At 60.5% G+C, this 55,917-nt stretch carries 52 protein-coding genes, 11 pseudogenes and 1 riboswitch (1 of these 64 only partly in view); of the genes and pseudogenes, 14 read left to right on the forward strand and 49 right to left on the reverse strand.

The window, feature by feature from the left end; all coding sequences use genetic code 11:
* Nucleotides 1–256: 256 nt before the first annotated feature.
* From KIP88_RS46880 to KIP88_RS48280, 4 genes and pseudogenes are all read left to right on the forward strand, one after another.
* Nucleotides 257–746, forward strand: a pseudogene (locus KIP88_RS46880) (DDE-type integrase/transposase/recombinase); the annotation flags it as partial.
* Nucleotides 747–877: 131 nt separating this feature from the next.
* On the forward strand, nucleotides 878–1,039 hold the full coding sequence (locus tag KIP88_RS35800) for a hypothetical protein (RefSeq protein WP_190242074.1): 162 nt from the start codon (nucleotides 878–880) through the stop codon (nucleotides 1,037–1,039).
* 535 nt (nucleotides 1,040–1,574) lie between these two features.
* A pseudogene (locus KIP88_RS35805) lies at nucleotides 1,575–2,670 on the forward strand (IS5 family transposase).
* Nucleotides 2,670–2,997: pseudogene (locus KIP88_RS48280) on the forward strand (hypothetical protein); the annotation flags it as partial. The pseudogenes KIP88_RS35805 and KIP88_RS48280, both read left to right, overlap by 1 nt.
* On the opposite strand, the pseudogene KIP88_RS35815 reads toward KIP88_RS48280, so the two are convergent.
* The 5 genes and pseudogenes from KIP88_RS35815 to KIP88_RS35835 all read right to left on the reverse strand — a co-directional run.
* Nucleotides 2,992–4,119: pseudogene (locus KIP88_RS35815) on the reverse strand (ISNCY family transposase); the annotation flags it as partial. The pseudogenes KIP88_RS48280 and KIP88_RS35815 sit on opposite strands and share 6 nt — an antisense overlap.
* Nucleotide 4,120: 1 nt before the next feature.
* Nucleotides 4,121–4,468, reverse strand: coding sequence for a DUF6788 family protein (locus KIP88_RS35820; protein ID WP_308163711.1), 348 nt, complete (start codon nucleotides 4,466–4,468; stop codon nucleotides 4,121–4,123).
* Between the two features lie 124 nt (nucleotides 4,469–4,592).
* The gene (locus tag KIP88_RS35825; protein ID WP_214492891.1) at nucleotides 4,593–4,808 is read right to left on the reverse strand and encodes a hypothetical protein; all 216 of its coding nucleotides are present in this window, start codon (nucleotides 4,806–4,808) and stop codon (nucleotides 4,593–4,595) included.
* A 1,134-nt stretch (nucleotides 4,809–5,942) separates the two neighbouring features.
* Complete coding sequence (locus tag KIP88_RS35830) at nucleotides 5,943–6,134, reverse strand: hypothetical protein (protein ID WP_214492892.1); 192 nt, start codon at nucleotides 6,132–6,134, stop codon at nucleotides 5,943–5,945.
* On the reverse strand, nucleotides 6,127–6,363 hold the full coding sequence (locus KIP88_RS35835; RefSeq protein ID WP_214492893.1) for a hypothetical protein: 237 nt from the start codon (nucleotides 6,361–6,363) through the stop codon (nucleotides 6,127–6,129). Before KIP88_RS35835 ends, KIP88_RS35830 begins: the two co-directional genes overlap by 8 nt.
* 50 nt (nucleotides 6,364–6,413) lie before the next feature.
* Between KIP88_RS35835 and KIP88_RS35840 the strand changes: the two genes are divergently transcribed.
* The 5 genes and pseudogenes from KIP88_RS35840 (at nucleotide 6,414) to KIP88_RS35855 (ending at nucleotide 9,617) form a co-directional block, all read left to right on the forward strand.
* A complete protein-coding gene (locus KIP88_RS35840) occupies nucleotides 6,414–6,686 on the forward strand; it encodes a hypothetical protein (RefSeq protein ID WP_214492894.1) in 273 nt (90 codons plus the stop codon).
* 837 nt (nucleotides 6,687–7,523) lie between these two features.
* On the forward strand, nucleotides 7,524–7,721 hold the full coding sequence (locus tag KIP88_RS35845) for a hypothetical protein (protein WP_213253874.1): 198 nt from the start codon (nucleotides 7,524–7,526) through the stop codon (nucleotides 7,719–7,721).
* Between the two features lie 77 nt (nucleotides 7,722–7,798).
* Nucleotides 7,799–8,728 (forward strand): TauD/TfdA family dioxygenase, encoded by a 930-nt coding sequence (locus KIP88_RS35850; RefSeq protein WP_214492895.1) that lies wholly within the window; start codon nucleotides 7,799–7,801, stop codon nucleotides 8,726–8,728.
* Between the two features lie 168 nt (nucleotides 8,729–8,896).
* A complete protein-coding gene (locus KIP88_RS48615; protein ID WP_374226549.1) occupies nucleotides 8,897–9,073 on the forward strand; it encodes a hypothetical protein in 177 nt (58 codons plus the stop codon).
* 112 nt (nucleotides 9,074–9,185) lie between these two features.
* Nucleotides 9,186–9,617, forward strand: a pseudogene (locus KIP88_RS35855) (hypothetical protein).
* A 420-nt stretch (nucleotides 9,618–10,037) separates the two neighbouring features.
* On the opposite strand, the gene KIP88_RS48620 reads toward KIP88_RS35855, so the two are convergent.
* Complete coding sequence (locus KIP88_RS48620; RefSeq protein ID WP_374226550.1) at nucleotides 10,038–10,346, reverse strand: serine hydrolase; 309 nt, start codon at nucleotides 10,344–10,346, stop codon at nucleotides 10,038–10,040.
* 311 nt (nucleotides 10,347–10,657) lie between these two features.
* Between KIP88_RS48620 and KIP88_RS35865 the strand changes: the two are divergent.
* Nucleotides 10,658–11,289, forward strand: a pseudogene (locus KIP88_RS35865) (IS5 family transposase); the annotation flags it as partial.
* Here KIP88_RS35865 and KIP88_RS35870 read toward each other — a convergent pair.
* The 9 genes and pseudogenes from KIP88_RS35870 to KIP88_RS48285 form a co-directional block, all read right to left on the reverse strand.
* Nucleotides 11,290–11,445: pseudogene (locus tag KIP88_RS35870) on the reverse strand (IS630 family transposase); the annotation flags it as partial.
* 68 nt (nucleotides 11,446–11,513) lie between these two features.
* Nucleotides 11,514–11,721 (reverse strand): annotated as a pseudogene (locus KIP88_RS35875) (IS5/IS1182 family transposase); the annotation flags it as partial.
* 31 nt (nucleotides 11,722–11,752) lie between these two features.
* Nucleotides 11,753–12,352 carry a GNAT family N-acetyltransferase gene (locus KIP88_RS35880; protein ID WP_214492896.1) on the reverse strand — a complete coding sequence of 200 codons (600 nt, stop codon included), beginning with the start codon at nucleotides 12,350–12,352 and terminating at the stop codon, nucleotides 11,753–11,755.
* A 1,574-nt stretch (nucleotides 12,353–13,926) separates the two neighbouring features.
* Nucleotides 13,927–15,171, reverse strand: a complete 1,245-nt coding sequence (locus KIP88_RS35885; protein WP_214492897.1) for a type II toxin-antitoxin system HipA family toxin — start codon at nucleotides 15,169–15,171, stop codon at nucleotides 13,927–13,929.
* A complete protein-coding gene (locus tag KIP88_RS35890; protein ID WP_249791269.1) occupies nucleotides 15,168–15,482 on the reverse strand; it encodes a helix-turn-helix domain-containing protein in 315 nt (104 codons plus the stop codon). The genes KIP88_RS35885 and KIP88_RS35890 overlap by 4 nt, the downstream gene beginning before the upstream one ends.
* A gap of 384 nt (nucleotides 15,483–15,866) precedes the next feature.
* Nucleotides 15,867–16,106 (reverse strand): hypothetical protein, encoded by a 240-nt coding sequence (locus tag KIP88_RS35895; protein WP_214492899.1) that lies wholly within the window; start codon nucleotides 16,104–16,106, stop codon nucleotides 15,867–15,869.
* Nucleotides 16,107–16,929: 823 nt separating this feature from the next.
* On the reverse strand, nucleotides 16,930–17,850 hold the full coding sequence (locus KIP88_RS35900) for a hypothetical protein (protein WP_214492900.1): 921 nt from the start codon (nucleotides 17,848–17,850) through the stop codon (nucleotides 16,930–16,932).
* Between the two features lie 127 nt (nucleotides 17,851–17,977).
* Nucleotides 17,978–18,517 carry an isocitrate lyase/phosphoenolpyruvate mutase family protein gene (locus KIP88_RS48625; RefSeq protein ID WP_214492901.1) on the reverse strand — a complete coding sequence of 180 codons (540 nt, stop codon included), beginning with the start codon at nucleotides 18,515–18,517 and terminating at the stop codon, nucleotides 17,978–17,980.
* A gap of 372 nt (nucleotides 18,518–18,889) precedes the next feature.
* A complete protein-coding gene (locus KIP88_RS48285) occupies nucleotides 18,890–19,015 on the reverse strand; it encodes a transposase domain-containing protein (protein WP_082646342.1) in 126 nt (41 codons plus the stop codon).
* A 584-nt stretch (nucleotides 19,016–19,599) separates the two neighbouring features.
* Between KIP88_RS48285 and KIP88_RS35915 the strand changes: the two genes are divergently transcribed.
* Complete coding sequence (locus KIP88_RS35915; protein WP_214492902.1) at nucleotides 19,600–20,121, forward strand: hypothetical protein; 522 nt, start codon at nucleotides 19,600–19,602, stop codon at nucleotides 20,119–20,121.
* 42 nt (nucleotides 20,122–20,163) lie between these two features.
* Nucleotides 20,164–20,341, forward strand: a pseudogene (locus KIP88_RS46900) (SfnB family sulfur acquisition oxidoreductase); the annotation flags it as partial.
* 57 nt (nucleotides 20,342–20,398) lie between these two features.
* On the opposite strand, the pseudogene hemN reads toward KIP88_RS46900, so the two are convergent.
* The 20 genes and pseudogenes from hemN to KIP88_RS46905 all read right to left on the reverse strand — a co-directional run bounded on the left by hemN (nucleotide 20,399) and on the right by KIP88_RS46905 (nucleotide 39,473).
* A pseudogene (gene hemN, locus KIP88_RS35920) lies at nucleotides 20,399–21,727 on the reverse strand (oxygen-independent coproporphyrinogen III oxidase).
* Nucleotides 21,728–22,106: 379 nt separating this feature from the next.
* On the reverse strand, nucleotides 22,107–23,147 hold the full coding sequence (hypE, locus tag KIP88_RS35925; protein WP_057902171.1) for a hydrogenase expression/formation protein HypE: 1,041 nt from the start codon (nucleotides 23,145–23,147) through the stop codon (nucleotides 22,107–22,109).
* The gene (gene hypD / locus KIP88_RS35930; RefSeq protein WP_214492903.1) at nucleotides 23,147–24,286 is read right to left on the reverse strand and encodes a hydrogenase formation protein HypD; all 1,140 of its coding nucleotides are present in this window, start codon (nucleotides 24,284–24,286) and stop codon (nucleotides 23,147–23,149) included. The genes hypE and hypD overlap by 1 nt, the downstream gene beginning before the upstream one ends.
* A complete protein-coding gene (locus KIP88_RS35935; RefSeq protein ID WP_214492904.1) occupies nucleotides 24,283–24,519 on the reverse strand; it encodes a HypC/HybG/HupF family hydrogenase formation chaperone in 237 nt (78 codons plus the stop codon). Before KIP88_RS35935 ends, hypD begins: the two co-directional genes overlap by 4 nt.
* A gap of 1 nt (nucleotide 24,520) precedes the next feature.
* Complete coding sequence (gene hypF, locus KIP88_RS35940; protein WP_214492905.1) at nucleotides 24,521–26,788, reverse strand: carbamoyltransferase HypF; 2,268 nt, start codon at nucleotides 26,786–26,788, stop codon at nucleotides 24,521–24,523.
* Entirely contained in the window at nucleotides 26,785–27,744 is a 960-nt protein-coding gene (gene hypB / locus KIP88_RS35945; protein WP_214492940.1) for a hydrogenase nickel incorporation protein HypB, read from the reverse strand. Before hypB ends, hypF begins: the two co-directional genes overlap by 4 nt.
* Nucleotides 27,744–28,085 carry a hydrogenase maturation nickel metallochaperone HypA gene (hypA, locus tag KIP88_RS35950; RefSeq protein WP_214492906.1) on the reverse strand — a complete coding sequence of 114 codons (342 nt, stop codon included), beginning with the start codon at nucleotides 28,083–28,085 and terminating at the stop codon, nucleotides 27,744–27,746. Before hypA ends, hypB begins: the two co-directional genes overlap by 1 nt.
* Nucleotides 28,078–29,034: a nickel-dependent hydrogenase large subunit gene (locus tag KIP88_RS35955; protein WP_308163717.1), complete on the reverse strand. Its 957-nt coding sequence runs from the start codon at nucleotides 29,032–29,034 to the stop codon at nucleotides 28,078–28,080. Before KIP88_RS35955 ends, hypA begins: the two co-directional genes overlap by 8 nt.
* A 137-nt stretch (nucleotides 29,035–29,171) precedes the next feature.
* The gene (hybE, locus tag KIP88_RS35960) at nucleotides 29,172–29,705 is read right to left on the reverse strand and encodes a [NiFe]-hydrogenase assembly chaperone HybE (protein ID WP_214492908.1); all 534 of its coding nucleotides are present in this window, start codon (nucleotides 29,703–29,705) and stop codon (nucleotides 29,172–29,174) included.
* Nucleotides 29,695–29,910 carry a rubredoxin gene (locus tag KIP88_RS35965; protein ID WP_214492909.1) on the reverse strand — a complete coding sequence of 72 codons (216 nt, stop codon included), beginning with the start codon at nucleotides 29,908–29,910 and terminating at the stop codon, nucleotides 29,695–29,697. Before KIP88_RS35965 ends, hybE begins: the two co-directional genes overlap by 11 nt.
* A complete protein-coding gene (locus KIP88_RS35970; RefSeq protein ID WP_249791270.1) occupies nucleotides 29,907–30,725 on the reverse strand; it encodes a hydrogenase expression/formation protein in 819 nt (272 codons plus the stop codon). The genes KIP88_RS35965 and KIP88_RS35970 overlap by 4 nt, the downstream gene beginning before the upstream one ends.
* 469 nt (nucleotides 30,726–31,194) lie before the next feature.
* Complete coding sequence (locus KIP88_RS35975) at nucleotides 31,195–31,485, reverse strand: HypC/HybG/HupF family hydrogenase formation chaperone (protein ID WP_214492911.1); 291 nt, start codon at nucleotides 31,483–31,485, stop codon at nucleotides 31,195–31,197.
* A 16-nt stretch (nucleotides 31,486–31,501) separates the two neighbouring features.
* Nucleotides 31,502–32,086 carry a HyaD/HybD family hydrogenase maturation endopeptidase gene (locus tag KIP88_RS35980; protein WP_057846121.1) on the reverse strand — a complete coding sequence of 195 codons (585 nt, stop codon included), beginning with the start codon at nucleotides 32,084–32,086 and terminating at the stop codon, nucleotides 31,502–31,504.
* Between the two features lie 12 nt (nucleotides 32,087–32,098).
* A complete protein-coding gene (gene cybH, locus KIP88_RS35985) occupies nucleotides 32,099–32,830 on the reverse strand; it encodes a Ni/Fe-hydrogenase, b-type cytochrome subunit (RefSeq protein ID WP_374226551.1) in 732 nt (243 codons plus the stop codon).
* A gap of 11 nt (nucleotides 32,831–32,841) precedes the next feature.
* A complete protein-coding gene (locus KIP88_RS35990) occupies nucleotides 32,842–34,632 on the reverse strand; it encodes a nickel-dependent hydrogenase large subunit (RefSeq protein ID WP_214492913.1) in 1,791 nt (596 codons plus the stop codon).
* Between the two features lie 20 nt (nucleotides 34,633–34,652).
* The gene (locus tag KIP88_RS35995) at nucleotides 34,653–35,744 is read right to left on the reverse strand and encodes a hydrogenase small subunit (RefSeq protein WP_214492914.1); all 1,092 of its coding nucleotides are present in this window, start codon (nucleotides 35,742–35,744) and stop codon (nucleotides 34,653–34,655) included.
* Between the two features lie 459 nt (nucleotides 35,745–36,203).
* Nucleotides 36,204–36,734 (reverse strand): GNAT family N-acetyltransferase, encoded by a 531-nt coding sequence (locus tag KIP88_RS36000; RefSeq protein ID WP_108521719.1) that lies wholly within the window; start codon nucleotides 36,732–36,734, stop codon nucleotides 36,204–36,206.
* 56 nt (nucleotides 36,735–36,790) lie between these two features.
* Nucleotides 36,791–37,981 carry a hypothetical protein gene (locus KIP88_RS36005; RefSeq protein ID WP_244608572.1) on the reverse strand — a complete coding sequence of 397 codons (1,191 nt, stop codon included), beginning with the start codon at nucleotides 37,979–37,981 and terminating at the stop codon, nucleotides 36,791–36,793.
* A 17-nt stretch (nucleotides 37,982–37,998) separates the two neighbouring features.
* On the reverse strand, nucleotides 37,999–39,087 hold the full coding sequence (locus KIP88_RS36010; protein ID WP_308163715.1) for a radical SAM protein: 1,089 nt from the start codon (nucleotides 39,085–39,087) through the stop codon (nucleotides 37,999–38,001).
* Nucleotides 39,084–39,473 (reverse strand): hypothetical protein, encoded by a 390-nt coding sequence (locus KIP88_RS46905; RefSeq protein ID WP_249791272.1) that lies wholly within the window; start codon nucleotides 39,471–39,473, stop codon nucleotides 39,084–39,086. The genes KIP88_RS36010 and KIP88_RS46905 overlap by 4 nt, the downstream gene beginning before the upstream one ends.
* A gap of 1,088 nt (nucleotides 39,474–40,561) precedes the next feature.
* On the opposite strand from KIP88_RS46905, the gene KIP88_RS36015 reads away from it, so the two are divergent.
* Nucleotides 40,562–41,137, forward strand: a complete 576-nt coding sequence (locus KIP88_RS36015; RefSeq protein ID WP_057846123.1) for a histidine phosphatase family protein — start codon at nucleotides 40,562–40,564, stop codon at nucleotides 41,135–41,137.
* On the opposite strand, the gene cobT is transcribed toward KIP88_RS36015, so the two are convergent.
* The 8 genes and pseudogenes from cobT to cbiE form a co-directional block, all read right to left on the reverse strand.
* Entirely contained in the window at nucleotides 41,132–42,187 is a 1,056-nt protein-coding gene (cobT, locus tag KIP88_RS36020) for a nicotinate-nucleotide--dimethylbenzimidazole phosphoribosyltransferase (RefSeq protein WP_214492915.1), read from the reverse strand. The genes KIP88_RS36015 and cobT overlap by 6 nt on opposite strands.
* A gap of 52 nt (nucleotides 42,188–42,239) precedes the next feature.
* A complete protein-coding gene (gene cobF / locus KIP88_RS36025; RefSeq protein ID WP_214492916.1) occupies nucleotides 42,240–42,989 on the reverse strand; it encodes a precorrin-6A synthase (deacetylating) in 750 nt (249 codons plus the stop codon).
* 50 nt (nucleotides 42,990–43,039) lie between these two features.
* The gene (locus tag KIP88_RS36030) at nucleotides 43,040–43,717 is read right to left on the reverse strand and encodes an energy-coupling factor ABC transporter permease (RefSeq protein WP_214492917.1); all 678 of its coding nucleotides are present in this window, start codon (nucleotides 43,715–43,717) and stop codon (nucleotides 43,040–43,042) included.
* A 34-nt stretch (nucleotides 43,718–43,751) separates the two neighbouring features.
* Nucleotides 43,752–43,962, reverse strand: a riboswitch (cobalamin riboswitch).
* Nucleotides 43,963–44,013: 51 nt separating this feature from the next.
* Nucleotides 44,014–44,705 (reverse strand): annotated as a pseudogene (gene cobA, locus KIP88_RS36035) (uroporphyrinogen-III C-methyltransferase).
* The gene (locus KIP88_RS36040) at nucleotides 44,702–46,012 is read right to left on the reverse strand and encodes a cobyrinate a,c-diamide synthase (protein WP_214492918.1); all 1,311 of its coding nucleotides are present in this window, start codon (nucleotides 46,010–46,012) and stop codon (nucleotides 44,702–44,704) included. Before KIP88_RS36040 ends, cobA begins: the two are co-directional and overlap by 4 nt.
* On the reverse strand, nucleotides 46,012–46,794 hold the full coding sequence (cobM, locus tag KIP88_RS36045) for a precorrin-4 C(11)-methyltransferase (RefSeq protein ID WP_214492919.1): 783 nt from the start codon (nucleotides 46,792–46,794) through the stop codon (nucleotides 46,012–46,014). The genes KIP88_RS36040 and cobM overlap by 1 nt, the downstream gene beginning before the upstream one ends.
* The gene (locus KIP88_RS36050; protein ID WP_214492920.1) at nucleotides 46,791–47,159 is read right to left on the reverse strand and encodes a cobalamin biosynthesis protein; all 369 of its coding nucleotides are present in this window, start codon (nucleotides 47,157–47,159) and stop codon (nucleotides 46,791–46,793) included. The genes cobM and KIP88_RS36050 overlap by 4 nt, the downstream gene beginning before the upstream one ends.
* On the reverse strand, nucleotides 47,156–48,337 hold the full coding sequence (gene cbiE, locus KIP88_RS36055; RefSeq protein ID WP_214492921.1) for a precorrin-6y C5,15-methyltransferase (decarboxylating) subunit CbiE: 1,182 nt from the start codon (nucleotides 48,335–48,337) through the stop codon (nucleotides 47,156–47,158). The genes KIP88_RS36050 and cbiE overlap by 4 nt, the downstream gene beginning before the upstream one ends.
* On the opposite strand from cbiE, the gene KIP88_RS36060 reads away from it, so the two are divergent.
* A complete protein-coding gene (locus tag KIP88_RS36060; protein WP_214492922.1) occupies nucleotides 48,336–49,085 on the forward strand; it encodes a cobalt-precorrin-6A reductase in 750 nt (249 codons plus the stop codon). The genes cbiE and KIP88_RS36060 overlap by 2 nt on opposite strands.
* Here the strand turns inward: KIP88_RS36060 and cobJ are convergent.
* The 6 genes in view from cobJ to cobW are tightly spaced (at most 2 nt apart) and all read right to left on the reverse strand, a layout consistent with a single transcriptional unit that may run on beyond the window.
* Nucleotides 49,061–49,795: a precorrin-3B C(17)-methyltransferase gene (cobJ, locus tag KIP88_RS36065; protein WP_214492923.1), complete on the reverse strand. Its 735-nt coding sequence runs from the start codon at nucleotides 49,793–49,795 to the stop codon at nucleotides 49,061–49,063. The genes KIP88_RS36060 and cobJ overlap by 25 nt on opposite strands.
* Entirely contained in the window at nucleotides 49,792–50,523 is a 732-nt protein-coding gene (locus tag KIP88_RS36070; protein ID WP_214492924.1) for a precorrin-2 C(20)-methyltransferase, read from the reverse strand. Before KIP88_RS36070 ends, cobJ begins: the two co-directional genes overlap by 4 nt.
* Nucleotides 50,524–50,525: 2 nt before the next feature.
* Nucleotides 50,526–51,155, reverse strand: a complete 630-nt coding sequence (locus KIP88_RS36075) for a precorrin-8X methylmutase (RefSeq protein WP_214492925.1) — start codon at nucleotides 51,153–51,155, stop codon at nucleotides 50,526–50,528.
* Nucleotides 51,155–52,318, reverse strand: a complete 1,164-nt coding sequence (cobG, locus tag KIP88_RS36080) for a precorrin-3B synthase (RefSeq protein WP_214492926.1) — start codon at nucleotides 52,316–52,318, stop codon at nucleotides 51,155–51,157. Before cobG ends, KIP88_RS36075 begins: the two co-directional genes overlap by 1 nt.
* Nucleotides 52,315–55,563, reverse strand: coding sequence for a cobaltochelatase subunit CobN (cobN, locus tag KIP88_RS36085; RefSeq protein WP_214492927.1), 3,249 nt, complete (start codon nucleotides 55,561–55,563; stop codon nucleotides 52,315–52,317). Before cobN ends, cobG begins: the two co-directional genes overlap by 4 nt.
* Nucleotides 55,563–55,917, reverse strand: partial view of a cobalamin biosynthesis protein CobW gene (gene cobW, locus KIP88_RS36090; protein ID WP_214492928.1) — the 3' end only. It continues 680 nt past the right edge of the window; the window shows 355 of its 1,035 coding nt (coding positions 681–1,035); its start codon lies off the right edge, out of view; the stop codon is at nucleotides 55,563–55,565. Before cobW ends, cobN begins: the two co-directional genes overlap by 1 nt.

A 55,917-nucleotide genomic window follows, 5' to 3' on the forward strand; every position in this document is an offset into this window, starting at 1 on the left:
ACGCCTCCAGATATCGTCTCCGGCAGAATCGCAGCTGCCACTTCAGCCTGATCTGAGTTTCCGGTGAGCGTGATCATCGGACGACTTCTCCTCAGTCAATGCGCCTTTATAGAGGAGACTACGCATGTATCGTGCCAAAGGAGAAATCGTTCTCTGTCAGTATGCTAACCCTAACACTGCTATGTCACTCATCCGACATTGTCGGACATCTAACGTACTTGCGTTATCCACTCCGATCGGATTCGCCAGCTCCGCTCGCAGCCACAAATGGCATCTGGACGAAGTCGTTATCTCGATTCCCGGCGAACAACGTTGGTTCTGGCGCGCTGTCGACCAGAATGGCCTCGTTCTCGACGTCTTGATCAAGCGCCGACGAGATTCGCGCGCTGCGCAGCGGCTCATGAAGAAGCTCTTGAAATCCACCGACACGTCGCCGCGCGTGATGATGATCAGCGACAAGCTCCGTTCGGTGCTGCAGGGGCGAAGATGGCCTTTCACGTCCGCAGCACAAATCTCTCAACAATCGGGTCCGAGAATTCTCATCAGCCGGCCTGGCGACGCGATCGGATCATGACGCGTTCAAATCGTCCCGTCAGCCTCAACGGTTCCGTCAGTTCACGATCGGGTCGCGAACTTTCCCACATCCCCTATCCCGGATCCGTCACTGTCGACTTCCGTCGAGCTTCGCGCGAGCCAGCCTTTGCGACTTGCCGTGAGACTCCACGACAAACGCTATCGCCGAATCAATCGTCGATTTGAAGAGAATGCGCGGCAGCAAGGCTGCAGGCAAAAAAGAAGCCCTCTGTCTCCGATCGCGATCGAGGTGGTGCGTCGGACCGGTGCGGCGCGCTGGCGGGTTTACGATTGGCGATGACGCTTGGGACAGAGAGGCGCATTGCTGCCGTGCGAAGCCTCGCAGTCGACATCCTTGCCGCTGGTTGTGGAAGGGCCGTCGGAGGAGCGTCACGATCCGGCGATCAAGGTCGAAATTGCGATCGGCGACGTCGTCGTACGGATGGGGAACAGCTATCTCGAGTGATCCGCCGCGGTACGGGCATCACGATGATTGCAGCGGGCGCCAAACTGAAGATTTAGTCGTCCGTTAACAAGCGGGATTGAGAGCGAACCGAGATTGCGAAGGCGCGCAAAAGGACGATCAGGATGAAGTGCAAGAGCTTACTGAGCCAGGCGAGGATGCGACGGAATATACTATGGGGTGACCGGCAGAGGCGTGAGAGTATTGATGCTGGTCATGAGCAATGGAGCACCCCATGCAAAAGGCAAACGATCTCGGCCGGTCTTCCACGGCCCTTGAACAGAATAGTACGCTGATCGCGGTCATGAGCCTCTCAAGCTGGCTGGTCGCTGAAATCGTCCTCGGGCTGGATCGTCATCTGTTGAAGAAGTTTGGCGCCGACGAAGAAGACGCGCTGCTCCGGTTGCTACACCGCTGGCGCGAGGAGGCGGCAAACTTTTGGCACGCGATTACACGCATAGCGGTCGCCTTTGAAGGCAGTCGCGATGGTTTTTGGCCGGCGAGCGTGATTCATTGGCTCCGACGAGATTCGGAGACGGTGCGTGCGCGTTGCCTCGACAATCGAACGGGCGAGTTGTTCAGCTACGTCGACCTGGAGTCGCGGGTGCGGCGCGATCATCCGCTGCGAGCGATCCGGAGGATGGTGAACGAGCCGCTGTCAGAGCTGGAGCGCGAGTTTGCCGCGCTCTATTCGCCGATTGGGCGGCCGTCGATCCCGCCGAAGAAGCTGCTGCGGGCGATGCTGTTGCAGGCGTTTTATTCGATCCGCTCGGAGCGGCTCCTGATGGAGCGGCTGGAATACGACCTGCTGTTCCGCTGGTTCGTCGGCATCGGCGTCGACGACGCAGCCTGGGACCATTCGGTGTTCTCGAAGAACCGCGACCGGCTGCTGGAAGGCGACATCGCGGCGAAGTTCTTGGCGGCGGTGCTGGCGCAGCCTATGGTGAAGAGGTTCTATCGAGTGATGACTTCTCGGTCGATGGTACGCTGATCGAGGCCTGGGCCTCGATGAAGAGTATCAAGCCGAAGGACGGCTCCGGCGAACCGCCGGCGCAAGGCGGCGGCCGCAATGCCGATGCGGACTTTCCACGGCCAGAAACGCTCGAACGACACCCATGCTTCGACTACCGATCCAGACGCCAGGCTGTATCGCATGGGCAAAGGCAAGGAGACGAAGCTGTGCTTCATTGGGCACGGGCGATGGAGAACCGCCACGGTCTGCTGGTCGACGCCTGCCTGACGCAGGCCGACGGGCATGCCGAGCAGGTGGCCGCGCTGCACATGATCGAGCCTCGTGCTGACCGACCGACAGCGATCACGCTTGGCGCCGACAAAGCCTACGACGTGGAAGACTTCGTCAACGAGCTGCGCTCGATGAACGTGACGCCGCATGTGGCACAGAACACCAGCGGCCGCCGCTCTACGATTGACGGGCGAACGACCCGGCACGGCGGCTATGCTGTCAGCCAGCGCATCCGAAGCGGATCGAGGAGGCATTCGGCTGGATCAAGACGATCCCGGGGCAACAGAAGACCCGGTTCCGTGGCCGTGACCGCGTCGCATGGGCCTTTACCTTCGCTGCCACCGACTACAATCTGGTGCGGTTGCCCAAGCGGATCGCGGAGACCGGCTGATGGCCAAGGTGCCCGGCTTCGCCAAGGCCTTTGCAGGCCGCTGGCGCATCGTCGAGATGGACGTCTGGACAACGAGTACCTCGATCTTCTCGAGGAAGCGCATCTCACCTTCCAGGGCAAGTCCAATGGCGAAATCGCGTTTGGGGCTCTCAAGAGCTTCTTGGACGTGCGCTACGGCACCCGCGACGGATCGGCGTGCGCGGAGTTCTCATGGGAAGGGCACGACGAGAACGATCCGTCCTGCGGTCGCGGATGGCTATGATCGCCACTGCAGACAGGCTCCTCGGCCACTTCTACATCCACAATGGCGACGATTCTGCCTTCATTCTTGGCGGAATAGAACCCGGCGTCTGCTGCGACCAGGCGCGGCGTGCGGCCGAGCTTGGCTTGGTGGATTTCGATGGCCGGAACCAACAGGTCCGAATCGCTCGGCCGCCGATCGTAGACTTCGTAGTCGATCACGATTTGGTTTTCGGCCTCCTGCAGCTTGACCATCTTGCCGAACTCGTTGGGCTTGCCGGCCTTACCCTTTCGAATGATCTCCGTCGAGGGCTCGAACACGCTGAAGAGCTTGTCCTCGGCCCGTGTGTTGCCGCGGAAGATGCGTTCCCGGGTCTGCCGCATCACCTGTCGCACGAGCGGCATCATCGTTTCCAGCTCCTGCCGCAAGCCTTTCAGCGCCAGCCGCTTCAAGATGCCCTTGGCCCGCTTCACGCCTGCGGAGATCTCATGGGAGAAGCGCTTCGCTTGCCCCACTACACGGCTCGTCGAGTTCAACAGCCGCCGGTAGCGTTGCTTGAGCTTCTCGTGATTGAGCGGTCCTTTGGCACGCGCGGTTCGCGCGATATCGAGCAGGCGCAGTTTTACGCTTTCGCGTTCGGTCGCGCAGCTTCGTTCCGGCCGTGCCCACGATCCTGGTGATCTTCTTCATGGTGCGGATCAACACCCTAACCCCGTCGCCCAACAACGTGCTGTCGGTCGGGTGGTGGATGTTGGTCTCCACCACTGTCGTATCCACGCGCATTCTGCGTCCCTGCGTCACCCCTTGTTCCTGCGCGATTTGCACGATCCGGTCGTGGATCTGCTTGATTGTCTCCGGATCCACAGCCAAGCCCCAGCGCCCCATTGTCTTCGCGTCCGGCGTCTTGCCGCCGCCCACCCGGGTGAAGTCGCGATACACCAGATTGGCGCGCACTTCGCGTTCCAGCACGTGATAGCTCCAGTTGCGAACGTGCTTGAGAATCAACAATCGCAAAACCACCTCGGCCGGTGCGCCCAGCCGACCACGACTGCGGCTCTTGGGGTGTCGTCTCGCCAGCGGCTCTACACCGCACCTACGATCTGTTCATCCGCCAGAACCCGGTCAGCATGTGCCATCCAACCTTCGCGAAGATCGCTCACTTCCCCGGCGATCAAGCCGTCGCCGAAGCTCAGTTGCGCTCTGCGCATCTCAATCACGTTTCGTCCTCCCGCCCCGCGGCACCGCCGCATCAGGGCGCAACAGCTGATGATTGAGTTCGCAGATCGCCTCGATCGTTTCTTTCAGTTTCTGATAATTCTCCAGCCAACGGCGCACTTCGGCAACGCGCTCACGGCGCACGCTGAACTGGCGCACGCGTCCACCCGCATAGCTCACGGTCAGGACATGCACCTGGTGCCCTTCGCCGCGCGCGCATTTCGGGCAGCCGCTCTTGTGACGAACGGTGCGCTTCAGCAACGAACCGCGCAGCAGCTCACCAGTGACCGGCAGCTTCCCGACAAGCTTCTCGCGCGTTTGAAGGGCTCGATTGCGAATCATTCATACAAATGAATCAGCACCGCCCACGCAAGTCAACGTCGACCTCGTCCGACGTTGCACTTTTCGCCCTACCGACCGACTCCGCACAGCGATCAAGGTCGGTCAATTTTGCGCCGGAAAGTAGCTAACCGAATTGCTCGACTGGCTTCAGCTTTATGACTTTGGCCAAAACCAGCACGTTGAAGAAGAAATTGATGTTTGGTTTGCCGAAAAGCACAGCCGGCTCGATAAGGCTGCCCGCCTCCTCAACCCTCTTGGTAAGGGCTGCCGGAGACTGCCGCTGCGAGCGTGCTGTTCGGGCCTCTGCAAGAGCTCCTTCAAGGTCCGATTCCATCGTCATGGTAGGACGCGTCGAGCACGACAGTGCGCACGTTCGGATTTTGGCACCCGGTACGTAATATATGCTGCAAGAAATCGACGAGTTCTTTGGAATAGGAATGCCCGCCATCGGTGATGACCCGCAATCTTTCGGTCATCACCCCGCGGTCATGCGTGCGAGGTTCCTCACGGTGATAAATGCCGGCGTCGGTCGTGCTGCGCCGTGATAGCCCCGCAAGATCACGGGTTCGACAGCCTCAGTAAGCTTCTCGATGTACTACTCGATGCGGGCGGTGGGCCCCCTTTTTGAGCACGCGTAATCGATCGGCATCATCACAGCACACATCGTGGAAAGTACCAGGCTTTTTCGCATACCGGGCTTGAGGCGTTTGAGCGTCGGGACAGTTACGATGCAGCTATCGAGTTCAATGGCGGCCGGTGCCGATAGGACGATTTTGGAGCTCCTGTTGCCGCTGAGTGAAAAGGGCGGCACAACCGATCGATTTCGGAAGCGACCCGAGTGGCCGGCTCTAGCAAACCGCCGCCGCTCGGCGGCGTTCAGACACTTTACGGCCGCCCGGTAGTCCGCAGACGCTTAGCGCTTGCATTGTCTATCTCTCACCCTCCCCTGAAACAAAATAGCCGATGGTGTTTCAGCACGAGCTGTCTAAAAGATGAAATCCGAAGAGAACGTTGTGCGTGATATTCAATGTGCTCCCTTCAAGGTCTGTCTGGTTATGGCCGCCATCTATCAAGCCGCTCGCAACCAGCGAACTTTCTGCCGCATATCGCCGCGGCACCTTACTGGACCGCGCAGGAAAGTATGGGAGCTGTTACGCATTCTCGCCTTTCGGCGGATAGCCCCTTGCATTTTCTTCGCCGCTTCACCACGCTGGCAGGTGAAGTGCAGCGATGCCAAGTCTCGCGGCAGCCCAAGAGCTTGACTCTGATGTGCCGAAGCCGCGCGCTCCACTGTGCTTCGCCGAGATTGCTGACTGTAGCGATTCAACCGGGCGGCCGACGGGGGGTGTAGATTCGCCCGGATTCATCAGCCGCCAAGCGAGATCCGACATCTCGTTGCGGGCCTTACGCGGCTCCGTCGTGAGTTGAGGCAGATTGTCCGCAGGTAGCCCCTGCCCCACGGCAAAGGAGCTTGCTATCCTTTATCGTAAAACCGCTTCAGCAGGACCACGCCTACACCTTTTTGAAGTTCCCCTATCTGCCGTAACGCTGCATCGCTTTCTGGGCCGCACGGAAGCCGCCTTGCTGACGATAGGATGCTGATTAGCAGTTGGAGCAGTTCCTCAATGGTGGCCGCGTCATCGCCCTTTTGAAGCCCGTCACTCATGCGAGCAGTCTCCTCCATCGCCTTCCAATCTTCTGGAAGCGGGACTTCTCGACAAAAAAGCATCGGTCGAGGGTTTAAAGCTGCCGGTACAGTGAGGCCGCAGACCGAAGAGTTGGAACAGGCGATGAACGGTGCGTTTGGCAATTTCCGTCTCTTTAGATGGGCGCACGCTCCAATGGATTGCGGCTTTGGGCTTGCGAGCAAGTGTCTTGCTGATCAGCTCGGCCACAGCCTCATCCTCAACCGTGCGGGGGTCCGCCGGTACGCGTCTCATCGTAGATGATCCTCGATGCGATTTGCGATAAAGCGATTGGGCCGTTTGCCGATCGTATGGGGCCGACCACCAAGCCGCGTCGCCAAGACGACGTTGCTCGGCTCGCGTTGGCAGGCCAGCACGATCTCTGTTCGCAGCGTCAGCGCCGCGGCAGCGAGCGCGACCGTGTTATGGCCTTGAGCTGCGTGTCTTCGTCGCTGGAAATCGTCAGCATCGCCTTCGCCTGTCCGGTGCGCATCGATATCTCCTTCATCGGATACGCGGAACCCATGCAATAACCATGCTACGAACTTGCGGGACAAAACGCTAGCAGCGAGGCGGGTCACGGTTCTCTTCATCCATTGGCCGGGGAATGACCTGGGCAAACATCAACCGCGATGTTCTCGTGACGGGAACTTCGATCACTCGCGGAGAGCTGCAAACGATGCGCCGGCGGTATTGTCGACCAGCCCCCCGTAACTCGATCTGAATCTACGTGCATCGGGCGGTCGGCTATCGCCGGAGCAGCTCGGGAATGAAAGGTGCCACCACATCGAGATCGGGGGTGCCGCGATGGTGCCGGATTTGGTGTGTGCCTTGCTTCACGAGAGAAAACACACGCGTAGCCGCCAGCATGCCTTTGGATCGACGCTGCAGGTTGTCAGATCTCCGACATCTCCGTCTTGAACCCGACGTGTCTGATGTTGAAAGATGGAAGGTCATCTGATGACTATCGCCTCTCGTGCTGATCCGAACGGACGCCTGACGATCATACGCCGCTGTGCCGTTGGCTCCGACCTAGGCGCTCGACCTCACGTATCGTTAGGCGCTGCTTCTTCGCGCGCGCTGGCCATCGGGGCTAGCCGGCTATCTGGTCGAATTATCGGCCCAATTTGGTGACCGTCGCGCCGGTTTTCCCGATCCCTTTGGCGCTCTTGCCGCCAGGTAGTCGTTCGCGGCTCGTTTTCGCGGCTGGCACGGTGCTTGCTGGAGATCACTTGCTAAATGCGAGGTTTGCCTATGAAACCCGGTGACGTCACCTGCGCACCCAAGCGCTTCGTATCTTCTTGGAAGGACGAGATCGTATCCGCGATCGTAGAGAAGTTTCACCAAACCAATGATCGAAGGCAGTCTCGATGAGACTCTTCGAAGTTGAACCTGCCGGATCGTCGATCCTCAATCAAGCTAATGCTGCACCGAGGCAAGGGGCACCGGCGAGTTTCAGGCGTATCCCATCGAAAATGGTACGGATCAGCCGCGATCCGTGCGTGGCCGCTTTTGCCTCGCACGAACAGCGCACCAACGGGCCGATTGCCGCGGATTTTGATGATTAGCAATCTAGCGTTCACCCATTCCGGGTCGCAGCTGAATGCGTTTGTTTGGTGAAGAAACCGCAAAGGCTGGAACATCCATGAGCGAAACGACCTTGATCGATAATGTCATTCCGCGTACCGATATCGTCAAACGCGCAGCGCGCATCGGCGCCGAAATCAGAAATATCAAGGTCTCGAGCGATTTGCCGGACCAGACGATCGCTGCATTCAACAGCTTGCTGCTCGACCACAAGGTGATCTTCTTCCGCGACCAAGGTCATCTCGATGACGCCGAGCAGGAGCGATTTGCTGCCCGTTTCGGGAAGCTGGTGCCGCATCCGATGCTCGGCGTTGCCAAGGGAACGGCATCGCTCCTCGAGCTTGACTCCGCGCGCGGCGGTGGCCGGGCCGATGTGTGGCACGCCGATGGGACCTTCGCCGATTCCTATCCCAAGATTTTGGTGCTGCGGGCCGTTGTGATCCCACTATTCGGCGGCGATACGGTCTGGTCGAACGCCGCGGCCGCTTATCTCGACCTGCCGCCACCGCTGCAACGGCTTGCAGACGAGCTCTGGGCCGTTCACAGCAACGTCTTCGACTATGCCGGAATGGCCCGAGTCCGCGAGGTCGATAAGAAGCATTTTGACGAGGTCTTCACCAGAACCAACTTCGAGACTGAGCATCCCGTGGTGCGTGTCCACCCCGAGACCGGAGAGCGGACGCTAGTGCTCGGCGCTTTGGTACAGCGTTTTCTTGGCATCCCCAAATATGACGGCCAAAAGCTGTTGGATATATTCCAGTCTCATATCACCGCGCCTGAAAACACCGTGCGCTGGAACTGGAGGGAGGGCGATGTCGCGATCTGGGATAACCGCGCCACACACCATTATGCGGTCAATGATTACGGCGACCAGCATCGCGTCGTTCGTCGCGCCACCATCGAGGGTGACGTGCCCGTCAGCATTGATGGCCGGTGCAGTGTAACGCGCGTAAGGTCACCAAGCAGCCGCCCAACGAAGACCGCCTAACGCGTTCGCAAATTCACGGAGATCCTACCGTTATAGACTATGCTCCCGCGTTCGTTGCTTGTGCTAGTTGAGGTCAAACGGCCAGCGCGGGTCTGACGAAGATCTGGTTTTCGCGAGCCTCATCGAAAGACGTACAGCCCTTCGCCGCCACGGCCTGTAGGCCACGAGGTGTGCGCGACGGCCGAGGTAATCAACGTCGAGGGAAAACGAGTTGACTTCAAGGTGCCGGCAAGCGACGGGATAGAGGAGATCGGCAGCGGCACCTATCAACGGGTGGTGATCGATCTTCGTTCGTCCAGCGAGTGCCTTAAAAATGAGGAGCTCCTAACGCAACGGTCGGCCTGACATTGCGGCCAGCTTGTGATACAATGCATGCCGGACCTGCTCGTGAGGAAGCGGTAGCGCCTTGCGATGGGAAAAGGAGAATAATCGGGTGCGACCAGAAGGCGAGCATAGCGTGGCTTCTCACTGGCAGTATCAGGTTAGGTTCGATGTGAATGATTCCGCCACGGCGGAATCGGTAGGCCGAAAACTTCGTGTTCCGGCACTGGCACCGCTGTTCGATATCCTCGCCAAGCATCGCGCTGCGCCGAAATGCCAGTTCGATGCCTTTGCGGAGTATGTCGCCGCAGCAGAAGAGCACGGCGTTGAAAACTATCCGCTCTACCAGTGGACAAAGGCGACGATTGAGAATCCAGCGAAGAAGGAAAAGTATTTGAAATCCTTTGCACTCTAGGTAGACGACCGGGAGATCTATGCCAAGGAGATTGCCGACGCGCTGGAGGCGGACTTGCAACCGCTCACCACTAGCGGGCTCATCACGCGAATATCGAAGTACGATACCAACCCCGCCAACAATCCTCAGCCGCGGCAGGGCCCCCGCGATTAGGGCTGGGAGCGAGCTGAACGCCGGCTATTGGCCCCAAGCCGAAGACCATCACTAAGGACGCGCGGTCCACTTTCTGGGGGATTGTGTCGCAAAAGTCGATTTTCGCCGATGACCAAAATTCTGCGGGCCGTGGGCGCGACTTTCGTATACAAAATGTGGGGGTACCTCACGGCCTCACGCAAAATTCACAGGCAACTTCGATACCACGATTGAGGTCATACGAATCAGCGATCGCTCGCTGCTTAGTGCTTTCGCGAAAAATCTTGAGCCCTGCAACTTTCGACTTTTGCAACACTATCTGGGGTGAATCGGACAGGGTTGGCGCTGGCCTTCGACCGATGCTTGTGGGCCCAACTCGAACGTGTCAGCCTCGCGGGGCGGATCCGACGATTGTGATCAGAAGAGCGCTGGGGTCGAACCTCAATCAGCCGCATAGAACGCCTCCCGAATGGGATTCGAGATCGCGCCGGAGCCAATAATCGCCGTCTTGGTCATGAACCGCTCGGTGACAAACGATTCCAGGCTGTTTCCCGTCACTTTCTCGATCACGGCTTTCAGCACGTCCGTCGTAAGCGAGTATTCCCAGCCTGTACCAGGCTGATAACAAGCGGAACGGAGGCGAGACGCTGCATTGCTTCGACGCAACGAAGGGGGGCGCCCAAAATGCCAGAATTGACAAATGGAGGCTCTGTCCAAACTTTCGACCGCTCCATCGCACAGAGAGGTCATTGCCGGCTACTGCAACGTCGGCAATTTCGGCAGCGCCGATCGGATGGACTACAGTAATCTTATCCACCAAGGTTCCGCCGCGTCGTGCTCGCGTTTGGCAGCTTGGCGATGAAGTGTTCGGCGTCATGCAGCGTTTGGGACTGCTCCTTAGCTGGAGGGTTAGCGGTGGCGCAGTACGACATCGCTCTCCCCCACTCGTCAGTGCAGAGGTTTACCTACTAGACTAAGACTAGCAGGCTGCGGAAAAAGTATCGCGGATCGGCTGCGATTGTGATTCCTTTGTCCTGTTGAATCGGGGCAGAGGACAGCCGATGCGCGGAGAAGATGAGGCGTCAGAGGGCCTTTTTTCGTACGTGAGCTGCTCGGCGCGGGTTCCTAAAGATCACCCGCTGCGGGCCATGAGGCGGCTTGTCGATGGGGCACGTGAGGCGCTCTCAGGCGATTTCGCGAAGCTTGGCCAGCCTTCGATTCCGCCAGAGAAGCTGTTGCGGCGCTGCTTTTACAAGCGTTCTACTCGGTGCGCTCAGAGCGCCAGTTGATGGAGCAACTCGATTACAATCTGTTGTTTCGCTGGTTCGTCGGGCTGTCGATGGACGCGCCGATCTGGGACGTGACGGTATTCACCAAGAACCGGAAGCGGCTTCTGGAAGGGGATGTGGCGGCGAAATTCTTCGGCGCGGTGTTGGACCAGGCTGAGGTGAAGCAGCTCCTGTCGAACGATCACTTCTCGGTCGATGGCACGCTTATCGAGGCGTGGGCATCAATGAAGAGCTTCCGACGCAAGGACGGCAAGGACAAGCCGCCGGATCCAGGCCGCAATGGCGAGCGCGGCTTCCACAAGGAGAAGCGCTCCAACGAGACGCATGGATCAACCACCGATCCGGACGCCAGGCTCTATCGCAAAGGTGATGGCCAAGGCGCCAAGCTCTCCTTCATGGGGCATTGGCAAGCCGTCCGCACATCGCAGGATCGCGCGGCACCGCTCAGATAGCGACCGCGCAACACGGTGACGACGGACTTGTCTCTCCAAGTACGTCCGCTCCTGCGCACTCAGCACCAACGGCTCGATCGGTCGGCCTCTCACAGCTGCATTCGCCACAAGCGCTCTCCTCTACAGAGAGATTCGAGTATCATTATAATGTGACGAACTTGCGTTCCAGATGACTAGAAGGGTTGCAGTACCACCGCTCGAAGCAGCTTCTCTGGTGCGATCGATGGCCGCCCGAAGTCCACGTAAAGCGCCGTGAAAGCCTTCGACACTCAACGCCGCGTTTGCTATTACCCGGATCGTTCGCAGCGGATGATCACCGCGGAGGCGGGCTTCCAAATCCACATAGCTGAATAGCGATCCATGCTGCTCGTCAGAGCGGCGCATCTCCATTTCCCGATTCAATCACTCCAGAGAATTATGCCAAACGCCTGCCCGCTAGTGACTTCTTCAACAACCTGTTAGAGCTATCGCGACGTTCGAGAAACGGCCCGCTCGCAAGCCTTCCCGTCCGGACGCCCTGGGAGACTGTCGAGCGTTCGGCGAAAATGCTCTGGCCAAGCCTGTGCAACGGCAACTTGAGGCGTGGGCCGATCTCTGCAAAACCGGCCTTCAAATAGAAGGCCAAGCTGCGGTTGCGGCTCCACGTCGGCTGCCTCGGCGCCCCCAGTTCAAGCTGACCCCAGCCTTTTACCGTCCCCAGGCTCACGGCAGCCTCAATGAGGCGCATCGCGATCCCAGACGATCGCTGGTCCGGCACCACGTAGAGTTCGGTAATGATGCCGTAGGTTCCGCGCGCAAAAAGGGCCGCGCTTTCCGACAACATGATGATGCCCACAGGACGAGCCTCCGCGAAAGCCAGAAACCCATAGACGCGCTCTTTTATGAGGAGGTCGACAGCAAGCTGGGTATCTAGTCCGGCCTGCACTTGGCCGCCCTCAAGTTCGGCAAGTAGGGCAGCAACCATGTGGGTTACCGTTGTGACGTCATCGACAGACACTTCGCGCGTGGTCACCATGTCACATCCTCGTCCAAGCTCAAGCAACATGCCAGCTAGTTCAGTAGCGGCGCCGGAGGCTGCTGCAGCACCCAGCCTGAGGCTGATACACCCTCTGGTTGAAATTAATATGACGCCTTAGTTCACAATGAGGTGATAAGATGTTCGTGTCGCTCCTGGCCAAAAATATCACAGAAAATCGAAAGATAACCTGTCGACCACATCGTCATGGTCGTCTGGAGCGCTCTCTTCTTTGGACCTGCGTGCCGCCCCCACATCGGGGCCCTCGTGTTCGTGCTGGGACGTCGCAGGAGCGCGGCTGACCGTTTGCGAGCAGCCCCGCGCATGTCGATCTATTCTCCCCCTTCGTGAACAGCTCGAGCGGCTGGCCGACCAGCGGCATCTGGGCAGCGTCAACAAAAGGACGCACACAAGTCATTAACAAGCTCTGCGCGTAACGGAATCACGATGTCGAAGATGTTGTTGCGCATCATGAGCTCCCTGACCGGCATCATTGCTTGATAATCAATCCTCTCAAAGAATTTTCGAATGCGCGAGTCTAAGATGAACCATTTTTCGTTGAGAGGAGATACTCAATTTTTCTTAATTTCGCAGCAGACGCATTGTTTGTTGCCGTGCGGTGACGAACAGCGTGCACGAACTCGTTACCTAACGAATTCGTACAATTCTGCTCCCTGCGTGCGCGATTGCAAGCGAGCGGCTCTCCTGTTCCTCCAACGACAATTGTCTCCATTCTGTCGAAGCGATTTGCGGCCACCTATCGCATGGTCGCTGAAAGCCCTCTCAAATCGTCGCCAGTCCGCGCTTTGCGGCATCATCTATCGTCCACTTGAATCACTTGCGTTTGCGACTTCGTCCGTTTGTTGAAATATTCTTCTAACGCCCCCGCCGACATCCACAACACGCGCGTCCTGTTGTGCTCAGTCGCCTCGCGAATAATAGAGACATCGCGTTCCGAAATATTATGAATAGACGGCATCGAACAAAAAATATCTCGGTTCGCGCGGGAGCAAGGTCTTCGGCCGTCCTCTGGCGGCCAAATGGTGCAGAAATTCAGCGATTTCCGCCCCTATTGCGCAGGATCAATTAGCCGTAGCCCGAGCGATGCCAATTGATCGGGACGGACTGATACAGCAGGTTTGCGGAAATGCTTGCAAACGCGCATTTGGGGGAGCCCGCATCTGTTCATCATCTCATGCTCGATACTGTGGTCGTCGGGCGGTCAGCCTGGCCCTTTTCCAGACCGCACGCGATGTCCGGGCTGGAGCCCGGAATACGTATGATTGTGTTGAAAAAGTCCTTGTTCGCTGATGACTGAAAATTCTCAGGACCGCTGGTGCGTCTATCTCGCTGTGAGATGAGGGACCACATCAATTACCCAAAAACGATCGCTGGCGCTCGTATTGATTCTGCAAAGCCTTGCAGCGGCTGAAATTGCCAATGCGCGACACTTGCGAGATTTTCGGAGCCCCGCGATTTTCGAGTTTTTCAACACAATCCGTATCAAAGCGGAAGTCTGCGGACCATTCCGGATTTATAGGTTCACGTCCCTGATCCTGCTTGGTCGTTGGGATCTACGGATCGAGAACGTTTGCCATTTCTTCGATATGGGCATCGATCCGGCTGAGGACCTGGGCAGGCACAACATCGCGTTCTGGAAGAACCGACCACTTGTCGCGCACGGTCGCCGCCGTCTCGGCTACGGCTGTCACCACTGCCCCTTCCGGAAGACGACTTCGATTTGCGAAGTTGCGCCAGCGCTCTGGAGTAAGCGCCTTGAACGACTTTTCGCCGGCAAGGCTCAGCGCCATACCGTCCTTTGGGATGTAAGGAACTGTTGAAAGCACGTCGTAGACAGGCGACAGCGTTGGTGTCCGTCCGTCTTCGGGATACAGCAGCGACCAATTCTTGAGATGCATATCACCGTTCCCGGTGACCGCGGTGAGTGCAAGGCGCCGAACAAATTCGATGGCTGAATCAAAGGAGACGCCGCTGTTCAGCGCTGCTGCGATATTATGATAGGCTGCGCCAATGTATTTCTCCGACGGATAGCGGCCAAAGACCTGTGCGAAGTCTTCCATATGGACGCGCGCTCCGTCCGCGCCGCGGTCGAAGCGGCGGACAAGCAGCACCTTGCCCGTGGACATGGTGTTGAACTCTTCCGGAATGCCGGCGAACTCCTTCTTGTCGACGAGTTCGCGTGCCGGCACTTCCATCCCCAGCGCTTCCGCCAAGGCGAGAACTGCGAATTCGTTTTCCGAAAGCCCGATGTGAGTGAGCGAGGGAAATTTCGCGATATATTGCCCTTGCTCGCCGTCTACGGCGAGTGTGATCCCACCTTCCTTTCCTGTGTTCTTCATGACGGAAAGCTTCATCTGCACACCGGCAAGCGAAAATCGCGCCTTTTTATTGCCCTCCGCTTCTGGACCAGTTGGAATGGGGATACCATCACTCGGCAAAGCGCATACCGCTCCTGGCAGGTTGATCCCCAGCGCAGCCAAGAGATCGAAGTCGTTTCCTGGTCTTACTGACGCCGCGTGGTGCTTTTCCATCGCCTCGCGCAGCTTCTCTTCGGGCAGCAGGTTGGCAAAGAACGGTGGCAGCGCGCCGCGTATGGGTTTGGGATCCCGGCGAAGGCTGCCGTCCGCTGAGCGAAGCGACAGGCTGAAGATTGGCGGGTTGTTTAAGTTCCGGTAAGCGGGCAAAAGGTTGAACGCATTGTAGTCGCCCGGCGTCCGCACGAGCGTGCCGACTGGAAGATCGTTCAACGAGATATCGAGCGACTGGATGCGCTCTGCCGCGAGAACGGTCGGACTCATACGCCTTCCTCCTCTTCAACGTCTGACGTGAATGCGGGGCGATCATCATCGTCGGCGGCGGGCTGCAGCATCGACTGAATAGCGGGCACCATCGCCTGCGGGATCAACATCATTTCCATGCCAAGGGCGCGGGCGACGTTGACGAGCGTCGTTGCACGGGCGGCAGCGGCACCGGTTTCAATGTCCCGATAGCGGGGTCTGCTGATGTTCGCCCGAAGGGCGATTTGCTCCTGGGACAAGCCAGCGGCCATGCGCGCCTTTCTAAAGTGCATGCCAAGATCCTTGAGCAAGGGGTCTGGGGCGGAGGTCATGATATGTTCCCGGATCATTTTGCCAGTGGGTGATACGTAGACAGATCATTTCGATCGGTCAAGATGAAACGTAAACGAATCTTTCGGATGGGAAAAGATCCGTAAACGTATCTATCTAACATTGGCTTTGGGACGGCCAGTTCCCGCAGTTGCTGGCGCTCGGAAGGCGGGTGAAACGAGCCGGCCTCGGTCAATGGCCCGATCTGCCATACTCGCCGCATGCTGCTGCCGCTGATGATCCGGCCCAGCAGGGCTAGCGACCCTCAGGAATACCGTCATACGGTCATGGAATTCCGGTGCCCTGAGGTGGCGCTGTCATCGCTTGACTCGGGCCTCCGCGGGAAGGACCTGAGGTGCCACTACCACTTCGGCTCATCGCACAGCTCACTTGCCCCGCGCCCGGTCGATCTGCTGTTGCACCCAGCCATCAAATTCAGAAAGCGCTTCGGTGATAGCGTCATCCAAATAATCCATCTGCCGGTTGAGATCATCATGCGCCGCGGCTGCGCGCAGCCAATTCGTCTCCTTTCCGATGCGATTCGCCTTCTGCCGCCACTTAACAATGGGCACAGTCGAGTACCGTCGCTTCCACGTCGCCATGAGACGCGTTTTATGGCCCTGCATGAACGGCGCGTCCCATGGAATCCAAATGTTCTCGCCACTCTGCTTCCGAAGCGCGGAATTATGATCGTATGCAAATTGGAGATTTTCCAGCGTCGCAGCCGGCGGTGTCTCCCATCAAGATCACGACTGATGTAATTGAAGTGCTTTTCGATGCGTCCGATCCGCTGCATCAGTTCGGTCTTGAGCGACATTCCCAACGTGGCGCAATCCGACGTGATACAGTTCATTACGATAGGCATGCGCTATCGCAATGAAGCGTCTTTCATCCTCCGTGATTGCATCCACATGCCTCATTACGGCCAGCTTCGGCTCGAAGTAATCACCCGTCGCCTCGCGACGCATCTTGGGACTAAGCGGAGTCTTATCTTTTCCGGCGCCGTGGGCAGCGTATTGCACGATCGGTGAATGAGCAATTCCGTGGCGTTATCGATCAGGATCAGCGCCAAGCGGCTGTGGATCGGCTGATCGACGGCAATCACATTACAGAGAAACCACCATAGATACCACGATATGCCGAGCCCTGACATCAGACTGCCAGAGTTGCCTGTCCGCTGCGACGTAGTAGACGCTGTTCGCGTCGGCTCTCGATTGCTGCGGATACTGCAAGTTCTTGTAGGTGCTGTTATTGAAACCGGCGCCCGCCCGCAACCAGGTCTCGGGTAAGCCCGGAGCAGCTTTGTTCTTGTAGCCAATTTCATCAAGCAAAAGAATGCCCGCGTTGGCCGTGCTCCAGCTTAAGCCGGTGGGATTTTCGGTGATCTGCGCATACTGACCGTCTGGACTGATTGAGCGCTGGATTGAGACCTTGTCATATAGGTGATCATCAAAAAAAATTGTACTTCACGTTGAGAGCTGGCGTAGGCGCGGCATTGTTGCTCATGCCAGCTTGATACAAAATATTCGACGAGGGGGCCAAAACGCTTGCTCCTGCGTTCCCTCCGACCAATGTGCCTGCGAACTCATTTACATTTCTGAGGTAACCCATTTTGAGTTCGAGTTTCCTGTCGAAAAACGTCTGGTAATAGGCCAATGTATTGAGACCCACTCTATCTGGCCCTCCGGGTTTCCATGTCCAGTACTGCTGCTCGGCTCCCACGACGATCTGACCATCGGGAATTCCAAAGCGGCTGAGATCGTAGGTCACAATCATGAAATTTACGGTACTAAATGTCGGATTCTGGCCCATATATAGCTGATTGGCGGTGGTGGCACTGGCTGCATTTGGCAGTTGATTGTCTACGAGGCTGATTACTGTCCCGCCAACGTAGCCGATCCCGACCTCTGCCAGCGCGGATCTAACGCCGCCTTTATCGTGATCTATCGTATCGGCAGGACCAGGGATATTGAGCCACATACCTTTTTCGCGGAGGTTCTCGAACTTTGCGAATGGGTCGATCTCCTTTTGAGTTCTGTTTTTAGCAATTTCATCCGCACTGTCTCGCTTTGCGGAAGGCAAACTGGCAGTTTGTGCTAGCGCCGAATTACCGACGAGAAGCGTTGCTCGTTTGAGCTGGCGGCTTCGGAATTTTGTGACCGAATCGGACTCCATCTCAATTCTTCTTTTAGCAACCTCATCTGGAATGTCGCGTTTTGGCTTAGGCCCATTGGCAGTCTGTGCCAGCGCCGAACTGCCGACGAGGCTCGCTGCCAGGGAGAGTGCGATAGCCAGCCCTCTGTGCTTCGTAGTTGATCGAAAGCTGACAACGTGTGCCGCGGCCGTCGCCACGACAAAGTAACCATGCATAGTGAACTCCGCGTCCGCATTGCTAGTCTTGAATGGATTACGCTCCGGCCTGATTGGCCCGGAGCTGACCCCCAACCTTCTAATGTCTGAAGGCTCCGGGGCTGATGCTTGGCAGCAATCGGCCCGTCTATCTCAGCGATACCCGCTGAGCCTTCCCGACCTCGTCACCGGCCGCCACGCGATTGGCTTTCGGCGACGCACGTGTCGAGCACGCCATACCGCGGCCAAGCCAATCGACTGTTCCAACGCAGTTCTGTTGCGCTGCCTCGGTGTCGACAGCGGCCGGCTCTATTCGGTGCCTTCGCTCGGCGAGATAGTGGCGACGGGCGGACGGCGCCGCCACCAATACACTGCGAACGACCCGCCTCTTCCACCACAAGCATGAGGATTTCGGCCGAGCAGCATTCTGATCGAAGAAGACGTCTCCTTCGAGAAGATAGCAGTCATCAGAAAGCAGGGCTCGCGCGCCAGCGACGACGCGTTGGCTCCATGATGCTTCACTGGCATCGCGGTAGCCGACAGACGAGGCAACTGACAGGCCCGAAGCCGAGAGACCGTTGAAACCTGTGCGCTCGGCGATCGCGCCAGAAGGTCCATCATGGGCTCGCATAAGAAAGGAGAGATCGCGGTTGGGGCCGATTTGATAGCCGCAGATGCGTTGGCACATCCATCAGGGCCGTTGGAGCGGCCAGTTCTATATTGCATCCCAGTTCCTTGACGTGTGACCCGCGCGACCTTTATTAACCGCCGATTGCCATGTGTCCGTCATCTCCTCCAACTGCTAACGTTGGTAGTTGACTGGGTCGCAAGGCGTTGCCTGTCGATGCACGGATCGTGGCTGTTTCGCTGCTCGGGGTGAGGCCCCTCGGCGACTAGACGAACTCTGGCGACGCTGGCATCGGTCCAGTGGAAATCGGGCGTCGGTCACTCGTGAGCGCTGCAGCCGCTCAGCTCTTTACGCGCCCATCTCTCGGCGGAAACGCAGTTAAACCGCGATTTGTTGATCTGCATCATTAGCGTCGTTCTCAAGCGACGGCTTTTAGGGGTTGCCCGGATCGGCCCAGGGAAGAAGTTGGCCGAGTTCATCGTTCGGGTGACCATTGACCATCATCCTCAGGATGTCGGTGACGTAGGCGAGAGGACCGACGTCATTGATCTTGCAGATTTATGCCGACCGCCGGACTCGCCGAACGGTTTGTTTTCCCCAAGATTTTTCTGTGCAATTGGGCTCGACATAGTTGGCGTTGTGCTCCGTATTCGACTGCGCAGGCCAGGATAGCTTGAAGAGTAATTGGGCCGACTATTCCGGCGCGTGAAGAGTGGACCCACGGGCAGCTCGTAGAGCTCTAAGTGGCGCGTCTCGTCAAGGGATGGACTTGCGGGCCACGGCAAGTGGCGATGACTAGCTCGATACGAGCCTGAAAGATAATTCAGGAAATAACGACTGGCTCGCATTCGGTGCCGGCAAATGGAAGATTGTTCGCAGGCTTTTTCTGAATGCGAGGAAATGCTGCGCCATGGCCGATGAAGACGAGAACTATTGCTTTGCGGTGGCGCTATGATGTAGGAGCCGGCCATGCGCAAAAAGTGTCACATCGAACCGATCATAGGACTGGATGACCAAGCGATGAGGGCAACGTTGCGGATAACGATTTGTCGATGGTCGCGGCTCGCTGCAGCTCTTGACCATCGTGTGATAGCGCGTCAACGAGAAAAGCCAACACAGACCCGGACATCGAGCGAGGGACGATGGAGATGATGGATCAAACGGCCGGTTCGGACTTGCCGCCGGTATTGCACACGTCGTCGAGACGCGTTTCGTGGCTTTTACTCCTCTTAGTTGTCCTCGTTGGCCTGTGCGCTGCAGGAGCCTATTTTTGGACCAACGTCGGACAATTTGTCGAGACGCTGGCGGCCGCCCGTGAAGTCACCACAATGCCAAGCTTGTCACCGGAGGACCGGGCGGCCCTGTCGGAGATTCAGTCGGGACAACAGAAGGCTAGCGACGAGCTCGCCGAACTCAACCGCAGCATCAGTGCCCAGCTGGCCGATTTAACACGAATCTCAGATCAGATCGCAGCGCTGACTTTACGAATCGACTCATTGCAGAATCCCGCACCCACGGCTTCTCCTCCTCATGTTCCTCGTCCGACGCCTGGCCATGCCGTGTCGGAGCCGGCCAAGACACTCGTGCGCTCGTCGAAACCACAAGGGCCGGTTTCCGTCGGGGGCGCGCCACTGGTCTCAGGACCGAAGCCGGACGAGCCTTGATGACATCCCAGAGTGCTACAGGCTAGTCCAGCCCGCCACCTGCTGGACGCGGTTGATCGTTTCTTGCAAAGCTGGGCCTGCCGGGCGATTACGGTGCCCAAAGCTTACGGCAGTGCCGGGGTCTCCAACGTGACGTTCGCCGAGCGGCGTCGCCATCGTTGCCGCAGCCGACGGCAGTCTGGATCAGATTCCACAGAACCATTTCTACATGGTCGAGGCGCCGTCCTGTTAGCGACGAGCGGTGATGCTTTTGGATCCGCTCACGCTGCTTGTTGTGCTAATAGGGTGAACGGTTGAGATAAGCGTCGAATGCGGCAGCAACAGCGCGAATCACAAAGCGGTGCTCCTGCCTCACGCGGATGAAACCCTTTTCGATGTCGACTACCCCGTCCTCGGCGAGCATCGACAAGCGTTCAGCTGATTCGAGAAAAGGGATCGCATAAACTCCGTGGGCGGCACAGATTGCCGGCACGTCGGCCTCCAGATCGCACATCAGCCGCTCGATGATCGCGGCTCGGACGCGGTCTTCATCGGTGAGACGGTAGCCATTTGACGTCGCCAGACGGCCAGCTCTGATGTGCCGGCTGTAGGAGCCTGTTGCAACATCGTTCTGGACGTAACCGTCGCCGAGACGGCCGATGGCCGACCTGCCGAAGCCGATCAGGGTTTTGCAGGTGTCGGCCGAGTAACCCAAGGAGTTACGCCGCAGGCGACCGGCTTTCTGCGCCAGCGCGAGCTCATCGTCCGGCAAGGCGAAATGGTCGAGCCCGATTTGGTGATAGCCGGCGGCGACAAGCGTATCGGCCACGGCCGCGGCCTGTTCGGCGCGGGCAGCGTTGTCCCCGGCAGCGCTGCCTCATCGATCAGGCGCTGACGTTTCATATACGAAGGAACGTGCGCGTAGCCGAAAACCGCAAGCCGGTCCGGGCGCATGGCCACCGCCGTCGTCGCGCTCTCGACGCAGGACTGCACCGTCTGATTTGGGAGACCGAAAATGAGGTCGAAGTTGATGCGGCTTATTCCGTGCTGGCGCAGATTTTCGACGGCAGCGGCCGTCTGCGCCTTACTCTGGACCCGGTTGATCGCTTTTTGAACAATGGGATCGAAGCTCTGCACGCCGAGGCTCGCGCGGTTCACGCCGGCTGCTCCTAAGGCTTCGGCTATCTCGACCGTGAACGTGCGCGGGTCGATCTCGACGGCGATCGCAGCCGTTTTCCTGAACGCGAAGCGGCGGCGCAGGAGTTCCATCAGGGCCAGGAACTCCGCTGGCTCGATGACGGTCGGCGTTCCGCCGCCGAAGTGCACGTCGCTCACGGGCAGCGCTTGCGGCCGCGACCAACCGGATCTCCTCGCGCAGCACCGACAAATAATTGAGGATCGGCGCAACCCGGCGAGTGATGGCCGTAGGGAAGCCGCAATACCAACAGATCGACCGGCAGAACGGAATGTGGAGATAGAGCGACACGGAGTCGTCAGCCGGCAGGCGCCTCAGCCATTTCTCACAATCCTGTGCACCGACAGCCGGGGAGAACTCCGGTACAGTTGGATAGATGGTGTACCAAGGCAGGCGGGCATCGCAATACTTTTTCAGGATTGAGGCCTGCAACGGTTACTATCCCACGCTTATATCAGCATCACCCTAACCGCTGCGCTCCCCTGTGTCTTTGCGCCATATCAATCGGTCCGCTTTAGCCGCGAAATCTGCGTTCCGTCGATGTCCATGCTAAGGAGACCAGTTAGCATGATAGCGGGAGCGATAGCCACTCCCTGACACTCATTTAATGATTGTGAGAAGAAGGAATTTATCACACAACTGATGTTGAGAGCAGGGCTTGATGTCGAGGATCGACGTGCGCGCCGTTCCGCTTCGAGTCCCATCCCGCATGTTCGGTCTGATTGATGCGCTCGAGGCGAACGAGCGCTTCATGAGAAGCGCAGGGCGATCTCCTCAAAGCAACAACGAAATGGCAGAAGTGCGATTGCGCTCAACAGATCCGGGGCAATTGTTCGCCCGACAGCCAATCGACAATTCGCCCGCCACCAAAGCTGGTTGACATCTGCACAAACTGATGATTGTCGGCTACGGCCTCGCCGATATCAGCCGCATCGCACCCGAGCGGATGCGCCTTCATGGCTGCAAGCACGGCATCGGCCATGTCAGGCGCCACGATGGCAACGAGCTTGCCCTCGTTGGCGACATGTAGCGGATCAAGCCCAAGGAGTTCGCAGGCGGCGGCAACCGCCGGCTTCACCGGAATGGCCTCTTCCTGCAGATGGAACCCGAGGCCCGACTGATGCGCAATCTCGTTGAGCATCGCCGCAAGACCGCCGCGCGTGGGGTCGCGCATCACCCGGATGCTGCTGCCACCGGCCGCAACCATTAGGGCTACGAGATCATGCAGCGCTGCGGAATCCGAGACGATCTCGGTCTCGAAAGCGAGATTCTGGCGCCTCGACATGATCGCCGTACCATGGTCGCCGAGACTGCCGGAGACCAGCACGCGGTCGCCGACCCTTGCCTTCTCGGCGGAGAGATCGAGCCCATCGGCTAAAACCCCGACCCCCGTCGTCGAGATGAACAGGCCGTCCGCCTTCCCGCGCTCGACGACCTTGGTGTCGCCCGTGATGATGTAAACGCCGGCGGCGCGCGCGGCCTCGCCCATCGAATCCGCAATCGTCTTCAAATCCGAAAAGCGGAAGCCCTCCTCGATGATGAAACTTGCCGACAGATAGAGCGGACGCGCGCCGCCCATCGCGACATCATTGATCGTGCCGTGCACCGCGAGCGATCCGATATTGCCGCCGGGAAAGAACAGCGGCGAAATCACATAGCCATCGGTCGTCATCACCATCCTGCCGGCGCCAACATCGAAGGCCGCCTGATCGTTGCCGCGGGCGAGCCATTCATTGCCGAAGGCTTCGTGAAACAGGCCGGAGATCAGCTGCGCCATGGCGCGTCCCCCGGCGCCATGGGACAGGTCGACCCGTCCGTTCTTGATGTCGAGCTTGCGTTGATAGGCTCTCATCACGCCCGCCTCAACCGATAATCGCGAAACCGTCCATACGTCCATTGCGCGGCACAGGCGCCTTCCGATGAGACCATGCAGGATCCTATCGGGATTTCCGGCGTGCAGACGGTTCCGAACAGCTTGCAGTCAACCGGCCTCTTCACGCCGCGCAGGATGGCCCCGCACTCGCACGCCGGATTATCGGCGACGCGCACTTCGTGCATCGTGAAACGCATCTCGGCGTCGAATTGAGCGTAAGCCTGCTTTAGCTTTAGTCCGCTATGGGGTACGAGCCCGAGCCCGCGCCATTCGAACTGGTCACGCAATTCGAAGATATCCGACACCTCTTCCTGGGCGCGCCGATTGCCTTTCCGCGTCACCGCACGGCTGTATTGGTTCTCCACCTCATGTCGGCCTTCGTTCACCTGCCGCACCAGCATCAGGATCGCCTGCATCATGTCGAGCGGTTCAAATCCCGCGATCACGATCGGCTTGCCGAATTGTTCTGCGAGGACCTCGTAAGGTTCCGTGCCGATGATGGTGCTGACATGCGCAGGCCCGAGGAAGCCATCAATTTCGACCCGCCCGATATTGCGGATATCGGGACTCTCGAGAATGCTGTGCATCGCCGAGGGAGTCAGCATGTGGTTGCAGAACACGCTGAAACTCTTCAGCCATTTCTTCTCGGCAAGCCGTATCATCACCGCTGTCGGCGGCGTCGTGGTCTCAAATCCAATGGCAAAAAAGACCACCTCTCGATTCGGCGCCTGTTCGGCGATCCGGATCGCATCGAGCGTCGAGTAGACCATCCGAATGTCGGCGCCGAACGCCTTGGCGCTCAGCAGGGATTTTCCCTGCGAGCCGGGCACGCGCATTAGGTCGCCATAGACACAGAGAGTGACCTCCGGCTGCTCGGCGAGCCTGATCGCCATGTCGATCCGGCTGGCGGGGAGAACACAGACGGGACAACCCGGCCCGTGGATCATGCGAACATTCGCAGGCAGCATATACTCCAGGCCATAGCGGGAAATCGCATGCGTGTGCCCGCCGCAGAATTCCATGAACCGATATTCCCTTTGCGAATCGGCTTCGGCGCCAATCACACGCGCTAGCCCCCGCGCGATGGTCTTGTCGCGAAATTCGTCGGCATATTTCATGACTGGAGGTCCTGCCCCACGCTGCCCAGCTCCTGTAGGAGCTGCAGCGTGCGCTTGGCTTCCGCCGGGTCAATTCTAGCCAGGGCATAGCCGACATGGACAAGGACGTAGTCCCCCACCGCGAGATCGTCGATGAACGCGATCGATATCTCCTTGCTGATGCCGTCGATGGACACGATGGCCATGTCATCAGAAAGAATTTTCGCGATCTCAGCTGGTACCGAGAGACACATATTAGGCTGTTCCTTCCAGGGCTGACGGCCGTTCTGCAATCTGCAGAGCGGCTATCCAGGCTTGTCCGAGGCTCAAGCCACCGTCATTGGGCGGAACCTGCCGTGGCAGCAGCGGAGTGAGGCCGGCCGCAATGCAGCCGCGCTCGATTTCATCCGCGAGTACCGCGTTCAGGAAGCAGCCGCCGCTCAGAACGACGGCGGTAACGCCAGTTGTCCGCGCCGCGCGCGCGACCCAGTCAACGCAGGCAGCGGCAAACGTGCCATGAAACAGCCCGGCTCCCTCCGTGGCGCCGACGTTGTCTGCAATCAAACGCGCAAACAGCGGGCGAAAGGACAGCACGTCGCCATCGATAATCCAGCCCGCTTCAAGCACCGCAGTCCGCCGCACATGCGCCTCGAGCTTCATCGCGGCTTCGCCCTCATAGCTCTGCAAAGTCGCGATCCCCAGCAGCGCCGCCGCTGCGTCGAACAGTCGGCCCGCGCTGGTCGTGGTCGCCACGCCGGGCTGATCGAGCAATGACGGCAGACGCTCGGCCTGAGGCTGTGCTGCAAAGCGCAGCGTGATTTCGTTTTCCCGTCCCAACAAGTGAAGTATTGCGCTCGCCATGCGCCAAGGCTCGCGGGCTGCGCGATCTCCGCCAGGCATTTGCAACGGCGCGAAATGCCCGATCCGTCGAAACCCGGCGCCTTCGCACAACAAGAGTTCGCCACCCCAGTTGCCGCCGTCGGAGCCATAACCATGGCCGTCGAGGAGAAGGGCGAGCGTAGGCCCGGCAAGGCCATGCTCCGCGATGACGGCCGCAGCGTGCGCGTGGTGATGCTGGACAGCGACCAGCGCGCGGCCGCTTGCTTCCGCAAAGCGGGTGGCCGCCATGTTGGGATGCAGATCATGGGCAATGACGACAGGATCGATGTCGAGGGTCGATGTGAGGTGCCGGATCGTCTCCTCGAAGAAGCGGAAGCCTTCAGCCGTATCGAGATCGCCGATGTGCTGGGAGACGAAGGCCTCACTGCCCCGTGTGACCGTGATGGTCGATTTCAACCCGCCGCCGACGGCGAGCACGGGCGGCACAGACCTCGCAAGCCGGATCGGTTCGGGAACATAGCCGCGGGCGCGACGAATGAATTGGCGCCGCCCCGCCACCACCGCCACTACCGAATCATCGGCGCGCGTCAGAATATCGCGATCATGGGTCACAATAAGGTCGGCGATGCCCGCGAGCCGCCGCAGCGCCTCCGCGTTGTCGATCGGGAGCGGTTCGCCGCCGGGATTAGCACTGGTGCTGACAATGACCGGACCTTCAGCCCCATGCCATGCACCTGTCGAACGAAGCGCATGGAAGATGAGGTGATGCAACGGGGCCGCCGGCAGCATCACGCCGACGCGCGACAGACCAGGGGCTATCGCCGGCGCTAGATTGTTGCGCGACGGCAGGAGGACGATCGGACGGGCGACGGATTCGAGCAGTGGGAGCTCGGCGGCATTAGCCTGCGCAATCTCGCTGACCTGCTCTACGGAACCAACCATGACCGCGAACGGCTTCTGGTCGCGCTGCTTCCTCCTGCGCAAACGCTGCACGGCGTCATGGTTGCGAGCGTCGCAAAGGAGCTGGTACCCGCCAACCCCCTTTATTGCGACGATTTGGCCGCCATCGATCCCCGCGGCAATGTCGTTGATCCCATGACTGAGCCGAGGACCGCATGTCGGACATGCAATCGCTTCCGCATGAAACCGGCGGCTCGCCGGATCGGCATATTCGCCCGCGCAGGCGGCACACATCGCAAACTCCCCCATCGCCGTGTTGCGGCGATCGTAGGGAAGCCGTTCGGCGATGGTATAGCGCGGGCCGCAATGAGAGCAGTTGATGAAGGGATAGAGGTAATGGCGGCTGTTCGGGTCGAACAACTCATCGAGACATTGCTGGCATGTCGCGGCATCGGCGACGATCCGCGTCGAGCCCCTCCCGTGTTCGCTGGCGCGGATTGAGAAGTCTTTCGCCGCAAGCGCATCAATCTCCTGAACGGAGATGTGGTCGATCCGCGCCAATGGAGGGCTTTCGAGTGGCAAAGCGGCCACAAACTCGCACGTAAGGTCGCCCTCAACCTCGATGATCACGCCATCAGGATCGTTGGCGACGAACCCGGCCAACCTATAACGGGTAGCGAGACCATAAATATACGGACGAAAGCCGACACCCTGCACGGCGCCACTGACGCGCACCCGCAGCCGCGTTCCGCCGCGGATGATGGCGTCGCCGCTCGCGCTCATGGCAATGCGTCACCGACGGGACGCCTCTGATTCGCAGCCTGCTTCCGGATCCAGGCGTAGAGCGCGGCAAAGCCCTCGCCCGTACGCGCCGAAACCGTCAGCACCTCAATGTTCGGATTGACGCGTCTCGCATATTCGATGGTCTTGGCTGAATCGAAGTCGACCACCGGCGCCAGATCAATCTTGTTGATCAGCATCAGCGACGATGCGGCGAACATATCCGGATATTTGAGCGGCTTGTCTTCACCATCGGCGGTCGAGAACACCACGATCTTGCAGGCCTCGCCGAGATCGAACGCCGCGGGACAAACTAGATTCCCGACATTCTCGATGAAGAGAATACCGCCCTTGAGCGGCGGCAAGCGGCGATAAGCCTCACCGACCATCGCAGCATCGAGATGGCAGCCCTTGCCCGTATTGATCTGAATTGCGGGCACGCCGGTGGCGCGAATGCGATCGGCATCGTTCGAGGTCTGCTGGTCTCCCTCGATGACACCAACCGGGCGGCTATCCTTCAGTTCGGAGACGGCGCGGACGAGCAGCGAGGTTTTGCCGGCGCCCGGACTGGAAACAAGATTGAACACGAGCAAGTCATCGGTCAGGAAGCGCGCGCGGTTGTCGGCGGCCATCCTATTGTTCTTGCCAAGGATGTCGCGCTCGATCCGAATGGTTCGCTCGCTGCTCATACCCGCGATCTTCAAGCCGGCCGGATCGGCACCGCAATCCACAAGCACCCCTCCGCCCTGAGCATGTTGATGGCTATGATCATGATGGTGATAATGGCCGTGGTGATGGTTGTGAGACTCATGCACGTTTTGACCGCTATGCACATGATCACGGTGGTGACCGTAGTGATCATGCGCATGATCATGGTGATGGCCCTGGGTTTGCGCACTTTGCGCGTCGGCGCGTTCGATGGAGGGCGTTCTTTCGCTACAGCCACATACGGTACACATCAATCGACCTCCAGCTCTTTCACCTGCATCTCTTCGCCCCCGGTTACCTGCAGCTGATAGCTGCCGCAGCAGGGACACGGCTCATCGCGCTGCGCAATCTCAACACTCCTCGAACAGGCCATGCACCAGGCGACGCCAGGCAATTCGATGACCTCAATAACCGCGCCATCGGCGATGGTCCGCGCGGCAACGGCCGCAAAGCAGAACTTCATCGCTTCGGGAGCGACATGGCTGAGCGCCCCGATCTCCAGACACACGGTCTTCACCCTGGAAAACGATCGCCGGCGCGCCTCCTCCTCGACGATCTCGACGATGCCCTCACAAAGCGCCATTTCATGCATCGCCAATTTCGCGAAAATTGAGAGTGAACCCGACGCAAGGGTCGAAGGATGCGACCATCGCGCGAACCGCACCCAGTCCCCGCGGTTTCGCGGCCAGCACCGCGCCTTGCAGGCTGCGGACAAGCGGTCCGCGCGCGTGGAAATTCCACTCGGTTGGGGCAAGAAATTCCCAGCGCAAAATCTGCCCCTGACGATCAAGCTCAACCGCGTGATAGAGACGTCCCCTTGCGCATTCGACCGCGGCCGCACCACGGCCCGGCCCCAGCCTGTAGCTTTCGACGATCCCATCCTCCGCTGTTTCAACATAAGCACTGGAGCGGAGCCAAGCGTGCAGTCGCACGATTTCCGCGATCCTCGCCTTCAGCCGCTCGGCCGGCCCCGACCGGCCTAGCGTGAGCTGATCACGCATCATTTGGCGCGCCCACGCACCTGTCTCGGGAATGCGGCCCTCCAGGTCGGGGCAACGGCAAAATCCTGCATCATCCGCGAGCAGCCGTTCAATGACGCCGCGGTCGTCGGCAACGGACAAAAACGAGTGCTGCGTCGGCATTGGGTTCAACGTGTCTTCCTCGAGAGCCGCGATGCGAAGCGCGAGTGGGTTACCGAGTGTCGGCGCGCCGTCTTCGTTCGTTATGCCAAGCGCTGCCAGCGCAATCGGAACCCGCGCTGTTGCCTCGCGTCGAACCTGGCCGCAGCCGGGCTCTGAGCTGTTGAGAAGTGCCGATACCCCCTCCATCAGGGCGCGGATCGCTGCGGCGCTGGTGGTATCCAGCGCGAAATGCCCGACAAACAGGCCCCGCAGCAATTCCGCCAGCCGCTCGGCAACGACCATGGCGATACGATGCTGCCGCGTCGCAAGGGTGATGTTTTCGCGGCGCGCCGCCTCGATCGCGGACAGGAATGCCACCTGGTGCGCGGCGGCACACAACGAGAAGATTCGCGGCAGCACGTTGAGCAACGAAGCGCCCGGCTTGCCGGCGAATAGCCGCGCCAGTGGCGGCCGGGCGCACGGCAGAATCTCGACCGCGGCAATTGCGTCGCCAGCAAGCGATACGGTAACATCGATCTGGTTGCGGACGGCGAGGCTCATGCGCGCCGCTCCGTCAGTACACCGTGCAAGAAATGCCGGCGGTCGAACGAACTGATATGTGGCGCATCTGTCCCATGTGACGCCGCGCGATTGGCCGGCGACATCAGCGCCGCGAGCGCTGCTTCGGCGGTGGCGCGCGCGGACGGCATATCCTCGAACTCAAACATCGGCGAGAACAGTGAGTAGCTCGCGATCGAGCCCACGGGCACCAGATCGCTGACGGTGAATTCGATCTCGCCGGCAGGAAATCGCAAGCGCAGGTTCGATCCCGGGCCCGGAGACGATTGCGAAGTGCCGTCACGCATGGGTATGACCACGTTCATGAACCAGGGCGTGACCATCATGCCGACGACCCTGCCCTCGCGCGCGCGAAAGGCGATGGCTTCGACGCTCAAGGCCTCGTTGAAGATCGGCAGGTCGCGCATGGTGCGATCGGCGATATCCCGATAGGCTGCCGCCAGCATCTCGCCCCACGCCGACGCATCGGCGTGCACGCTCCTGCGGGGATGCTGTTCGCGGTCAGGCGTCATCTTCAATCCCCATGAACTTCGATTTGGGCGCATCGCAATTTGGACAACGCCAATTTTCGGGCAACCCGGCGAAAGGCGTTCCCGCTGCAATCTGCGTCGCCTCATCCCCCTCAGCTGGGTCGTAGACGATCCAACAGATGCCGCACTCCATGCGCGCGCCGTCTGCGATATCCTTCCGGACGCTAAAATTCTCGAAGCTCGTCATTCGAAGTAAGCTTTGATGATTTCTTGCAGGCGTTCGGCGGAATCCCAGCAATCCTCCTCGGCGGCCAAGGCAACCGTTGGCACGCCGCCGATCTCCAGCGTATCCAGAATGATGGTGTCCATGGCATTGAAGAACTGCACCGACCAGACGTTCCGGATGCCCGTCGCAAGCACTCGGCAAGTCCCGTAGCCGCGCGAGCTGAGCTGGATCGGCCCGTTGCCGACGCTTTGCTGCAGAAACGCCTGGTCGACCGGGCTCATCGGCAGCAGGGTGAAGTTGATGATCTGCGAGCGCATGCCCGGCCGCCAGGCCAATGCCCGCTCGCGGATTTCCGCGAGCACCGGCAGCACGTTCATCGCGCCGTCCGGTGCCGCGCCGATCATGAGATCGCTCGACGTCAGGTCGGTTGCGGCGCGCCGCACGATCTCCGGGATGGCACCGACCTCGACATATTCGTGTGCGGCGTCGGTCTCGATGCGCACGCGCCAGATTCCCGCAAGTACCGATTCCTGGATTTGCGCCACGCGGCCACCCGGCAGCGCCACGACGCCGGCGAGCTCGCCCTCTCCAAGCACGTCCGCAATCAGCTTGCGCTCGAGATCGCTGAGATTCCCGAGCCTGAACAGCTGCGTCGGCACGTCGCTCTTCTGGCCGGCAACGGCAGCCGCGACGGAAGACAACAGCGCGATGGCACTCTGACAGTTCCTTGCCAGCTCGATGCAATTGAGCGAAGCGGGCGTCGCGAGCGCACCCGCAGCCGTCAGCCCGCTATGGGCTGCGTCGAGACTTTCCGCGGCGATAGGAAACACGCTCATCGGCTGCTCGCATTTTCTCGGCGCTATCGGGCGCGACCCGGAAACCTGTTTCATGATACGACGTTCCGTTGGTGTGCTGAGGGATGATGCTTATGTCCACAGACGCGCCATTGGCGCGCGGGCGATCATGAGCTTCGCAATGCGGTCGATAGAGATCTCCCGGATCTTGGCGATTATGCCGAGTGTCTCGCGCTTGTGCGACGCTTTCGGTCCCCACCTCGGACAGACGGAGCCGCGTCAGATCATGTTTCCCGGGCTGAAAGTCCATCAGCCGCCTCCCTGATAATCCATGGTTCTGCTGGATGAGGTGTAGCAAGGCACGTGCCAATCATTGCTCTTTCGCGATTGCGTTCCCGCTCGGATCAGCACCCGCTCGACATATTCCGCGTGAACCTTGTTTCGGCTGCAAATTTGGTTTCCGCTGATATAGGCAAAGATGGGCAGGCAGTGTCCGGGAGGCGGCACCAGGCTAGCGCAGGTGCTCGGGCAGTTGCGGCTCTTGACCGATCAAGTCCGCAAAGAAACGATCGCAATCGTGGTCATTGAGGGCCGCATCACGGCCCTCAAGCGCGTCCGCGATCAGCCGCGCTTCGTCGTCATCCAAGAGCCGCACCGCGGTATCGATATGGACAAGCACCTTGGCACCGACCGGCGGCTCGGAGAGCAGCATGACTAAGACGCGCCGCTGTTCATTGGCATATTCGCAAAGCGCCGACATGCCGTCGGTCTCAATAATCGTCATTGGCAAGCCAAGGCACATGGTAATCGGCGAGCCGCTAGATCGGCCGCGCCCTCCTCTCATACTTTGCATGGTCGATGTCGTTCGCGAGCAGACGCTCCGACTCCGGTAGCGGCGCGGTCCGCAGTTTTGCCGGAGAACCCCACTGCGCCAGCAGTTCGCAAGCCAGTTCGATCGCAGGCGCAATCTGAGTGCGCACCGGAGCGGTCAGCGGCCCGCCCCAATCCTCCAGATCAAGTGGCTGACAGCCGATTAGAGCGAGCTCTCGCGGGCAGCGGCCAAGCAGGTCGGCCGCACTTAAGACCTCCTGGAAACCGGTCTGATGCAGGCTCACCTTCTTGGCGCCGGTGAATTTCGGCACCTCCTCGTCTCGCACGAGCTTCAAGTGCCCGGGCGCGAGTCCATAATCGATGGCATCGAACGCTATCAGGCAATCGGCCTCCTCGAGAAAATTGACGAGGTAGAGCCCCTGCGTGCCGCCATCGAGCATGGTGACATTGCCAGGGACGGCGTAGCGGCAGTGGAACTGCTCCACCACCCGCACGCCGAACCCCTCATCGGCCCACAAGATATTGCCGATGCCGAGCACCAGGATCCGTTTCGTGTTCTCCGGAGTTGGCATCTGCATCGTCAATCAATCGCGGAACTCGCGCTCGCCAGAAATGATCGAGGAGACGATGCTCTGGCGCGACACGATGTCTTCGCGAACCGCTGTATAGATGTGGATGAGCGCAAACGTCACGATCATCCACAGGCCGAGATGATGCCAGGTGTGGACGTCCTGGCTGTTCGGCCAAATCGAAAACACCCAGCCGAACAGCATGTACTGCCAGCTGTCGTTGCCGGTGCCCTGTGCGTACAGTGCAAAGCCGGTGACGATCATGGACGCGATCGCCAGCGTAAACATGAAGAACATCGCAAGCTGGGCCAGCGGATTGTGCGCGACGTATTTCTTTGGCTCGGCCGCAACGAAAGCGTACCAGCGAATCTCGTGCCACACCTCGCGCCAATAGCTCTTGCGCCAGAGCGGCACATAGAAAATCTGCTTAGCATGGGGGTTGCCCATGAACGCCCAGTAAATGCGGAAGAGGAAGCCGAGCGTGAGCACATAGCCTGCGAAAAAATGCGCAAAACGGATCTGGCCGAACAGGAAATTGTCGCTTGTCTCTCCCGGCATGGTCGGTATCCCACTGCCGATGAAATAACCGGTGAGGCCCAACACCAGGATTGCCGCGGCGTTGATCCAATGCCACAGCCGCACCGGCGCCTCGTAGACGTAGACGACGCCACGCTCGGCGCTGCGGCCGGAGCGTACCGCGTCGGCCGCGACAGCGGCGGTTAGCGCGTGCGGAGATTTGTCCAGCAATGCCGCCTCCCCTAGCGGACCTTGACCGTTGCCATTTCCTGGCCATCCGGCCCCATCACATGGGTCGAGCAGGCCAGGCATGGATCAAAGGAATGGATCGTGCGCAGGATTTCCAGCGGCTTCTCCGGATCAGCGATCGGGGTATCCATCAACGAGGCCTCAAATGCACCGATATTGCCGTTTGGATCACGCGGCGAGCCGTTCCATGTCGTCGGCACGACGCACTGGTAGTTGTCGATCTTGGTCTCCTTGATCTTGATCCAGTGCCCCAGCGCACCACGCGGCGCCTCGGTGAAACCGTAGCCCTTGGCTTCCTTCGGCCAGCTCTCCGGCTTCCATTTATCGACGTTGGCGGTAGCGGTGTCACCCGTTTTGATATGCGCCATAAGCTTGTCCTGGAAATAGCGCATCTGGTGCGCGGCCCATTGGCATTCGAGCGCACGCGCCGCAGTGCGGCCGAGCGTCGAGAAGAGTGCAGCGAAGGGTAGATCGAGCGTCTTCAGCAGCTTCTCGGTCGGCTCCTTGAATTCCGCTTTGCCTTGCGCGTGACCTATGATGTATCGCGCCAGCGGTCCCACCTCGACGGCGTTGCCGCGCCAGCGCGGCGCCTTGATCCAGGAATACTTGCCGCCTTCGTCGAGCTCCTTGATGTGGGTCCTGGTGCCCTTGACGTTGGGCCCGAGCTGGAAATTCGGCTCGGTGATACCACCCCAGGGATGCAGCCCCCTGGTTTCATCGGGATATTTGTACCAGGAATGGGCGACGAACTCCTGGATCTGCTCGGGATCGCCGTGATCGATCGGCAGGACTTCGCTGAAATTGCCATTGAGGATCACGCCGCGCGGCAGCTTGAGGTTTTTTGCGGAATAATCATTGGCGTTCTCGGGAATGTCGCCATAGGACATTATGCTCTTACCCGAGAGACCACCGCCATAGAGCCAGTCTTTGTAGAAGGAGCCAATCACGGCAACGTCGGGCAGATAAACCTGCTCGACGAATTCGATCGAACGGCAAATGATCGAGGATACCAGGTTCAGCCGCTCCATATTGATGGCGCCCACTGCACCGGTACCATCGACATTGATGGCACAGGCCACGCCACCGACCAGCCAATTCGGATGCGGGTTCTTGCCGCCATAGATGGCGTGGATCTTGACGACGTCCTTCTGGAAGTCGAGCGCTTCCAGATAATGCGCCAAGGCCATCAGGTTCGCTTCCGGCGGAAGCTTGTAGGCCGGATGCCCCCAATAGGCATTCTTAAACGGGCCGAGCTGCCCTGATTCAACGAACTTGGTGAGCCTGATCTGCAGATGTTTGAAATAGCCTGGCGATGAGAGCGGCCAGGACGAGACCGATTGCGCCAACGCAGAGGTCGCCTTGGGATCGGCCTTGAGGGCGGAAATCACGTCGACCCAATCCAGCGCGTGCAGGTGATAGAAGTGCACAAGATGATCGTGCACCTGCAGGCAGAGCTGCATGATATTGCGGATCGAATTAGCATTCTCTGGAATGGTGATGCCCAGCGCGTTCTCCACCGCGCGTACCGAGGTGAGCGCATGTGTGCCGGTGCAGACGCCGCAAATCCGCTCGGTGAACGCCCAGGCATCGCGAGGATCGCGTCCACGCAGGATCGTCTCGATGCCGCGCCACATAGTTCCGGATGAGACCGCGTTGCGGATCACATTGTCGGAATCGAGATTGACCTCCACGCGGAGGTGGCCTTCGACCCGGGTCAGCGGATCGATGACAATGCGTTTGCCGGAATGGTCGAGTTTGAACCCATTGGGTGTCTGGGTGCCCATCGTTGTCCTTCTGAATTCGATTATTTTTCCTGAGCTACTCGGCCCGGTTTACGGGTCAGCCGCTTCACGGCCGTGACCGCCGCGTGCGCGGCAACGGCTAGGCCGACCGCGCCAGCAGCGGCCATGCCGATTTGATCGGCGTTGGCCTCGATGCCGAATTGCTTGATGGTCGTCAGTCGATCGTAAAACGAGCCCTTGTCCCAAAAGCCATCTTCGGAGCAGCCGAAGCAGCCGTGGCCGGATTGGATCGGGAAGGAAACGCCGCCGTTCCACCGAACGGCCGAGCAGGCGTTGTAGGTGGTCGGCCCCTTGCAGCCCATCTTGTAGAGGCAATAGCCCTTGCGCGCTGACTCGTCGTCCCACACCTCGACAAACTGGCCGGCGTCGAAATGGGGACGCCGATAGCACTTGTCGTGGATGCGCTGGGAATAGAACATCTTTGGACGCCCTTGGCGGTCGAGCTCGGGAAGCTTTCCGAACGTGGTGATGAATGTCACCAAGGCGGTCATGACCTCTGCGATGGGCGGGCAGCCGGGCACCTTGATGATCGGTTTGTTCGTGATCACTTTATCGATCGGCGTCGCCCCAGTCGGGTTGGGCTTGGCCGCCTGCACGCAACCCCAGGACGCACAAGTCCCCCAAGCGATGATCGCCGTGCAATCTTCCGCCATCGCCCTGAGCTTTTCGACGAACGGCTTGCCGCCATCAATGCAGAACATGCCGCCTTCGTTCAGCGGCGGATTGCCTTCAACGGCAAGCACATACTCGCCCTTGTACTTGGCGCGGGTCTCCTCGAGGATGGCTTCGGCCTGGTGTCCTGCCGCCGCCATGATCAGGGCGTCATAATCCAGCGAGATCATCGACAGCACCACGTCTTTGACGAGCGGATGGGCCGAGCGGATAAAGCTTTCCGAACAGCAGGTGCATTCGAGCCCGTGCATCCAGATCACGGGCACACGCGGCTTTGTCTCCAGCGCGTTGGCAATCTGGCTTGCCGCGAGCGGACCGAGCCCGAGGCTCGTTGCCGTCAAACTGCAGAATTTGTGGAAACTGCGACGCGTGATACCCTGACGTCTGATGACGCCGTAAAACGTTTCCGCTGCCCCGCCCATAAATTCCCCGAGATCTGTTAGCGACGACTTGCTGACGCTAGGGTAGCAAGAAGCAGGCCAACACCACACGTAAAACACTTGAGAGATACCAAGCCGTTTCCAGAAGAAGCGCTCAAATTAGTCACGCAAGGGCGATGAGAGCCGGGGAAACGGAACGCATTCAATCAGAAAGCGGCAAGTAAGCTGCCGGCTTTAGCTCGGTGGCTTTGCGATCAGTCCTCCGTACACATCACGCAGGGCCGAACGAACGCACGATATTCTGGTCGCAGCGTCTGCATGACCAAGTCGCTGTTCGACACTGTCTGATAGGTAACCATCACCTCAATGGGGGCATCGCCACGTCTTCTCGTCGAGCTCACCTTCCGCGCTTCCGCGACGCCGCGCTTCTCTTGGTCGTCGCGCGCCGAAATCCTAGCGCCTCCACCTTCTTCAGCTTTTCACGAAGCTGGTCCCTCAGGATTAGACTGGATTATCCAGGTTCACAATGTCGTCTATCATGTGAGGTGGGTCATCCCGGCCGGTGAGCCGCTTATCGTAGAAAATCACTGCATATCCGTGCAACATCCCTTCCTTGCGGCGAACGTAGCCAGCCGTCTCATAAAGCCTTTGAGCCCCTACTTGGATATTTGTCGTGTCGAGAATTATCCACTTGAATCCTAGAGCACCGGCTAGCGATTCCAATTCACTAAGAATCCTCCTCCCAAGCCCTCGTCGGTGAAAGGCAGGATCGACCCGCATCCGCTTCAGCTCTGCGACATCACCGTCAACAGGTTTCAATCCACCCATGGCAACGAGTCGGGAACCAATATGCGCAACCACGAAGTCTCCGCCTGACGCGATGTATACTTCTCCAATGTTGCGTAGATCATCCTCCCACGCTCCTTCCGGGCCACGCACACCAACATCCTCCGATGCGCTTCTATGCATATGCCATACATCATCAGTATCCCCTGACTCAAACCGACGAAAGATCACCTCGTCTTGAGACATCGAACATCACCTTTCGACCGGTGTCGGGCGCCGCACGTCTGGCGCATACCGTCAGCTTACGGACGCGCCGCCGTTAATAGCCGCTGTGAAAGGACAACCTCAACACTTTCCGACGCCTCAACTCCGACAGTTGGACGACCCGGTTCAACCGTATACTTTAAGGCAGTAATACGGTGCATCCGGGTGAACTGATCCAGCGCATAAACACAAGACGCGCGCAGGTTTCCGATTTCATTGCCGTGGCGTTCCATGACGGACGAAATGGTTGCAGACTTAGGAAAGTCCGCTTTCCCTTCTAGCCAAGTTGGCGTGAGCTCCGCGCTTCTATTGTCCGGTGACAACCAGCGGAACACCTCGTGAATGCATCCCTGCGGATAGTATTCGGACAGCCGATATACATCCCTATAAAACTGCGGCCTCTGTTGGAAGAGTTCTTCACCGACCAGTAGCACCGAGACCGCCACTATGCGGGCAGAGAACCGGCCGCTCGGGCCAAGCCTGTTCTTGTAAGGGTTCTTTCCGTAAAACACACGGAATTGGCCAAATAGGTCAGGCGACATATGTTCGTAAAAGCGGGTCAGAACATTATTTGCTGACTCAAGGCGCTCCAAGCATACCGCAAGACATTGACGAGCGTCCGCGCCAGCCGCGTCACGCAATTCAAGTAGAGCGTCGATTGCTAGCTGTAGCTCGCTCTCGATGAGTTGGTGACCTAAGCAAAAATCTCGCTCCTCGACCCCGGCCGCGCCGAGGCAATACACGCGTGGATCGCTCTGCACCGGGTTCGCAAGGATCATATCTTCATACGAGAGGACCTCAATGCTAGGCTGCCGATGACAACTTAAGCAGGCAAGACGGCTCAGCTCCTCTCCCACCGTCAACTCCGCGTCCACGGGATCAAGACCGGCAAACGCTGACATCTGATAAGCACAGTTGACGAGATACTGGATGTCTGTCTTAGCGATCGCGAAGTCGGGCTGCGGCAGATTCAGCAGCTGTACCTCATAGTCAGTCGATGCAATCATCGCGTTGACGCTGCGTCCAAGAGCCTTGACCCCTTCATCTGGCCGTTTACTGCCTTTGATCTCGGCAATGCAGTGCGGAAGCTGATCGGCGACAAAATTGCTGACAAGCCCAAGCGGGCGTTTTCGCTGCCCGCGATCAATGCTATCGGCAAGATGAGAAAATATCTGCTGCTCCCGATAGGGCGGCGGCTCCGGAGTGGAAAGGGATAAACTATGGATCATAGACGAGCGCCCCGATTTCATCGAAAGACAGCTTGCATTTCTGCACTTGACCCGTATCTTGCGGCCGGCGAGTAGTCGTGTTTTTCGAGCAGATCGGTTCGCTTGTCTGTTATCCTGCCATCGTTGTACGCGACCCGCTCAAGCACATTGTCGGAGAAAAATAGCAGCGAAACAGCGCCCGAGTTGATATTGCCGGCGGCAGTTAACGACAGCACGCCATCGTTTGAGATGCAGACGAGACCCGCCTCCCTTAAGATTTCAAGCTCGCGGCAAAAGTATTCTTCAACCGATACTCCAAATTCCCGCTCGAATCGGGAGAGCAACACTCCGCTGCTTCGCAAAGCAAACATTAACGTTCGGCGCATAAGGTCGTCCTGCGACAGTACAACACCCCTCCACACTGGCTTCTCGCCTGCCTCAACCCTAGAGAGGTAGCGATCTAAGGCTGCCTCGTTATAGAACTGGCACTGGCTCATGTAACCAAATCCGCCAACCCCAAACGGGACAAGATTATTGTCGTTCCAGGAATCGTACTTACGGCGCTGTTGAACGGAGTGCGGCTGCGACCTCTTAGTCCAATAGAAAATCGGCCCGTGGCGATAGCCGAGTTTAGTGAGGATGTGCTCTGCCATAAAGTGCATTATGATGCGCTCTTTAGCCCCGGCGAATTGATATCGTCCTCTAGCCAAATGGCGGGCCACGGGGTCAGTCGATTTAAACATCAATGGGAATACATTGAACTTCTCTATTCCCATGTCCAATAGGCCGATAATTGAGTCGTACCAGCTTCGGAGCGTTTGCTGCGGCAGCCCATACATGAGGTCAAGCGACAGGTTCTCAACGCCCATTTCATTCAGCAATTTTACGGTTTGTATCACCTCCTCCACACCGTGCCCGCGGTTCAGTATGCGCAAAATATTCCAGTCTAGACTTTGAACGCCCAGTACGAAGCGGTTTACCCCACCTCTAAGTAGAGTGGATATGCGATCCGCAGCGTCCGCATGCTTCACAAGAGAGGGATGCAATTCGAAACTTACTTCGGCCCTCGATAAATCAAAGCGCTGATTAGTCATATCAAATAGCGTTTTGAGTTGATGGTTGGTCAAAAACGAGGGAGTGCCACCTCCAAAAAAGCAGTCTCAACATCTCTGCCAGCAAGCGCCGCATCTGACCAACTCATCTCCTTATTCAAAGCCACCAAATAACGTTCCACTCGCTCGGAAGATGGATTGATTTCCTTGGCGAAGTGGCAAAAGGTGCAATACTGATTACAGAAGGGGATGTGGAAATAGAGATCAATTGACGACGCGACCTGAGTCAACAACCTTTCGGCATTCAGGTCCCCCATTGCCTTGAGAGGCGGATAGGTGCCGACGAGATAATCGTTGTGCGTATCAAGGTGCAAGTTTCGCGATCTCAACATGTCTAGGTTGATCTCGTACGAACGGTCGATCGCGAATTCCAGGGCCTCGGAATAGCTTGGCGCGTTCATGCTTTGGGACTCCTTTAGTTTTCGTGTGCAGGAAAGCCGCGATAGCAGCTGCGGCGGCGTCCCATCAGTTTCTTCTTTGGCTCGTTACTGAAGCAGCACATTTCGATCAGCCACCTGCATTCGCCTCCCACTGGACCCCGATCAGATCGCACGTCGCGATGCGCTCAGCGAGACGCGCGGGATGACTAGAGATTGTCGAGGACAGGCAGGTGTCGCGGCCAACGCGAATATTCTTCGTGCGTTGCGAAACCTGACGGCACTCAGTGCGGCGTCTCTGGTGTTGATTTGGATCAATCGAGTAAAGTTCATTTAGCTCCTGCGCCAACGACTGGGAGAGCGGCATGGTCGTGCGGATCCTTTACCTTGTCCCAGCAATCGACGTGCCACCAAGCACGTTGTGCGAGCCTTGCTTGAAGAGTCAAAATCATGTGCTTCGCGCCGCGGCGACGGAATACTTGCGCCTCGGCGTCGGTTTCCGGACATACGCGTCTTCAACCGGACACGCCGAACACGACACCACGGAGCATCGAATGACGATGGTCGTCTCTCGACGAGCTCAGTTGCCCCTTTCGGCGGCCGACCGGGAAGTCAGCACTGGGGGAGCGATGCTGCTTCACATCGCACCAGCTTATGGTTATTCTCGCTGTTGGCCTGATCATATCAGCCAGTGGTATAGGTTGCCGGCGATTTAGCCGTTAAGCCTGCAAAGCATGTCTCTACGCGGGACAGCTTGCCGCGCGCGACGACGCGCAGGAGATCCCCCGGCGACCGTTCGAGACGTTCGGGAGCTCAGTTAGCTCGACGCCCGACGCATCCGCAGGCCGGCTGATGTCGATTCCAGAACAGGGGCCGATGGCAATCAGCGCGGGCGCCCATCGCCGTCGCATTAACAAGGCACGAGCGCGGTCATGAAAAACCGGCCCTGACGCCAGGCAACACCGCGCCTTCCTTGCACGGCGGCGGCGCCGGGAGGAGTTGAGATACGCATTTTGCTCCGGCTGTGATATCAGTCCTTGGTCGCGGTAAACCGTCCGCGGGCGAATGTTCAAGATGTTTCTCGCATTGATAAGCATCTCGGAGATATGGGAATGGAAGGGGAAGCCTTTCTTTGGTTGGTCCGGCATGCGGTCGTCGATTCTATCGAAGGAACGATCTCCCCTTCGGGCGCTCCGGCCGATCTCAGCGATCGGGCGCATTTGGAAGCCGTGCGAAGGCGCTTGCCGCGGGTCGCCGCAAGCTATGCGAGTCCGTCTCAACGAACTCTCGATACCGCGCGCGCATTCGAGCTTGATCCAATCCTGGTGCCTGAGTTTCGGGAGCAGGACTTCGGGGATTGGACCGGCCGACGTCACGACGATCTCGCCGCTCTCGGAGAAGAAGGGTACGCCGAGTTCTGGAAGGATCCCGCTCGTTCAAGCCCACCCGGCGGCGAGAGCTTCGAAGATCAAATTGCGAGGGTTCGGGATGGACTTCGTAAAATAGCTGCTGGTCCAGCAACGCTCGTCGTGCATTCCGGCACTATTCGCGCCGCGCTCTGCGTAGCCCTCGACATCGCACCGCAAGCAGCGTTGCGCTTTGTTATCGATCCGCTGTCGATCACCCGAATTGATCGGCTACGGAACAATTGGCGGATTGTGTCGGTCAATCAGAATGTCGCGTTATGAGCGATTCGGAACGCTGGCTTGCGCGAAGGTCGCCATGCCATTGTGCAGAGCGCATGCAAGCCGCAGGATCGGCAATGCAAGCGCGGCGCCCGATCCCTCCCCTAACCTGAGGTCCAGATTGAACAACGGCTGCACATTCAGGGCCTCAAGAACCAGGCGGTGCCCCTGCTCGGCCGATTGATGCGAGGATAAGAGAAAGGGCCGACACGACGGATTAAGATGCACCGCCGTCAATGCCGCGACGGACACGATGAAACCGTCGATCAGGATAGGGAGGCGACGCTGTGCGGCGGCGATGATCGCGCCCGTAATCGCAGCAGTTTCGAGACCGCCTACCGCGCACAGGATCCGCTCGGCAGAAGTTCCTGGTCTTGTAAGGTCATGACGAGCCAGCGCTGCATCAATCAGGTGCGCCTTGCGTGCACGGGTGTCTGCATCGAGCCCGGTGCCATTGCCGGCCACCTGCTCGGCGCCCATGCCAAGCAGCGCGGCGGCGACTGCCGCAGAAGTCGTGGTGTTGCCGATCCCCATGTCACCAAGGATCAGAAGATCTGGTTCTGCTGAGGCCGCCCGCGCGACGGCACGCTTGCCGCAGTCGAAGGCAAAGGCGACCTCCCCCAACTCGAGCGCCGCTTCTTTGCTGAAATCCCGGCTGCCCCGGCGCGGCTTGTCTGTCGCGACTCCCGGGATGGGCTGTTCGGCGAGCGTCCCGGCATCGACGATCTCTAGACTTAAGCCCAGCTCGCGCGCAAGAACCGAAATTGCTGCACCGCCTGACGCGAAATTCGACATCATCGCGCTCGTAACTTCCTGAGGATAGGCCGATACTCCCTGCGCGACGATGCCGTGATCCCCTGCAAAGACGATGATCGGTACGCGCTCGGCTCGAGGCCGGTCGGTTTGTTGCAGACCGGCCAGCTCTATCGCGAGGTGCTCGAGGCGACCCAGCGCACCGGTCGGCTTGGTGAGCTCGGCCTGACGGGCCAGGGCGGCATCGCGATGGACGGTCGAAACGCCCGGGCACTCCTGGTAGACCCACTCGGGTAGCATGTGGTCCTGCCCTTGGTGATTGTTCAAGATGCCAGCGGCCTTCGTACGAGTGCTACGACACGCGCTTCAGGATGTAGCTATCCATGATCCAGCCGTGCCTGGCGCGTGCTTCCTGTCGTGCGGCGACGATGCCTGGCCCCACTTCTGCAAGCGCACCTGACATGGTGATCTGCTCGGGCATCCCGAGATAGGCGCCCCACCAGATATGTAGTCCGTTCGGGTCGAGCGACTGGAACGCGGCACCGCCATCGAGCATGATGACCACGGTGTCGGTGCCTGACGGCCAACCGACCTCGCGCAGCCGCCGTCCGGTGGTGACGAGAAAGAGCTCCCCGATGTCGTTCAGTGGCAGTGCATGCGCGGCGCAAAGCGCCTGGATCGACGTGACGCCTGGCACGACCTCGATCATTGGCAACGGATCAAGCCTTCGTGCGATCCGCAGGCTCGAGTCGTATAGCGAAGGATCGCCCCAGATCAGCAGGGCAACGCGCCCGTCATGACCGAGATGCGCCGCAATTGCCCGGGACCAGGTCACGGCGACGGCGTCGTGCCATTCCTCCACTCCCTTGCGGTAGTGCTCCTGCGCGGTGCCGCGAACGGGCAGGTCGAACTCAGCAACGCGCGTGCGACTGTTCGTCAAGGCTTGCGCACAAATCAGCCGGCGCAGGTCGGCGAGATCGGACTTCGCGGCACCTTTGCGCGGAATCAGCACCAGGTCAGCCGCATTGATCGCGCGGATCGCAGCAAGCGTGAGCTGCTCGGGATCGCCGCAGCCAATGCCTATCAGGGAGAGTGTCAGCATCACGTTATGAGTGGGGGCGGCCGCGACTTGCGACCGCCCTTACGCCATCTTCAGGCGGCGTTGTGAAGGCGATAGGTAACAAGACCGTCGGCCGTCACATCTCGTAGTGATTTCGCCAGTGCCAGCACGGCCAGATCGGCCAGCGGCTCAAATACTACGACGAGCGCGTAGGAAGCGGCGAAAGACGCGATGGAGGCGAGGTTCTCGGCCGCAAAGCCCGCACCATACAGCGCCCAGAAGGCGACCCACGCCACGATGCCGGATTGATAGGCGGTCGAAAGCGCAAGCGCCTGGCGATACTGCAGGTCAACATAGGCGGTGCTGCGAGGAATGATCCACCCGGCCAGCGCCTGGATCGCAAACAAAGGCACCAGCAGCGTGGTCACGTTCATACCATATTGCGGCAGGTCGGTCGGTACGAAGAACAGCCCCTGCAGCAGAAGACCAAGCGCCAGCCCGAATGCGGCTGGCGCTGCGCCGAACAGGAGAAACAGCGTCGAGCCGAGAATGAAATGCACCTCCGAGACCCCGATCCGGAAATGCGGCAGCAGTTCGAAGAAAGAGAAGACCAGGACCGTTGTTGCGACGGTGCGCACCGCGAATGAAACAAACCCCTGCTCGCGCACGGTTTCGACCGTGAGCTTGAGAGCGCAGCCGGCGGCAACGGCACCGGTCGCGTAACTCAGCACGAGCTTGGCGCCCGTAACGATACCTGGTTCGATATGCATGACTTACGTCCCTTCTGCCGTCACACGACGGCGCTGGTGTTAAAAACTGCAGAGCCGGTCTCCTGGCTCGCGGTTCGAAACGGGTCCCGGCCTTCCCAAGCTGACGGCCCAGTGGCGGATTGGAGCCCCTCACCGCTTACAGGCGCGGGGGCGGCCGGGGCTTTGGGCGCCGCATTCAGGTCCGCCCTTCCCCGTTTCCGATTATGCTTTGCGCCGCTTCGAGCACCATGCCTGCTCTGTGTGCTCCTTCCGACGAGAAGACGTCAAGGGGCTCGCGAGATCGGGCGACGGCGTCATCATAGAGTCTCTCCCGCCAGCGCGCCGAAAAGAATGACCGCCGCCGTTGCGGCGCTGGCTTGCGCGAGCTGCTCTGCAAGCTTTGCAATCGTGGTGCGGACAATCCGCTCCTCGGCGCGGCCCAGAGACTCCGCAAATAGCGCCGGCGTGTCGGGAGCCATGCCGTGCTCGATCAGCTTTGCCGCGAGCACCGGGAATGTGCGCTTGCCCATATAGACCACGGTCGTCGATTCAGGATCGGCCAGTGCCGCCCAATTGAGATTCGCGGGCAACCGCCCGGTGACACCTGCGCCGGTCACGAACTGGACGCGGCGCGAGGTGTGCCGGCGGGTGAGTGGAATGCCGGCGCGCGCTGCCGCAACGCAGGCTGACGTGACGCCTGGAATGATCTCGTAGTCAATGCCCGCAGCTCGCAGCGCCTCGATCTCTTCTTCAAGCCGGCCGAAGATGCCGGCGTCTCCCGATTTCAAGCGAACCACGCGGGCACCTGCGGCGGCGTAGTCGATGAGCAGCCGGTTGACATGCCAACAGCCACCAGATTGCCCCCGGGGCGGGCGTGATCGAGGATCGCGCCCGAGGCAAGGTCGTCATACAGCACGACATCGGCGGCGCGCAGACGCGCGGCCGCCTTGAGCGTCAGGAGCTCGGGATCGCCTGGACCGGCCGAGACAAAGGAAACAAAGCCGCTCACCTGTCCTCCGCAATCAGATGGAAGAACGTACCGGTGGCGTGACCGCGCCGCGAGCCGGTTTCGGCAACGGTCACACCGGTCGCGTCCCGCACGATGGCCAGGGGCGTATCGGGCTGCGAGACAATCGTGGAATAGTGGAACTCATGGCCGCGCAGACATGCGCCGGCCTTGTGTCCCGGCATCGGCGCGGCAAGTTTGGCAAGCCGGTAGCCCAGATGCATGCGACGCTGGGCAAAACTTGTCTCCAGGCCAAGCAATCCCGTCATCTCGTGGAGTGCGTCGTTGGCATCGGTCAAGGCAGTTCCCAGCACAATATAGCCCCCGCATTCGCCATGCACCGGCCGTGTCTCGGCAAAGGATTTTAGCGCACGGCGAAATCGCGTGTTCGAAGCTAGCCGGCCGGCATACAATTCCGGATAGCCGCCAGGTAGCCAGCAGACGTCGGCGCTGGCGTCAGGACCTTCGTCGGCGAGCGGCGAGAAGGTTGAGATCTCGGCACCGGCGGCACGCCAGGCTTCGAGCATGTGCGGATAGACGAAAGAGAAGGCAGCGTCGCGTGCCAGCGCGATGCGCTGGCCGGGCGGCGTGACGTTTACACTGCGCGCGACCAGTTGCGGTGACCAGGCGCATGCCGATTGCAGCACTGCGTCGAGATCGACATGTTCGGAGACAATGCGCGCGGCTTCAGCGATCAGGCCGTTGACCTCGGCCTGCTCCTCGGCCTGCACCAGGCCAAGGTGCCGCTTCGGCAAGGTGATCGCGGCGTGGCGCGGTAGCGCGCCGAACACGGCAATGCCTGCGGCCGTCAAGGCGCGACGCACAAGCTCTTCGTGCCGCGCACTAGCGACGCGGTTGAGGACGATGCCCGCAAGGCGCACACCCGCGCGGAAGTCGCGCAGCCCGGCAGCTATGGCCGCGGCGGTTTGCGCCTGCCCGGAAGGATCGATTACCAGCAGAACCGGCCAGCCCATCATTTCGGCAATGTCAGCACTGGCGCCGGTGCCCGAGACGCCAGGTACCGCGACGCCGTCAAACAGGCCCATCGAGCCCTCGGCCAGAACGAGATCCGCATCCGTGCCCCGGCTTACGAGGCGTTCGATCGCCTCGCGATGCATGGCCCAGCTGTCGAGATTGACGGATGCGCGTCCCGTAGCGGCGGTATGAAAGGCCGGATCGATGTAGTCCGGTCCGCTCTTGAAGCACTGGACCTTCAGCCCGCGATCGCGATAGGCGCGCGCCAGCGCCAGCGTCAGCGTCGTCTTGCCGACACCGGATGCCGGCGCGGAGATGATGAGGCTCCGCGCCATCACGACGCCTCCGGAAAACGCGGCGTCGTGCCGACAGGCCGGTAGCGACGGTCATAATCGGCCGCATAGAGGCGGCTCTCTGCGAATTGTTCCGACCCCAGCGTGCGACCGACCAGAATGAGCGCTGTGCGCTCGAGCTCGGCGCCAGCAGTGGCATTGAGCGTACCGAGCGTAGCGCGGATGATGCGCTGGTCGGGCCAGCTCGCGCGCCAGACGACAGCCACCGGGCAGTCCAGACCATAATGAGGCGCGAGTTCGGCGACCACCTTGGCGAGCATATGCACCGAGAGATGGATGGCGAGCACCGCACCGGTGACGGCGAAGGCGGCGAGATTTTCGCCCTCAGGCACCGCGCTCGCCCTGCCCGGCGTTCGCGTCAGCACGACGGACTGCGCAAGACCCGGCAGCGTGAGCTCGACTTCGAGCGCCGCCGCCGCTGCGGAAAAGGCCGGCACGCCAGGGGTGATTGTATAGGAAATGTGAAGCGCACGCAGGCGGCGCAATTGCTCTCCCATCGCCGACCAGATCGAAAGGTCGCCGGAATGAAGCCGTGCGACATCCTTGCCTTCCGCGTGCGCGGCAACGATCTCGGCGATGATCTCATCGAGCGATAGCCGTGCGGTGTTGACGATCCGCGCACCTTGCTGGCAATGCGCAAGAACGCCCTCGGGCACGAGCGAGCCGGCATATAGGCAGACCGGACATGCGGCAATGAGATCACGGCCGCGCAAGGTCAGCAGATCGGCAGCCCCCGGCCCTGCGCCAATGAAGTGCACCGTCATTCGCCATCTCCTTCCGCGATCGCTGCGGTGGCCGTCCGATCGTGCGAAACCATCCGTGTCGAAATAAGGCGCGCATGTCGGCCGGCCGCTACAAGCGCGGCGGCTTCCGCGACGGATCCCGCGCCGAGCTTCGCCTTGATGAATTCAGACTGTGTCGGCGTAACGATGCCTGCCAGGGCCTTGGCCGGCACGGCCTTGATCGGCACGTTGAGTTCACGCGCCAGCAATTTGAGCGCCGCCGCTTCTGCCTTCTCGCTGACGGTTGCGACAGCCGCGATTCCGTCGGGACCACCCGCGGCGACAAGCGCTTCGCGCAGCGAAGCAACATTCACGTCACGCCTGAATCCCAGACCCGCGACCTTCACTTCACCGCACTCCATTGCACGACTGGCCGCGCCGCCTCCCAGGAACGGTAGCGGCCGAGGCTACCTGCCTGCGCGATTTCGACCCGCATCAGTTCGCCGCCGTAACGCTGCTGCAGATCCGACAGCAACGCCTCCGTCTCCAACGTGACGGCGTGCGCAACGATCCGCGTTCCCGCCTGCATGCGGGACCACACGCCATCGAACATCGCGGCATCAAGCCCTCCGCCGACGAACACCGCCTGTGGTGTCTCGATGCCCGACAGAATGCCGGCGGCCGTTCCCTCGATGACGGTGATCCGATGCGCCAAGCCGAAGGCGGCGGCATTGCTGCGGATATTCGCGGCGCGATCGCCTCGTGCTTCGATGGCCATCGCCACGCCTCCGCACAAGGCCCACTCCACGGAGATCGAGCCGGAGCCCGCACCGATGTCCCACAATCGCTCGCCGGGCTTGGGTGCCAGCACCGAAAGCGCAAGAGCGCGCATCGGACGCTTGGTAATCTGGCCGTCATGCACGAACAGCGAATCCGGGAGGCCAGAACTGCGTGACAGCCCATCCGATCCGCCGGCCTCCAACGCAATGGCTGCCAGACCGGCGCTATGGTCGGTGACGTAGCTGTTAGCGCGATGTTGCGTGATTGTCTCGCGTGGGCCGCCAACCGCGGTGAGAGTCCATAACCGCGACTCCCCCCAGCCGCGCGCTGTCAGCCATTCGGCCAGATCGCCGGCCGCCTTGCCGTCGCGCACCAGACAAATGATGCGCGCGCGGCGCGCCAGATGCGGAACCAGCCGTTCAAACGGTGCAGCATGAAGGCCGAGACAGCTCACGGATTCCAGCCGCCAGCCAAGCCGTCCTGCCGCTAGCGAGAATGTTGACGGTGCGGAATGGACGATCCATTCGCCGGCATGCAATTTCTCCGCGAGACTTCCGCCGACGCCGTGCCAGAACGGATCGCCCGAGGCGAGCACCGCCGTCGGCCGACCGCGGCAGGCCAGCACGCAGTCCGCATCGAACGGCACCGGCCACGGACGGCCGCGGTCGGCAATGCCTGCCAGCGCGAGATGCCGGTCGCCGCCAAAAACCGTTTCGGCTTCTGCAAGGGCTTTTCGACTTGCTTCGGAGAGGCCTGCAAGGCCATCTTCGCCGATGCCTATAATGGTCAGCCAGGGATTACCCATGATGCGCGCCCTCATCCTGGGCGGAACGAGCGATGCCAATGTGCTCGCGGACGCCGCGGCGCGTGCGGGGCTCAACGCGGTCTATTCCTACGGGGGACGCACCCGGGCCCCTGCAAACCAGCCGCTGCCGACCCGCATCGGCGGCTTCGGCGGCGCGAGCGGCCTTGCCGAATACCTTCGTCGAGAACGAATTACGCATGTCATTGACGCGACCCATCCCTTCGCGGCCGAGATGAGCCGCAACGCGGTGGCGGCGTGTGCGACGAGTGGAGCCCAGCTGATCGCGCTCGAGCGCGCGCCATGGGCGAAAGCGCACGATGAAAGCTGGATCGAAGTCGCGGACATCACCTCCGCTGTTGCGGTGTTGCCAGACGAGCGCGCGCAGGTGTTTCTTGCGATCGGCCGGCAGCATATCGCCCCCTTCGGCGCCAAGCCGCAGCACGCCTACACTTTGAGGTTTGTCGATCCTCCCGCTGGACCGCTGCCGTTGCCAGACGCCGACGTCATCGTGTCGCGCGGACCATTCACCCTCGCCGGCGAATTGGAGATGATGCGCTCGCGCGGCATCGAATGGATCGTTGCCCGCAATTCCGGGGGAACGGGCGCGCGTGCCAAGATCGACGCCGCGCGCGAGCTCGGCCTTCCAGTTGTCATGCTCTCGCGGCCGCAACTGCCCGACAGGCCGCGGGCGGAAAGCGTGGCCGAGGTCATGGAATGGCTCGGTCATCGGGCATGCCTCGGAGCATAAACCCAGCGACCGACGCGACGCGTCGCCGAATTACCGACGATGACGAGGGTTCGCATGTCGGCCATCTCCGACCGCGCCTCGTGCAGCGTGACCATTTGAATTTGTTCTTTGGGCGTGCTGACAGCGTGCGCGAAGATCACGAGGCGTTCACCGCAGCCCGCCTCACGCAGAATCTCGAGCGCGCGTCCAAAACCCTCGGGCCGGCTCGCCGAACGCGGATTGTACATCGCGATCGCGAAGTCGGCTTCGGCGGCAAGTCGCAGGCGTTTCTCGATCGTCGGCCACGGCTTCAGATTGTCGGAGAGGTTCATGGCGCAAAAATCGTGGCCTAGAGGCGCGCCGGCGCGGGCAGCGGCCGCCAGCATCGCGGTCACGCCAGGAAGGACCCGGATGGGAAGCCCCTGCCATTGCGGCGATGCTTCAAGCGCTTCGAACACGGCTGAAGCCATCGCGAACACGCCAGGATCGCCGGAGGAGACCACAATGACGTGGCGTCCTTCCGATGCCAGCCGCAGGGCGAGGGCCGCACGCTGCAACTCCATGCGATTGTCGGATGGATGCATCGTAAGGCCGTCGCGAGCCGGCACGCGCTCGACATAGGGCGCATAGCCCAATATGTCGGTCGCGGAAGCGAGCGCGGCGGAGACTTCCGGCGTGACGAGCGCTTCGTCGCCCGGCCCAAGTCCCGCGATGGTCAGCGAGCCCGTCATTCGGCGGACTCCATGCGCCGCCCCTGCCCGTGCACCAGCACGATCGCAAAATAGGGGCAATCTGCCTCGTCGACGTCTCTCAGCCTCGCCACGCGCTCGCCCGGCATGGTGCCGCGCTCAATCAGCCATGCGTCATCAAGCCGGCCGGCGACCGCCAACGCGCGACGGACCTTCCTGAGATTGCGCCCGGTCTTCATGATCACGAGCGCATCGGAATTGCGCACGCGCCGTTCGAGTTCGTGCTCCGGCAACGTTCCCATCAGCACCGTCATCACGTCGTCGCCAAGGGCGATCGGCTGGCCAACCGAATTCCAGCAGCCCGCCATTCCGGGAATGCCTGCGACCACCTCGATCTCTATTCGCCCCTGCAATCGAGCGTGCAGGTGCATGAAGGAACCATAGAAGTAGGGATCGCCCTCGCAGAGCACGACAACGTCGACCGCGCGGGTGAGCCGCGCAAGACGCTCCGCCCACTCGTCGTAAAAGCCGGCGAGGAGGCGGACATATTCCGGACTATCAAAGGCGATCTCCGTAGTGACCGGATATTCCATCGGGTATTCGCAGATGTCCTTGGCAAGTAGCCCATCGACGATGCGCCGGGCCTGGCCGGGGCGACCTTTCTTCCGGAAATAGGCAACATGCCTCGCCGCGCGGACTTCGCGATCAGCGCGCACACTCATCAAGTCCGGATCGCCTGGCCCGAGGCCGCAGCAGATAATACGACCCACGGCTATTCGCTCCGGCTTGCCAGCGCATTCACGGCGGCAACCGTGATCGCGGATCCGCCAAGACGTCCTTCGACCGTGAGCGCGGGCGTGGGCGGATCGGCCATCAGCGCAGCCTTGGCTTCAGCCGCGCCGACAAAACCGACCGGACAGCCGATGATCGCCGCCGGTCTTGGATAGTTGCGATCCTCCAGCATGTTGAGGAGGTGAAACAACGCGGTCGGCGCATTGCCGATGGCGACGATCGCCCCATCGAGATGCGACCGCCACAGCTCCAGCGCTGCGGCTGAGCGGGTATTGCGCATCGATTGCGCGAGCCTGGGGACAGCAGGATCGTCGAGCGTGCAGATAACGGCGTTGCCGACCGGCAGGCGCGCGCGCGTGATTCCCCCCGACACCATGCGCGCATCGCAGAGAACAGGCGCACCATTCTGCAAGGCAGTCCGCGCAATATGCGCCATGCCGGGCGTGAAGCGGATATGCGCCTCGAGACCCACCATGCCGGCAGCATGGATCATGCGCACGACCACCGGCTCCTCGTCGGGAGTGAAACGCCGAAGGTCCGCCTCGGCCCGGATGGTGGCAAAGGATTGCCGATAGATCGCCGCGCCGTCGGTCTCATAGGTGTGCGGCATCAATGCCCTCCCATTAGAACGGAGGGATCCGCAACGATGTCGATGCCGCTCAGTCCGCGCAGGAAGGGCGCATCGCGCGTCGAGCCGCCGCGGACGAGATCGAATCCTGCGCTGGTCGCAACGAGCGTGATCGAAGCCGGGGCGGAATGGGCACAACCCTTGGCGCAACCGGAGACGTGAAGCCGGACATCAGCGGCAATATGCGGCGCAAGCGTGGCCGCAACCGCGCGCGTATCGGCATGCGCCTCGCGACAGCGCGGAGCGCCGCTGCAGGCAACAACGCGCAGAACTGGATCATCGGCTTGTGTGATAAAGCTCTCGCAGCGAGGCACCGTGAGCAGCCCTTCCGCCAATATCATCCGCCACGGGGTGATGCGCAGCGCCGGCGCGCGACTGGCGAGATAGCTTAGCGCCGAGTGGGGCACTTGCCCGAACGCTGCGCCGAGCATCGCGCCATGCGGATAAAGGCCGGGAAGTGGCGCAGCCAGGAGACGAGCGGGTTCGGCGTGGCCGCGAAGAGCTTCCGGCGGTCTTGCGCCGGTGCCGATGTGGGCGGCCATCCGCCCTCGCCCGCCCTTGGCTCCGCCCGAGGCGATGAACCATTCGGCCAACGCGAGCGCGACCTTCACGGCTTCTCGTCGCCTGACGGGCCGGCCAAGCGCCTGGCCGTCGGCGCGCACAATGAGCCCGCCTGCGAGATCGCGCTCGATCCGAACGTCGGCGGAGGCGCCGGCTAGCGAGCGCTCCTTCCCGTCGTCGACGGCGAAGCCGAATTTGGTCGGTAGATCGAGAGGACTGTTGGCAAGAGCCCGCTCGAGCTCAGCGGCAATCGAGCAGGTGTCATCGCCAATGGTCCAGAACGGCGTCACCAGAACGTTGCGCCGCGCCTCGGACTCCGGATTCTGATCGAGCAACCCCAGCCCCGCGAGTCCGTCGGTCAGCGGCCGAAGACCTTCATCACTGACACCCCGGATCTGGAGGTTCGCCCGGCCGGTCAGATCGATCAGACCGTTGCCGTGGCGCTCTGCCAGTTCCGCAATTCCTGCCGCCTGCCTCGCATCGAGCCTTCCGCCATGCGGGCGAATGCGTACCACCAGACCGTCCCCCGACTGCATCGGTCGCAGGGCACCGGGGCACCAGCCCTTGATCGCGACGGGGCTCATGAAGCCTCCCGCAGCGCGGCTGCGATCGAATTGCGCCGCGTCATCCAGAGCGAAGCTTCATGCAATCGGGTGAAGCACGTTTCGATCGCCGCGAGCGCCACAGGATTCTCACGTGCCATGAACGCGCGAACGTCGTCGTTACCGAGAGTCGTATCGTAATAGAGATCGAAGAGATGCGGAGGCACGGCGTCGGCAAGATGGGCGAAAGCGGCCATATGCTCGAGCGTCGCGGCGATCTCGGCCGCCCCCCGAAAGCCATGACGCATCATGCCTGCGATCCAGTCCGGATTGGCCGCGCGCGCACGCACGACGCGCGATATTTCCTCCGTCAACGCGCGTGCATGCGGCCGATCGGGTCGCGTTGTGTCGAGGTGATAGAGCGATGGGGCGGCCGCACCAAGCCGCGCGGCCGCGGCCGCAACGCCCGCCTCATGCACGGCATAGTCTGCGGCAACGAGAAGGTCGGTCTCTGGCAGGTCTTGAGCATGGACGAAGGCGTCAGCCGCGGCGAGCCTCGCCTCGATACCCGCGCGGTTAGGCCGCATCGCTCCATCGGTCGTGAACGCCCAGGACGAAGCCGATAGCCAGGCTTCACCGGCCGCTTCGCGCGATTCCTCCGTGAAGACATTCGGCCTCGATGCCATGCCGACGCCATACTGCCCGGGACGCGGTCCGAACACCCGCGCCGCGCGATGGCGATAGGGATTTTCGTCACCCTCCTCGTCGCGTTCGGAAAGCGCTTCACTCGCCGCCTCGAACAACCGCGCAAGACCTGAAAAGACGTCGCGGAACAGCCCTGACACGCGAAGCGTCACGTCGATGCGTGGCCGGCCGAGCGCGGCCGGCGCGATGATGTCATAACCCGTAATCCGCCCCGAGGCCTGATCCCAGCGCGGCGCAATGCCCGCAAGATGCAAGGCCATCGCAAAGTCCTCGCCTGCGGTGCGCATGGTCGAAGATCCCCAGAGATCGACCAGCAGCCCCTTCGGCCAGTCCCCGTGATCCTGCAGATGACGGCGCAGCAGTTCCTCGGCAAGCTTGATCCCCTGCGCATGCGCCGACGGCGTTGGTATGGCGCGGGGATCGACGGCATACAGATTGCGTCCAGTAGGCAGCACATCGCCGCGTCCACGATACGGCGAGCCGGCAGGCCCCGGCGCAACGCGCCTGCCGGAGAGCGCATCGAGCAGCGCGGTTTTCTCCGCGTCACCGCAAGCCCCGAGGCCGAACACATGCAGGCCGTCACAGAACTGGCTCTCCTTGAGATCGCAAACGAATCGATCGATCCGCGGAATGGCATCGGCCGGCGCGGCTGAAGCGGCAAGGCTAAGATCATCATCGAGGCCCGCGGCACGGGCTTCATCACGGATCGCCCCAATCAGGCGCTGGCGGCGTGCGGGATCGAGGCCATCGGCAGTCGAATATTCATCAAGCAGCTGCTCGAGCCGGCGCAGACTTTCGGGCAACGCGGCCTTTGCCAGCGGTGGCGGCAAATGGCCGATCGCGACGGCGCCGATCCGCCGCTTGGCTTGCGCCGCCTCGCCGGGATCGTTGACGATGAAGGGATAGATCACCGGCAAATTGCCGATCAAAGCTTCCGGCCAGCAAGAGCACGACAGCGCGACGGACTTGCCGGGCAACCATTCGAGCGTTCCATGCGTCCCCATATGGACGATGGCGTAGATGCCTTGCTGCCTGAGCCAGAGGTAAAGGGCGACATAGGCGTGGCGCGGCGTGCGCGAGAGGTCGTGATACTCGGTATCACGATTAAAGACTTCGCCGCGTTCTGGCTGAACCGCAATGATGGTCTTGCCACGCCGGATCGCTGCGAAACGAAATTCGCCGCCGCGACAGGCGCGATCATCCTCCGGCGCACCCCATGCGCTCGCAAGGTCATCCTGTAACGGGCGCGGAAGCTTCGCCAACTCCGTGCGGTAATCCGCAACGCCAAAGGTCAATTCCTCCCGCAGGAGAGTTTCACCGAGCGCTCCTGCCGCTTTCACGTCGTAACCGGCAGCGTGGAGATCGGACAGCAGCGTTTCGACCGAAGCAAGCGCGTCAAGCCCGACTGCATGCGCGATCTGGTGCGGCCGACCGGGATAGCTCGAAAGCACAATTGCCAGCCGCTTTTCGCCTGCCGGCGTGTTGGCGAGCCTGTGCCAAGCCGCCACCCGCTCGGCGACAGCACGCACGCGTTCGTCGTCGGACCTGTGCGCGAGACCGGCGAATTGCAGATCGGGGTCGCGCTCGCCCGGTGACTTAAAGCTGACCACGCCGGCAAACAGCCGGCCGTCAACCTCCGGCAACACCACATGCATCGCCAGATCGCCCGGCGAAAGACCGCGAAGCGACCCGGCCCAATCATCGCGCCCGGCTGTCGACAACGCGACCTGGAATACCGGGCAGGATACGATATCGAAAGGCGTCGTGCCACCGTCGCCGACCCCAGAAAAGGCAGTCGCATTCACGATAACGGCCGGAGGACGCTGCTCGAAATGAGCCCTCAACCAATCCGCCACACCAGCAGCTTTCAGCGAGGTCACGAACACGCCATAGGCATCAAAGCCCTTTTGCCGTAGCGCTGTGATCAGCGCGTCGACCGGTGCGGTATCGGCAGCGGTGAGATAGGAACGATAGAAAGTGACCAGCGCGCGCGGCCGCTGATCGGGACTCGGCAGCACCGCCATTGCACCGCAATCCGGGTCGTAGAAACCGATCTCCGGGATTTCCGTCTCTCCCATGACGGGCCCCGCATAGAAGCCCGCGGCCAGCGCGAGCTGGGCGATCGACGCTTGCGCCGCCGTCGCACCGCCCTTGTCGCACAAGGCTTTCAGCCGTCTGAGCGTCGAGACGGGTAATGTCGAGAGCGCATCCAGGCGTGGGTCGTCGCGACCGTCCGCCGGGAGCACCGCGAGCGCGATGTCGCGGTCCTTCGCCAATTGATGCAGGGCAGACAGTCCATATGACCAGTAGGACTCGCCACCGATCAGGCGCACCAGCACGCCGCGCGCATGCGACAACGTCCGTTCGATATAGGTGTCGACCGACAGCGGATGACGCAGCTCCGCAAGATTCGCGAGCCTCAGCGATGGCAGGCCGGCACGGCCGCGGCGCCAGCCGGAAGCGAACGCGGCGAGATCGCTGTCCGAAAACGAGAGCACCACAAGGTCGGCCGGATCCTGGCCGAGATCCTTAGGGATCGCGGTCTCCTCGAGACTGCGGCTCTCGCGAAAGACGACGTGCATCAGACACCAAGTCCCGCCCTGATGGCAGCCTCATCGATGTCGTCGTGTTCACCGATCAGAACCAGCTTCGACTGCCTGGGTCGTGTGCCCCAAGGCATATCGAACTGATGCCGTACCCGCTCCCCGACCGATTGCAGGAGCAATCGCATCGGCTTGCCCGCGACGGCAATATATCCCTTGGCGCGCAGCACATTTTGTTCGCGCGCAAGCCGCTGGATCGATGCGACCAGCGCATCGATGTTCGCAACTTCCGGGAGCTCGACGACAATGGAGGCAAAATCGTCGTGTTCATGCTTTTCCTCGCCGTCGTGGTGCGAGGGGCGCGCGGCGAGATCGTCTTCGGCCGCCGTTTCG

The organism is Bradyrhizobium sp. SRL28, assembly GCF_018596315.1.
Classification (GTDB): domain Bacteria; phylum Pseudomonadota; class Alphaproteobacteria; order Rhizobiales; family Xanthobacteraceae; genus Bradyrhizobium.

What these genes read in the sequence shown, in the direction of transcription:
- hypE (WP_057902171.1), bottom strand. Translation starts at nt 23,147, where the DNA reads ATGAGAGCCTATCAACGCAAGCTCGACATCAAGAACGGACGGGTCGAC.
- cobT (WP_214492915.1), bottom strand. Translation starts at nt 42,187, where the DNA reads ATGCTACCCGAGTGGGTCTACCAGGAGTGCCCGGGCGTTTCGACCGTC.
- KIP88_RS46905 (WP_249791272.1), bottom strand. Translation starts at nt 39,473, where the DNA reads ATGAACGCGCCAAGCTATTCCGAGGCCCTGGAATTCGCGATCGACCGT.
- KIP88_RS35830 (WP_214492892.1), bottom strand. Translation starts at nt 6,134, where the DNA reads ATGAGTGACGGGCTTCAAAAGGGCGATGACGCGGCCACCATTGAGGAA.
- KIP88_RS35850 (WP_214492895.1), top strand. Translation starts at nt 7,799, where the DNA reads ATGAGCGAAACGACCTTGATCGATAATGTCATTCCGCGTACCGATATC.
- KIP88_RS35935 (WP_214492904.1), bottom strand. Translation starts at nt 24,519, where the DNA reads ATGTGTCTCTCGGTACCAGCTGAGATCGCGAAAATTCTTTCTGATGAC.
- cobJ (WP_214492923.1), bottom strand. Translation starts at nt 49,795, where the DNA reads ATGACGGGCTCGCTGACCATCGCGGGACTTGGGCCGGGCGACGAAGCG.
- KIP88_RS35890 (WP_249791269.1), bottom strand. Translation starts at nt 15,482, where the DNA reads ATGACCTCCGCCCCAGACCCCTTGCTCAAGGATCTTGGCATGCACTTT.
- KIP88_RS35965 (WP_214492909.1), bottom strand. Translation starts at nt 29,910, where the DNA reads ATGACGAGCTTCGAGAATTTTAGCGTCCGGAAGGATATCGCAGACGGC.
- KIP88_RS35845 (WP_213253874.1), top strand. Translation starts at nt 7,524, where the DNA reads ATGAGACTCTTCGAAGTTGAACCTGCCGGATCGTCGATCCTCAATCAA.
- KIP88_RS35995 (WP_214492914.1), bottom strand. Translation starts at nt 35,744, where the DNA reads ATGGGCGGGGCAGCGGAAACGTTTTACGGCGTCATCAGACGTCAGGGT.
- KIP88_RS36015 (WP_057846123.1), top strand. Translation starts at nt 40,562, where the DNA reads ATGGAAGGGGAAGCCTTTCTTTGGTTGGTCCGGCATGCGGTCGTCGAT.
- hypA (WP_214492906.1), bottom strand. Translation starts at nt 28,085, where the DNA reads ATGCATGAAATGGCGCTTTGTGAGGGCATCGTCGAGATCGTCGAGGAG.
- KIP88_RS35990 (WP_214492913.1), bottom strand. Translation starts at nt 34,632, where the DNA reads ATGGGCACCCAGACACCCAATGGGTTCAAACTCGACCATTCCGGCAAA.
- cobF (WP_214492916.1), bottom strand. Translation starts at nt 42,989, where the DNA reads ATGCTGACACTCTCCCTGATAGGCATTGGCTGCGGCGATCCCGAGCAG.
- KIP88_RS48625 (WP_214492901.1), bottom strand. Translation starts at nt 18,517, where the DNA reads ATGTGCCAACGCATCTGCGGCTATCAAATCGGCCCCAACCGCGATCTC.
- cobM (WP_214492919.1), bottom strand. Translation starts at nt 46,794, where the DNA reads ATGACGGTGCACTTCATTGGCGCAGGGCCGGGGGCTGCCGATCTGCTG.
- KIP88_RS35825 (WP_214492891.1), bottom strand. Translation starts at nt 4,808, where the DNA reads ATGACGATGGAATCGGACCTTGAAGGAGCTCTTGCAGAGGCCCGAACA.
- KIP88_RS35970 (WP_249791270.1), bottom strand. Translation starts at nt 30,725, where the DNA reads ATGAGCGTGTTTCCTATCGCCGCGGAAAGTCTCGACGCAGCCCATAGC.
- KIP88_RS36005 (WP_244608572.1), bottom strand. Translation starts at nt 37,981, where the DNA reads ATGATCCATAGTTTATCCCTTTCCACTCCGGAGCCGCCGCCCTATCGG.
- KIP88_RS48620 (WP_374226550.1), bottom strand. Translation starts at nt 10,346, where the DNA reads ATGACCTCTCTGTGCGATGGAGCGGTCGAAAGTTTGGACAGAGCCTCC.
- KIP88_RS36075 (WP_214492925.1), bottom strand. Translation starts at nt 51,155, where the DNA reads ATGCCGCACACCTATGAGACCGACGGCGCGGCGATCTATCGGCAATCC.
- KIP88_RS35975 (WP_214492911.1), bottom strand. Translation starts at nt 31,485, where the DNA reads ATGTGCCTTGGCTTGCCAATGACGATTATTGAGACCGACGGCATGTCG.
- KIP88_RS35880 (WP_214492896.1), bottom strand. Translation starts at nt 12,352, where the DNA reads ATGGTGACCACGCGCGAAGTGTCTGTCGATGACGTCACAACGGTAACC.
- cobN (WP_214492927.1), bottom strand. Translation starts at nt 55,563, where the DNA reads ATGCACGTCGTCTTTCGCGAGAGCCGCAGTCTCGAGGAGACCGCGATC.
- hybE (WP_214492908.1), bottom strand. Translation starts at nt 29,705, where the DNA reads ATGACGCCTGACCGCGAACAGCATCCCCGCAGGAGCGTGCACGCCGAT.
- cobG (WP_214492926.1), bottom strand. Translation starts at nt 52,318, where the DNA reads ATGAGCCCCGTCGCGATCAAGGGCTGGTGCCCCGGTGCCCTGCGACCG.
- KIP88_RS35900 (WP_214492900.1), bottom strand. Translation starts at nt 17,850, where the DNA reads ATGCATGGTTACTTTGTCGTGGCGACGGCCGCGGCACACGTTGTCAGC.
- KIP88_RS36030 (WP_214492917.1), bottom strand. Translation starts at nt 43,717, where the DNA reads ATGCATATCGAACCAGGTATCGTTACGGGCGCCAAGCTCGTGCTGAGT.
- KIP88_RS36000 (WP_108521719.1), bottom strand. Translation starts at nt 36,734, where the DNA reads ATGTCTCAAGACGAGGTGATCTTTCGTCGGTTTGAGTCAGGGGATACT.
- hypF (WP_214492905.1), bottom strand. Translation starts at nt 26,788, where the DNA reads ATGAGCGCGAGCGGCGACGCCATCATCCGCGGCGGAACGCGGCTGCGG.
- KIP88_RS35980 (WP_057846121.1), bottom strand. Translation starts at nt 32,086, where the DNA reads ATGCCAACTCCGGAGAACACGAAACGGATCCTGGTGCTCGGCATCGGC.
- KIP88_RS35885 (WP_214492897.1), bottom strand. Translation starts at nt 15,171, where the DNA reads ATGAGTCCGACCGTTCTCGCGGCAGAGCGCATCCAGTCGCTCGATATC.
- KIP88_RS35820 (WP_308163711.1), bottom strand. Translation starts at nt 4,468, where the DNA reads ATGATTCGCAATCGAGCCCTTCAAACGCGCGAGAAGCTTGTCGGGAAG.
- cbiE (WP_214492921.1), bottom strand. Translation starts at nt 48,337, where the DNA reads ATGGGTAATCCCTGGCTGACCATTATAGGCATCGGCGAAGATGGCCTT.
- hypD (WP_214492903.1), bottom strand. Translation starts at nt 24,286, where the DNA reads ATGAAATATGCCGACGAATTTCGCGACAAGACCATCGCGCGGGGGCTA.
- KIP88_RS35895 (WP_214492899.1), bottom strand. Translation starts at nt 16,106, where the DNA reads ATGCAGGGCCATAAAACGCGTCTCATGGCGACGTGGAAGCGACGGTAC.
- KIP88_RS36040 (WP_214492918.1), bottom strand. Translation starts at nt 46,012, where the DNA reads ATGGCGCGGAGCCTCATCATCTCCGCGCCGGCATCCGGTGTCGGCAAG.
- KIP88_RS35840 (WP_214492894.1), top strand. Translation starts at nt 6,414, where the DNA reads ATGATCCTCGATGCGATTTGCGATAAAGCGATTGGGCCGTTTGCCGAT.
- KIP88_RS35915 (WP_214492902.1), top strand. Translation starts at nt 19,600, where the DNA reads ATGGAGATGATGGATCAAACGGCCGGTTCGGACTTGCCGCCGGTATTG.
- hypB (WP_214492940.1), bottom strand. Translation starts at nt 27,744, where the DNA reads ATGTGTACCGTATGTGGCTGTAGCGAAAGAACGCCCTCCATCGAACGC.
- KIP88_RS36060 (WP_214492922.1), top strand. Translation starts at nt 48,336, where the DNA reads ATGATGCGCGCCCTCATCCTGGGCGGAACGAGCGATGCCAATGTGCTC.